Annotated in this window: 41 protein-coding genes and 2 pseudogenes (1 of these 43 running past the window's edge); 23 read left to right on the top strand and 20 right to left on the bottom strand. The window is 70.2% G+C overall.

The window, feature by feature from the left end:
• Window positions 1–1,027, top strand: partial view of an electron transfer flavoprotein-ubiquinone oxidoreductase gene (locus QZ749_RS15810; RefSeq protein ID WP_296948951.1) — the 3' portion only. Its footprint begins 602 nt before the window's first position; 1,027 of the gene's 1,629 nt are visible here — the last part of the coding sequence; the start codon falls outside the window, past its left edge; it ends in the stop codon at window positions 1,025–1,027.
• 39 nt (window positions 1,028–1,066) lie between these two features.
• Here QZ749_RS15810 and QZ749_RS15805 read toward each other — a convergent pair whose 3' ends face one another.
• The 7 genes from QZ749_RS15805 to QZ749_RS15775 all read right to left on the bottom strand — a co-directional run bounded on the left by QZ749_RS15805 (window position 1,067) and on the right by QZ749_RS15775 (window position 5,477).
• Entirely contained in the window at window positions 1,067–1,726 is a 660-nt protein-coding gene (locus QZ749_RS15805) for an amino acid ABC transporter permease (RefSeq protein ID WP_296948809.1), read from the bottom strand.
• A gap of 46 nt (window positions 1,727–1,772) precedes the next feature.
• Window positions 1,773–2,591 (bottom strand): transporter substrate-binding domain-containing protein, encoded by an 819-nt coding sequence (locus QZ749_RS15800; RefSeq protein WP_296948807.1) that lies wholly within the window; start codon window positions 2,589–2,591, stop codon window positions 1,773–1,775.
• A gap of 97 nt (window positions 2,592–2,688) precedes the next feature.
• The gene (locus QZ749_RS15795) at window positions 2,689–3,174 is read right to left on the bottom strand and encodes a hypothetical protein (RefSeq protein WP_296948805.1); all 486 of its coding nucleotides are present in this window, start codon (window positions 3,172–3,174) and stop codon (window positions 2,689–2,691) included.
• Window positions 3,175–3,306: 132 nt separating this feature from the next.
• Window positions 3,307–3,783 (bottom strand): metallophosphoesterase family protein, encoded by a 477-nt coding sequence (locus QZ749_RS15790; protein WP_296948803.1) that lies wholly within the window; start codon window positions 3,781–3,783, stop codon window positions 3,307–3,309.
• 4 nt (window positions 3,784–3,787) lie between these two features.
• Window positions 3,788–4,060, bottom strand: a complete 273-nt coding sequence (locus QZ749_RS15785) for a DUF378 domain-containing protein (RefSeq protein WP_307726666.1) — start codon at window positions 4,058–4,060, stop codon at window positions 3,788–3,790.
• A gap of 120 nt (window positions 4,061–4,180) precedes the next feature.
• A complete protein-coding gene (locus QZ749_RS15780; RefSeq protein WP_296948802.1) occupies window positions 4,181–4,831 on the bottom strand; it encodes a DUF882 domain-containing protein in 651 nt (216 codons plus the stop codon).
• A gap of 118 nt (window positions 4,832–4,949) precedes the next feature.
• On the bottom strand, window positions 4,950–5,477 hold the full coding sequence (locus QZ749_RS15775; RefSeq protein WP_296948801.1) for a GNAT family N-acetyltransferase: 528 nt from the start codon (window positions 5,475–5,477) through the stop codon (window positions 4,950–4,952).
• A 184-nt stretch (window positions 5,478–5,661) separates the two neighbouring features.
• On the opposite strand from QZ749_RS15775, the gene QZ749_RS15770 reads away from it, so the two are divergent.
• The 4 genes from QZ749_RS15770 to motA all read left to right on the top strand — a co-directional run bounded on the left by QZ749_RS15770 (window position 5,662) and on the right by motA (window position 9,603).
• Window positions 5,662–6,669 carry a sulfate ABC transporter substrate-binding protein gene (locus QZ749_RS15770; protein WP_296948800.1) on the top strand — a complete coding sequence of 336 codons (1,008 nt, stop codon included), beginning with the start codon at window positions 5,662–5,664 and terminating at the stop codon, window positions 6,667–6,669.
• A gap of 360 nt (window positions 6,670–7,029) precedes the next feature.
• Window positions 7,030–7,974: a serine hydrolase gene (locus QZ749_RS15765; RefSeq protein ID WP_296948799.1), complete on the top strand. Its 945-nt coding sequence runs from the start codon at window positions 7,030–7,032 to the stop codon at window positions 7,972–7,974.
• Between the two features lie 100 nt (window positions 7,975–8,074).
• Window positions 8,075–8,617, top strand: a complete 543-nt coding sequence (locus tag QZ749_RS15760) for a DUF2939 domain-containing protein (RefSeq protein ID WP_296948797.1) — start codon at window positions 8,075–8,077, stop codon at window positions 8,615–8,617.
• A 125-nt stretch (window positions 8,618–8,742) separates the two neighbouring features.
• Window positions 8,743–9,603, top strand: coding sequence for a flagellar motor stator protein MotA (gene motA / locus QZ749_RS15755; RefSeq protein ID WP_296948794.1), 861 nt, complete (start codon window positions 8,743–8,745; stop codon window positions 9,601–9,603).
• A 7-nt stretch (window positions 9,604–9,610) separates the two neighbouring features.
• Here motA and recD read toward each other — a convergent pair whose 3' ends face one another.
• From recD to recC, 3 genes are read right to left on the bottom strand one after another with little or no spacing between them, the layout of a single operon-like run.
• Window positions 9,611–11,611 (bottom strand): exodeoxyribonuclease V subunit alpha, encoded by a 2,001-nt coding sequence (gene recD, locus QZ749_RS15750; RefSeq protein WP_373896826.1) that lies wholly within the window; start codon window positions 11,609–11,611, stop codon window positions 9,611–9,613.
• Window positions 11,601–15,248 (bottom strand): exodeoxyribonuclease V subunit beta, encoded by a 3,648-nt coding sequence (recB, locus tag QZ749_RS15745; protein WP_296948792.1) that lies wholly within the window; start codon window positions 15,246–15,248, stop codon window positions 11,601–11,603. The genes recD and recB overlap by 11 nt, the downstream gene beginning before the upstream one ends.
• A complete protein-coding gene (gene recC / locus QZ749_RS15740; RefSeq protein ID WP_296948791.1) occupies window positions 15,245–18,679 on the bottom strand; it encodes an exodeoxyribonuclease V subunit gamma in 3,435 nt (1,144 codons plus the stop codon). Before recC ends, recB begins: the two co-directional genes overlap by 4 nt.
• A 161-nt stretch (window positions 18,680–18,840) precedes the next feature.
• Here recC and QZ749_RS15735 point away from each other — a divergent pair, with 161 nt between their 5' ends.
• Together QZ749_RS15735 and QZ749_RS15730 are read left to right on the top strand one after the other, a co-directional pair.
• The gene (locus QZ749_RS15735) at window positions 18,841–20,871 is read left to right on the top strand and encodes a prolyl oligopeptidase family protein (protein ID WP_296948789.1); all 2,031 of its coding nucleotides are present in this window, start codon (window positions 18,841–18,843) and stop codon (window positions 20,869–20,871) included.
• 174 nt (window positions 20,872–21,045) lie between these two features.
• Window positions 21,046–21,315 (top strand): helix-turn-helix transcriptional regulator, encoded by a 270-nt coding sequence (locus QZ749_RS15730; RefSeq protein ID WP_296948787.1) that lies wholly within the window; start codon window positions 21,046–21,048, stop codon window positions 21,313–21,315.
• Here the strand turns inward: QZ749_RS15730 and QZ749_RS15725 are convergent.
• On the bottom strand, window positions 21,290–22,021 hold the full coding sequence (locus QZ749_RS15725) for a LuxR family transcriptional regulator (protein ID WP_296948785.1): 732 nt from the start codon (window positions 22,019–22,021) through the stop codon (window positions 21,290–21,292). The genes QZ749_RS15730 and QZ749_RS15725 overlap by 26 nt on opposite strands.
• A 351-nt stretch (window positions 22,022–22,372) precedes the next feature.
• Here QZ749_RS15725 and QZ749_RS15720 point away from each other — a divergent pair, with 351 nt between their 5' ends.
• Both QZ749_RS15720 and QZ749_RS15715 read left to right on the top strand, forming a co-directional pair.
• Complete coding sequence (locus QZ749_RS15720) at window positions 22,373–27,325, top strand: response regulator (protein ID WP_296948784.1); 4,953 nt, start codon at window positions 22,373–22,375, stop codon at window positions 27,323–27,325.
• Window positions 27,313–28,164 carry a CheR family methyltransferase gene (locus tag QZ749_RS15715; protein ID WP_296948783.1) on the top strand — a complete coding sequence of 284 codons (852 nt, stop codon included), beginning with the start codon at window positions 27,313–27,315 and terminating at the stop codon, window positions 28,162–28,164. Before QZ749_RS15720 ends, QZ749_RS15715 begins: the two co-directional genes overlap by 13 nt.
• A 56-nt stretch (window positions 28,165–28,220) precedes the next feature.
• Here QZ749_RS15715 and QZ749_RS15710 read toward each other — a convergent pair whose 3' ends face one another.
• Window positions 28,221–28,844, bottom strand: coding sequence for a glutathione S-transferase family protein (locus QZ749_RS15710; RefSeq protein ID WP_296948782.1), 624 nt, complete (start codon window positions 28,842–28,844; stop codon window positions 28,221–28,223).
• A 173-nt stretch (window positions 28,845–29,017) separates the two neighbouring features.
• Between QZ749_RS15710 and QZ749_RS15705 the strand changes: the two genes are divergently transcribed.
• Complete coding sequence (locus tag QZ749_RS15705) at window positions 29,018–31,675, top strand: M1 family metallopeptidase (RefSeq protein ID WP_296948781.1); 2,658 nt, start codon at window positions 29,018–29,020, stop codon at window positions 31,673–31,675.
• A 189-nt stretch (window positions 31,676–31,864) separates the two neighbouring features.
• Here the strand turns inward: QZ749_RS15705 and glpD are convergent, their stop codons facing one another.
• The gene (glpD, locus tag QZ749_RS15700; protein WP_296948778.1) at window positions 31,865–33,463 is read right to left on the bottom strand and encodes a glycerol-3-phosphate dehydrogenase; all 1,599 of its coding nucleotides are present in this window, start codon (window positions 33,461–33,463) and stop codon (window positions 31,865–31,867) included.
• Between the two features lie 188 nt (window positions 33,464–33,651).
• Here glpD and QZ749_RS15695 point away from each other — a divergent pair, with 188 nt between their 5' ends.
• A complete protein-coding gene (locus tag QZ749_RS15695) occupies window positions 33,652–34,260 on the top strand; it encodes a phosphohydrolase (RefSeq protein WP_296948946.1) in 609 nt (202 codons plus the stop codon).
• Between the two features lie 405 nt (window positions 34,261–34,665).
• On the opposite strand, the gene QZ749_RS15690 is transcribed toward QZ749_RS15695, so the two are convergent.
• Both QZ749_RS15690 and QZ749_RS15685 read right to left on the bottom strand, forming a co-directional pair.
• The gene (locus QZ749_RS15690) at window positions 34,666–36,789 is read right to left on the bottom strand and encodes an ATP-dependent helicase (protein ID WP_296948777.1); all 2,124 of its coding nucleotides are present in this window, start codon (window positions 36,787–36,789) and stop codon (window positions 34,666–34,668) included.
• A 428-nt stretch (window positions 36,790–37,217) separates the two neighbouring features.
• A complete protein-coding gene (locus tag QZ749_RS15685; protein WP_296948776.1) occupies window positions 37,218–37,436 on the bottom strand; it encodes a hypothetical protein in 219 nt (72 codons plus the stop codon).
• Between the two features lie 205 nt (window positions 37,437–37,641).
• Between QZ749_RS15685 and QZ749_RS15680 the strand changes: the two genes are divergently transcribed.
• The 5 genes from QZ749_RS15680 to QZ749_RS15660 all read left to right on the top strand — a co-directional run bounded on the left by QZ749_RS15680 (window position 37,642) and on the right by QZ749_RS15660 (window position 42,370).
• On the top strand, window positions 37,642–37,818 hold the full coding sequence (locus QZ749_RS15680; RefSeq protein WP_296948774.1) for a hypothetical protein: 177 nt from the start codon (window positions 37,642–37,644) through the stop codon (window positions 37,816–37,818).
• Between the two features lie 148 nt (window positions 37,819–37,966).
• Window positions 37,967–38,809 carry an S-formylglutathione hydrolase gene (gene fghA, locus QZ749_RS15675; protein ID WP_296948773.1) on the top strand — a complete coding sequence of 281 codons (843 nt, stop codon included), beginning with the start codon at window positions 37,967–37,969 and terminating at the stop codon, window positions 38,807–38,809.
• Window positions 38,810–39,090: 281 nt separating this feature from the next.
• Entirely contained in the window at window positions 39,091–39,768 is a 678-nt protein-coding gene (locus tag QZ749_RS15670) for a phosphoribosyltransferase (RefSeq protein WP_296948771.1), read from the top strand.
• Window positions 39,769–39,884: 116 nt separating this feature from the next.
• Window positions 39,885–41,003 (top strand): SRPBCC family protein, encoded by a 1,119-nt coding sequence (locus QZ749_RS15665; RefSeq protein ID WP_296948769.1) that lies wholly within the window; start codon window positions 39,885–39,887, stop codon window positions 41,001–41,003.
• An 8-nt stretch (window positions 41,004–41,011) separates the two neighbouring features.
• Window positions 41,012–42,370 carry an erythromycin esterase family protein gene (locus QZ749_RS15660; protein ID WP_296948767.1) on the top strand — a complete coding sequence of 453 codons (1,359 nt, stop codon included), beginning with the start codon at window positions 41,012–41,014 and terminating at the stop codon, window positions 42,368–42,370.
• Between the two features lie 91 nt (window positions 42,371–42,461).
• Here the strand turns inward: QZ749_RS15660 and QZ749_RS15655 are convergent, their stop codons facing one another.
• Complete coding sequence (locus tag QZ749_RS15655; protein WP_296948766.1) at window positions 42,462–44,813, bottom strand: diguanylate cyclase domain-containing protein; 2,352 nt, start codon at window positions 44,811–44,813, stop codon at window positions 42,462–42,464.
• A 167-nt stretch (window positions 44,814–44,980) separates the two neighbouring features.
• On the opposite strand from QZ749_RS15655, the gene QZ749_RS15650 reads away from it, so the two are divergent.
• The 4 genes and pseudogenes from QZ749_RS15650 (at window position 44,981) to QZ749_RS15635 (ending at window position 49,233) form a co-directional block, all read left to right on the top strand.
• Window positions 44,981–45,460: a (2Fe-2S)-binding protein gene (locus QZ749_RS15650; RefSeq protein WP_296948765.1), complete on the top strand. Its 480-nt coding sequence runs from the start codon at window positions 44,981–44,983 to the stop codon at window positions 45,458–45,460.
• Entirely contained in the window at window positions 45,457–47,727 is a 2,271-nt protein-coding gene (locus QZ749_RS15645; protein WP_296948763.1) for a xanthine dehydrogenase family protein molybdopterin-binding subunit, read from the top strand. Before QZ749_RS15650 ends, QZ749_RS15645 begins: the two co-directional genes overlap by 4 nt.
• A gap of 5 nt (window positions 47,728–47,732) precedes the next feature.
• Window positions 47,733–48,497, top strand: a pseudogene (locus QZ749_RS15640) (tetratricopeptide repeat protein); the annotation flags it as partial.
• Between the two features lie 172 nt (window positions 48,498–48,669).
• Window positions 48,670–49,233 carry a class I SAM-dependent methyltransferase gene (locus QZ749_RS15635; RefSeq protein WP_296948762.1) on the top strand — a complete coding sequence of 188 codons (564 nt, stop codon included), beginning with the start codon at window positions 48,670–48,672 and terminating at the stop codon, window positions 49,231–49,233.
• A gap of 56 nt (window positions 49,234–49,289) precedes the next feature.
• Here the strand turns inward: QZ749_RS15635 and QZ749_RS15630 are convergent, their stop codons facing one another.
• Both QZ749_RS15630 and QZ749_RS15625 read right to left on the bottom strand, forming a co-directional pair.
• Window positions 49,290–49,895 (bottom strand): isochorismatase family protein, encoded by a 606-nt coding sequence (locus QZ749_RS15630; protein ID WP_296948760.1) that lies wholly within the window; start codon window positions 49,893–49,895, stop codon window positions 49,290–49,292.
• Window positions 49,896–49,967: 72 nt separating this feature from the next.
• The gene (locus QZ749_RS15625) at window positions 49,968–50,312 is read right to left on the bottom strand and encodes a hypothetical protein (RefSeq protein ID WP_296948758.1); all 345 of its coding nucleotides are present in this window, start codon (window positions 50,310–50,312) and stop codon (window positions 49,968–49,970) included.
• A gap of 222 nt (window positions 50,313–50,534) precedes the next feature.
• Between QZ749_RS15625 and QZ749_RS15620 the strand changes: the two genes are divergently transcribed.
• Both QZ749_RS15620 and QZ749_RS15615 read left to right on the top strand, forming a co-directional pair.
• Window positions 50,535–51,698, top strand: a complete 1,164-nt coding sequence (locus tag QZ749_RS15620) for a pyridoxal phosphate-dependent aminotransferase (RefSeq protein WP_296948757.1) — start codon at window positions 50,535–50,537, stop codon at window positions 51,696–51,698.
• A 5-nt stretch (window positions 51,699–51,703) separates the two neighbouring features.
• Entirely contained in the window at window positions 51,704–53,944 is a 2,241-nt protein-coding gene (locus QZ749_RS15615; RefSeq protein WP_296948756.1) for an ATP-binding protein, read from the top strand.
• Window positions 53,945–53,978: 34 nt separating this feature from the next.
• On the opposite strand, the gene QZ749_RS15610 is transcribed toward QZ749_RS15615, so the two are convergent.
• Window positions 53,979–55,328: a PEP-CTERM sorting domain-containing protein gene (locus QZ749_RS15610; protein WP_296948754.1), complete on the bottom strand. Its 1,350-nt coding sequence runs from the start codon at window positions 55,326–55,328 to the stop codon at window positions 53,979–53,981.
• Between the two features lie 304 nt (window positions 55,329–55,632).
• Here QZ749_RS15610 and QZ749_RS15605 point away from each other — a divergent pair, with 304 nt between their 5' ends.
• Window positions 55,633–57,405, top strand: a complete 1,773-nt coding sequence (locus QZ749_RS15605) for an alkaline phosphatase (protein WP_296948752.1) — start codon at window positions 55,633–55,635, stop codon at window positions 57,403–57,405.
• A 72-nt stretch (window positions 57,406–57,477) separates the two neighbouring features.
• On the opposite strand, the pseudogene QZ749_RS15600 reads toward QZ749_RS15605, so the two are convergent.
• A pseudogene (locus tag QZ749_RS15600) lies at window positions 57,478–57,671 on the bottom strand (hypothetical protein); the annotation flags it as partial.

Genomic DNA, 57,671 nt, shown 5'->3' with positions numbered 1-57,671 from the left:
GGACCCGCAGACCTATGGCATCGGCATCAAGGAATTGTGGGAAATCGACCCGGCCAAGCACCAGCCCGGCCTGGTCATCCACACGGCCGGCTGGCCGCTGGACAACAGCACCTATGGCGGCTCGTTCCTGTACCACCTGGAAAACAACCAGGTCGCGGTCGGCTTCGTCGTCGGCCTGGCCTACCAGAACCCCTACCTGTCGCCGTACGAGGAATTCCAGCGCTACAAGACGCATCCGTCGATCCGCCATTTCTTCGAAGGCGGCAAGCGCATTTCCTACGGCGCGCGCGCGATCACCGCGGGCGGCCTGCAATCGCTGCCGAAGACCGTGTTCCCGGGCGGCGCCCTGCTCGGCTGCGACGCCGGCTTCCTCAACACCAGCCGCATCAAGGGCAGCCACGCCGCCATCAAGACCGGCATGCTGGCCGCCGACGCCGCCTTCGCGGCGCTGGGCGAGGGCCGCCAGTTCGACGAGCTGTCCGCCTATCCGGCCGCCTTCGAGCAGTCCTGGCTGAAGGAAGAGCTGCACGTGGCGCGCAACTTCAAGCCGTGGATGAGCAAGGGCCTGTACCTGGGCACCGTCATGACCGGCATCGACCAGATCCTGTTCAAGGGCAAGGCCCCGTGGACGCTGCACCACAAGCACGCCGACCACGAATGCCTGCGCCCGGCGTCCGAATTCCAGCCGATCGCCTATCCCAAGCCGGACGGCAAGCTGACCTTCGACCGCCTGTCCTCGGTGTTCATCTCGAACACCAACCACGCCGAAGACCAGCCGGTGCACCTGACGCTGAAGAACCCGAGCGTGCCGGTGGAAGTCAACCTGGCGCGCTTCGCGGGTCCGGAGCAACGCTACTGCCCGGCCGGCGTGTACGAGTTCGTCAAGACCGACGAAGGCCGCGACCGGCTGCAGATCAACGCGCAGAACTGCGTGCATTGCAAGACCTGCGACATCAAGGACCCGACGCAGAACATCGTCTGGGTCACGCCGGAAGGCGGCGGCGGGCCGAACTACCCGAACATGTGATGCGTCGGTAGTTTGCACGGTGGGCACGGGGTGCCCACCCTACTTGCCTCGGAAACGCTGCTCCGCCTTCCTCTGCAAGGCCTCGAACCCCAGGCTCAGCACCCAGTAGATGCCGGCCGCCGCCAGGTACAGCGGCAGGGGCTGGAACGTCACCGAAATCAGTTCCTTGGTCACCAGCATCAGTTCCGTCATCGTGATCACCGACACCAGCGCGGTATCCTTGATCAGGCTGGTCAGGGTATTGCTCATGGCCGGCACCGCCAGCCGCGCCGCCTGCGGCAGCACCACGTGGGCGAGCGCCTGCGACCAGGTCAGGCCGAGGCTATACGCCGCGCGCCACTGCCCTTCTCCCACGCCGAGGATGGCGCCGCGCAGGCTTTCCGACAGATAGGCGCCGGCGTTCAGCGACAGCGCCAGGATGCCGGCCGCCAGCGGCGTGAATTCGATGCCGACGCTCGGCAGGCCGTAATAAATCACGAACAATTGCACCAGCAGCGGGGTGCCGCGGAACAGGCTGACGTAGAGCGCGGCCGGCCAGCGCAGCGGCGTCCACGGCACCACGCGCAGCACGGCCGTCGGGATGCCCAGCGCGAGGCCGCCCAGCATCGCGGCGATGGCGAACGCCAGCGTATGGCCTGCCCCCTTGAGCATCACCGGCCCCGCGTCGCGCGCCAGGTCCGCCAGCGCGTTCAGATCCATCGGGCCGCCTGCGCTCCCGGCCGCCCGCCTGCGCGCACGCGGGCGCTCACGGCGCGCGGGTGGCGTCGCTACCGAACCACTTCATCGAGATCTGTTTCAGGCTGCCGTCGGCCCGTGCGTCGGCGAGCGCCTTGTCGATGGCGGCCAGGAGTTGGGGATTGCCCTTGCGCATGGCCACGCCCATGCGCTCGACGGCGCCGACGCGCGCGCCGGCGCGGATCGGCAGTTGCGAATGCTTCAGCAGGTAAGCGACCATCAGGCCGTCGTTGAGCGCGGCGTCGATGCGGCCGAAGGCCAGGTCCTGCAGGTTTTCCGGCGCGGCCGGATAGCTCCTCACCGTGATGCCCGGCACGGCGCGCACCTGCTGCTCGTACACGCTACCCTGCCCCACGCCGACCTTGCGCCCCTTCAGGTCTTCCAGGCGCTTGTAGTCGTTGCGCTCGTTGTTACGCACGATCAGCTGCGGCGACGAATAGGTATAGGGACTGGAAAAATCGAAGGCTTGCTGGCGGCGCGGATTGATGCCCACCTGGCTGACGATGACGTCGTACTTGCCGGCACCCAGGCCGGCCAGGATCGCGCCCCATTCGGTGGTGACGAATTCCGGCTTGACGCCCAGCCTGCCGGCCACGAGCCGGGCCACGTCCACGTCATAGCCCGCCAGCTGCCCTGTCTTGGTGTCGCGGAAATTAAAAGGCGGATACGTGCCTTCGAGGGCGATGCGCAGCGTGCCGCGCGCCTTGACGGTGTCGAGCAGGTCGGCGGCATGGGCAGGCAGGCCGAGGCCCAGCAGGGCGGCGCCCGCCAGCGCCATGCGCAACAGCGCGCGCCGCGGCGCCGTCGTGGTCGATGCAGCGTCTCTCATCGGGTCGGGACTCCAAGCGTGATCAGAGCCTGATTTAACAACACATTGACGCGCTGCGCAAAGAAAAAGTTGTCACCGACAAATATCGCGCTGCCCGTCAATACGCGCGCCGGCCATGGCGGCCGAAATTGTGCCCCGTGACGATCAGCGAACTTTCGACCAGCGTCGACAGGCCCAGCAGCAATTGCACCAGCTTGTCGTCCGGCAGGATCCAGTAATGCCCGTCCGGCTGTTCCGCGCCGGTCGCGGCCATGATCAGCGGGGCGATCCAGCCGGCGTCGGGTTCCACGTCGAGGATGACGGCATCGCCCGCCGTCTGCATGTAGACGTCGCCGCCGACGGCGAGGCGGAAGCGCACGCCGACGCCCGTCTCCTGCGGGCGCACCAGTTCCTGCATGCTGCGGTTGTGGTCGTCGATCCAGAGCTCGACGTCCTGCGGCGTCTCGAGCGGCGTCCAGGGCACGGGGCGAAAGCGCGGGCGCTCGGCGCCGTCGGTGGCGCGCTCATTGGTGCGCGCATCGGTACGCGCATCGGTACGATCGTCGGCGCGGTCTGGCTGGCGTGAAGAAGGGTCGTGCGTCATCGGATAGGGCCTGCGGGATTCATCGGAAACGGCGCACATGCTACGGTATTTCGCCGACGGCGGCCAGTTCGGGACAGCAAAACCGTCGCCCCGGCGCAGGCGGGCGCCGGGGCGGCGTGCGAGCGGACACGATCAGCCGGACGCCCCCTGGGCGACCAGCGTCACGATCCGCGCTTCGACCCGCCCTGCGTCGACCAGCAGCTCGGCCGCCGCGATCGGCAGGCTGAAGCGGCGCCGCCCGGCGCTGCCCGGATTCACGTAGAGCACGCCGTCGCGCTCGACGCACGACGGCCGGTGCGAATGGCCGGACACGAGCACGCGCACGCCGGCCTCGACGGGGTCGAGCGCCAGCGCCTTGAGGTCGTGGATCGCGTAGACGGCCACGCCCTCCACGTCGAGGCGGGCCGTCTCGGGAAGCGCCAGCGCCCAGGCGGCCGTATCGTTGTTGCCGCGCACGACCGTCAGGGGCGCGATGCGCGCCAGGCGTTCGAGGATGTCCGGACCGCCGATGTCCCCGCCATGGACGATGTGGTCGCTCCCGGCGAGGAAATCGAGCGCCTCGGGCCGCAGCAGGCCGTGGGTGTCGGAGAGCAGGCCGATCCGTTTCAAGCCGTCAGTGCCTGCGGCTCATCTTGGCCGCCGTCCAGATCGAGTACAGGGCGGCGATGCCGACCAGCACATAGACCAGGCGGGTGGCCGGACTGCCGGCGCCGAACAGCGTGGCGACGACGTCGACGTCCAGCAGGCCGACCATCGCCCAGTTCAGGCCGCCGACGACGAGCAGGGCCATCGCGATGTAGTCGATCGCGGACATCGCCGCGCTGCCCTCGCGCACGGCGGCGCGCCGTTCCGGCAGGTGGCGCCGTTCCATCGTGGGTGCGTTCATGGTTGCCATCATGTCCTCCTAGGAAGGTTGTCGGTCCAGGAAAGCTGCGCGACCACGATAGCAAATTCGGCGCGACGTGCGCGCCGCCTAGCCGCCCGGCATGCCGGACGCGGCGCGCGCTCAGCCTTTCCAGGTCCGGTTCAGCCCGGTGTCCGCGTGGATCCAGCCGCCCTTGGGGCCGGAGCGGTAGTAGAAGCCGACGCCGCCCTGGCGGAAGCTGCGCACGAGACCGCCCAGCACTTCCTCGGTCAGGCCGCCGATGCGCACGTCGGCCGCCTTGCCCGACATGTGCAGCGACTGGCGCGCCGCCGGGATGCCCTGCTCGCGCAGGCGCGCGTTGGACGCCGGGGTGCGGTAGCCGGACAGGATCTCGAGCGGCTGCTCGAGGCCGTAGCGCGCCACGAAGGCCTGCGCGGCCCACAAGGTCTCGAACAGCTTGGGGTCGATCGCCATCGCGGCCTTGCCGTTCACGTCGCGCAGCACGTGGCACAGTTCCTGGTAGGCGGAATCGATGATCTCGCCGTCCTTCCAGTACAGCACCTTGGCGCGCTCGCCGCTGGCCGGGCGGACCACGGACAGCGTGCGCGGCTTGACCCAGAAGTCGAGGTCGACCACCTGGGCGTCGAACAGGTCGGGGGGAGGCTCCAGCTCGGTGCTGGAGGGGGTGGACTGGACGCCGCCGGCGGCCCTGGTGTCGATCAGCGGAACGGCCACCAGGCCCATCGCGGTCAGGCGCAAGCCTCGGGAAATGAAATCTCTACGGGAAGCCATGACTTACTCATCGTTGAAACTCGATTACTATAGCGCAAGCGACAACGAGAAAGAAGATGAGCACGCGTTACGTCATGTTTCTGCGACGTTCGACACGGTTGCCGACCGGCTTGCTGGCTTACTGGCTGCATTTGCAGAAACGCTTGCTGTCGGGCGCCGCGCAGGCGTCCAGCTGCTTCCAAAGGAAATCGCACTCCATGCCGAAGCAGGCCTTGTCCTTGCCCGCATTGATGTAGCCATGGCGCTCGAAGAAAGCGCTGGCCGACGCCGGGGCATGCATGTGCAGCTTGCCGATGCTCCACGCGCGCGCCTGGGCCTCGACGGCTGCCAGCAGCGCGGCGCCCACGCCGCTGCGCAGCATGGCTGGGTGGACATAGCACAGCGCCAGCCTGCCGGCCTGGTTCAGCAGCGCCAGTCCGGCCAGTTCGCGGCCCTCGCCCGTGCCGGCCTCGGCGACGACGGCGAAATTGCTGGGCGAGGAAAACCACGCGACGACGTTCTGCGTCGTCTTGTTGCCAAGCCAGGCCTGCAGGATCTCGGGACGGCCGCCATGGTCGCGTTCGCAACCTTCCTCGATCGAGCGGCGCAGCAGCGTGCACGCGGCGGATGCGTCGTTCGGTGTCGCCTGGCGAAGTTCAATACCCATGTGTCTTGCGTGTGTCCGACGTGAATGGCAAGGCCGGACTATAACCCAAAGCCGCCATGTCTGCAGTCCAGCCACCCAATCAGGATCGGCGTCTAAGCATATGATAAAAATGTCCTTCTGTTTTGCCATTCCTTAACGGATCATGCAACTCGTTTCCATCAGTCTTTACACAAGGAAGAAGAATATGGCATCCGTTTCTCCCCTGCGCCGCCTGCTGCTGGCGCTGGCCCTCGGCAGCGCCGTCCTGCCGGCCGCCCAGGCCGCCGAGGTCGAACTGCTGAACGTGTCCTACGACGTCGCGCGCGAACTGTACAAGGACGTCAATCCGGCCTTCATCGCCGAATGGAAAAAGACCACCGGCGAAACCGTGGTCATCAAGCAGTCGCACGGCGGCTCGAGCAAGCAGGCGCGCGCCGTGGCCGACGGTCTCGAAGGCGCGGTCGTGACGATGAACCAGGCCAACGACATCGACATGCTGGCCGACCGCGGCCTCGTCGCCAAGGACTGGGCCAGGAAGTTCCCGAACAATGCCGCGCCCTATTACTCGACCATGGTGTTCCTGGTCCGCAAGGGCAACCCGAAGCAGATCCGCGACTGGGCCGACCTGGCCAAGCCGGGCGTGAAAGTGGTGATCCCGAATCCGAAGACCGCCGGCAACGGCCGCTATACCTACCTGGCGGCCTGGGGCTCGGTCGTCAAGAAAGGCGGCAGCGAAGCCCAGGCGCGCGACCTGGTCGGCCGCATCTTCAAGAACGTGCCGGTGCTCGACGGCGGCGGCCGCGCGGCCACCACCACCTTCACCCAGCGCCAGATCGGCGACGCCCTGGTGACTTTCGAAAACGAGGTCAACCTGGTGCGCGCCGAGTTCGGCGACAACTTCGAAGTGGTCTACCCGTCGATCTCGGTACTGGCCGAGTCGCCGGTGGCCGTCGTCGACAAGGTCGTCGACCGCAAGGGCACCCGCAAGCAGGCTACCGCCTACCTGAACTTCCTGTATTCCGAAACGGGCCAGGCGATCGGCGCCAAGCACTATATGCGCGTGCGTAACGAAAAGGTCATGAAACAGTTTGCGGCCAACTACAAGCCGATCCAGCTGTTCACCGTGGACGACGTGTTCGGCGGCTGGCGCGCGGCGCAGAAACGCCACTTCGACGATGGCGGCGAATTTGACAAGATTTACCAGTCAAAATAAACGGATATATTTACCTGTATAAAAATACAGCCGATGCATTCATGATTGTCGAATTGGCTGTACAAATATACAGGGAATGAAAACGGGTTTCGCTGCTGAGTCGTTTTTTGACGATTCCCATTTCCTGTATTGGGGGATTACCCGTGTTAAATAAGGCTTCGCGACAACGCGAGGCCTTTTTTTCTTGTAGAATCTTGCTCGTGGTCTTGATTTCCTTTGGGAGACATTGATGTAGGTCATCCAAAGCGCAAAAAGATCGATAAATTTGCCACATAGCGTGTCGCTATTGGTCACCTTGACGTTTTGATGCTCCGCCGCCGTCCGGCGCCCGACCATTAACCGTACCCAGATAAATCATCCATGATCAAGAAATTCATTGCTGCCGTGCTGATGACGATGTCGAGCGCGGCCGCCTTCGCCGTTCCGTTCGGTTCGCAATCGGTGCTGGTGGTGGAAGACGATACCGGTAAAGTGCTGTTCGAAAAGAACGCCGACAATATCGTGCCGATCGCTTCGCTGACCAAGCTGATGACCGCCATGGTCGTGCTCGATGCCCACCAGGACATGAACGAGCCGATCCAGATCGACAAGAGCGACGTCGACACGCTCAAGCACAGCAGCTCGCGCGTGCCGGTCGGCGCCTCGATCCCGCGCCGCGACGTGCTGCAGCTGGCGCTGATGTCCTCGGACAACCGCGCCGCCGCTGCGCTGGGCCGCACCTATCCGGGCGGCATGGAGGCGTTCAAGGCCGCCGTCAAGCGCAAGATCAGCGCGCTGGGCATGCACCAGACCGCCATCGAGGAACCGACCGGCCTGAGCCCGCACAACCGCTCGACCGCGGCCGACCTGGTCAAGATGGCCACCGCCGCGTCGAACTACCCGGAAATCACCCGCATCACGACTTCGTCCGACCACCTGATCAACATCAAGGGTCGCCAGGTCGAGTACCACAACACCAACCGCCTGGTCGGCGCCAAGGGCTGGGACATCGGCCTGTCGAAGACCGGCTATACCCAGGAAGCGGGCCGCTGCCTGATCATGCGCGTCAAGGCCGCCGGCAAGAACGCGACCATGGTGCTGCTCAATGCCGGCGCCTCGTCGGTGCGCATCCTGGACGCGCTGAACATCCGCCGCCACGTGCTGGGCGACACCATCCCGGTGGCCGCCGCCGCCCCGAAGGCGCCGCGCGCGCGCCTGGCCGGGCCGCGCATCAAGGCCAAGGCCGGCGGCACCCGCATCAAGGCGTCGGCCCGCTCGACGCACGTCAAGAAAGCCGCCGTCACGCACCGCCGCAAGCATCGCTGAGCGTCGCGCGCTGGCACCAGGGCCGGAACCGGGCAACCGTTCCGGCTTTTTTCATGGGCGCTTCGGCTATCATGGCGCTGTTTCCGTTATCCATGACACCATGAAACGCTCGCACGTCCTCGCCACCGGCTCCGCCGTCATCGTCCTGTTCGCCGCCTCCCTCGTCGCCAGCCCCTACTGGGAGCTGCAGCGGCTGCGCGCGGCCGTCGCCGACCACGATGCCGAGGCCGTGTCCCGGCGCGTCGACTTCCCCGCCCTGCGCGCCAGCGTGAAGGACCAGCTCGCCGCCGCGATCGCCCGCGACCGGCCACGCGCCGACGGCAATCCCTTCGCCGCCGTCGGCCAGGCGATGGCGCTGGCCTTCCTGGGACCGATGGTCGACGCCATCGTCTCGCCGATCGGGGTGATCGCCATGATGGAGAGCGGCAGGATCCACCTGTCCCGGCGCGAGGTGCCGACGCAGGGGCACGCCACGGATAGCGCCGGCGCGCCCGCGCGCCCGCGCTATGCCATGTCCTGGCGCGGCTGGAACGAGGTCGTTCTGGCATCGGACCAGCCCGACGGCGGCGGTTTCCTCTTCCGGCGCGACGGCTTGTGGCGCTGGAAGCTGTCCGGCATCGAGCTGCGGCACGCGCAACCCTGACGGCAGCACTGCCCCATTTCCTGCGCGCACGCAAGGTCTTGCGGCGAAGCCGGGACGACCGCTTTTTGCTTTCCTTACGGCAACAATGATAGAGTTGCGGTTTGGAAAAGTTGGCAGGAGCTGTCATGTTGATCTTCGCGGGGTTCGTCATCGTCTTGCTGGCCGTGTTCGGCGGCTTCGTCCTGCAGGACGGCCACCTGGCCGCCCTGTTCCAGCCTTATGAACTCTTGATGATCTTCGGCGGCGCCATGGGCGCGTTCGTGATCGCCAACGACCGCAAGGCGATCGCGCTGACCTGGGACAGCCTGCCGCTGCTGTTCCACGGCTCGCGCTACACGCGCGAGCTGTACATGACGCTGATGGCGCTGATGTTCGACGTGCTGACCAAGGTGCGCAAGGAAGGCCTGATGTCGCTCGAGAACGATATCGACGCGCCCTACGAAAGCGCGCTGTTCAACCGCTACCGCCTGGTGCTGATGGACAGCCAGCTGCTCGACTTCATCACCGACTACCTGCGCCTGGTCGTGTCCGGCACGATGAATGCTTACCAGCTCGAGAACCTGATGGACAACGAGATCGCCACCTACGAGGAAGACGCCGACATCCCGGTGCAGGCGATCAACAAGCTGGCCGACGGCATGCCGGCCTTCGGCATCGTCGCCGCCGTGATGGGCGTCGTGCACACGATGGGGTCGATCGGCCGGCCGCCGGCCGAGCTGGGCGGCCTGATCGCGTCGGCGCTGGTCGGCACCTTCCTCGGGATCCTGCTGTCCTACGGCCTGGTGGCGCCGCTCGCCAGCCTGCTGCAGCGCCGCCACCAGGAAGTCGCCAAGGCCCTGCAATGCATCAAGGTGACGCTGCTGGCGAGCCTGAACGGCTATGCGCCCACCATCGCCGTGGAATTCGGCCGCAAGGTGATCTCGGCCACCGAGCGTCCCAGTTTCGCCGAACTCGAGGGGCACGTGCGCCAGCTGAAGTCGCGCTAGGAGGCGCCTAGCGCTCGATCATCCCGCGCAGGCCGCTGGCCCGGTGCGTGCGCCGCCGGATCGCCTCGCCCAGCACCGCCGGCGCCGGCGTGGCCAGCGTGAAGCGTTCGCTGGCGCGCGTGATGCCGGTGTAGACCAGTTCGCGCGCCAGCACGGCCCCGCCCTCCTTCGGCAGCGCCAGCACCGTGTGCGCGAATTCCGAGCCCTGCGACTTGTGCACCGTCATCGCGAACGCCGTCTCGACGTGGCGCAGGCGCGTCGCCAGCACGCTGCGCACGTCGTCGTCGCCCTCGGGGAACCAGACGCGCAGCGAACCGGGACGGTCCGGATCGGGCAGCGTCAGGCCGATGTCGCCGTTGAACACGCGCGTCGCGTAGTCGTTGCGGGTGACCATCACCGGGCGCCCGACGTACCAGTCGCCGGCGCGGTTGACCAGGCCGGCGTGGCCGAGGCGCTGCTCGATCGCCGTGTTCAGGCCTTCGACACCCCATTCGCCGTCGCGCACGGCGCACAGGATGCGGAAGCGCTCGAAGCGGCGCAGCATCGCGCACACCCAGGCCTCGTAGTCGGCGCCCGGCCCCGCCTGCAGCAGTTCCAGGTAGGGACGATAGCCGTCGTCGGCCAGTTGCAGCACGTGCTGCTGGTGGGCGTGCTCGATCCAGTGCAGCGGACCGTCGCCCCCCGCGGCGTCCGCGCGCAGGATCGCGCCGGCCGCCTCGACGTCGCCGCCGTTGACGGCCAGCGCCAGCCGGCCGATCGGGCCGCCGAAGCGGCGGCTGTGGCGCAGCATGACGGTCTGCTGGGCCAGCGGACCGCCGGCGCCGGCATAGGCGTCCGGGATGGTCTCGCCGCTGGCCGCGCGCGCGTAGTCGAGCGTGACGGCGTCGTAGCGGCCGGCCTGGGCGTCGTGGCACAGGTCGCCCAGCACGGCGCCGGCCTCCACCGAGGCCAGTTGGTCCTTGTCGCCCAGCAGGATCAGCGTCGCCTCGGGCGGCAGCGCGTCCAGCAGCGCCGCCATCATTTCCAGGTGCACCATCGACGCCTCGTCGACGATCAGCACGTCGACGTCGAGCGGATTGCCGCGGTGGTGCGCGAAGGCGCGCGTGTCCGGGCGCGCGCCCAGCAGGCTGTGCAGCGTGCGCGCGGCGCCCATGCGCCCGGCCAGTTCGCGCAGCGGCAGCGCGCCGCCGACGCGCTCGGCCAGTTCGCCCAGCGCCTTGTCGATCGACTGCTTCAGGCGCGCGGCCGCCTTGCCGGTGGGCGCGGCCAGGGCGATGCGCTGGCGCGCGGCGTCCGGCGCCGTGGCGAACAGCAGCGCCAGCAGGCGCGCCACCGTGTAGGTCTTGCCGGTGCCCGGGCCGCCCGTGATGATGGCGATCGACCCGCGCAGCGCGACCGCGCAGGCCAGCTTCTGCCAGTCCGGCCGGTCGACCTTGTCGGCGGCGCGCGGCGACGTGAACAGCATGTCGAGCATGGTGCGCACCGGCAGCGGATCGACCGCGCGCCGCGCCAGCGCGCGCGCGCGCACGCAGTCGGCCACCAGGGTCTCGTCGCGCCAGTAGCGGCGCAGGTACAGGCGGGTGTCGTCCAGCACCAGCGGCTGGCCGTAGTCGAGATCGTCCGTGCGCCAGACCTGCTCGCAGCCGCCCAGCAGCGCGCTCCAGCCCCTGGCGCCGCGCGGCAGCGGCCGGGCGGCCTGCGCCAGCGCCTTCCAGTCTTCCTCGGGCCAGCCCAGCAGCGCGGCCGGATCGTCGGCGAGGTCGGCCAGCAGCAGGCAGCTGTGGCCGCGCCCTTCCAGCTCGGACAGCGCCAGCGCGGCCAGCAACAGCGCGCCGTCGCGCGTCCCGTCATGCGCGCCGCCGCGCGCGCCCAGCGTCGCGACGAAGCGGGCGAACGCGCCGGACAGCCGGCGCAGCGCGCCCGCTTCGGTCAGGCGCTCGACCTCGTCCCAGAACGGGCCGCGCGTGCCGGCGGCAGCGGCGCCGGCAGTCATCTCGTCAATCATCATGGTCTCGTCCATCGCCCAGCAGGCGGTCCAGTCCGTCCAGCAGCGCCGGGTCGGGTTCGATCAGGTGGCAGCCGTGCGTCGCCGGATTCGCGATCCCGCGCAGGAACAGGAACACGGCGCCGCCCAGCTGCCGCGCCGGGTCGTAGCCGGCGCCCAGGCGCGCGCGCAGCAGGCGGTGCAGGGCCAGCAGGTAGAGCGCGCCCTGGATGTCGTAGCGGTGCGCCGCCATGCCCGCCGCCATCGCGGCGCGCGTGTAGGAGGCGTCGCCCGGTCCCAGCGCGTTCGACTTGTAGTCCAGCACCCAGTAGCGTCCCTCGTGCTCGAACACGAGGTCCATGAAGCCCTTGAGCATGCCGTGCAGCTCGCGCCCCGACAGCGCCGGGCGGGGCGTGCTGCCCAGCAGGTGGCGCCGGCACAGGGCGTCCAGCGCGCCCGGCTGCAGGCGGTGGCTGGGGAACCAGAATTCCATCTCGGGCACGGGCGCCGCCAGGTCGGCCAGCGCGGCGCCCAGCGGTGGCAGGCGCGTGGTCGCGACCGTGCGCAGCCAGGCCAGCGCGTCCGCCTCGCGGTTGCCCCAGCCGGCGCGCGCGATGCGCTGGGCCAGGCGCGCGCGGAAGTCCTCGTCGTCGGCCAGCGCGAAGCCCTCGTGCGCCATCCATTCGAGTTGCTCGTGCAGGAAGTTGCCCGGCGTGGAGCCGCGCGGGAAGCGGTGCCACGGCGCGTCCTCGGCGCGCGCCGGCGCCACCGTGCCCGGCTCGGCCTCTTCCATCAGGTTCTCTTCCTGGGCGCGCGTGGGCGCCGCCACCGTGTGCCGGGTCAGCGAGGTGAACGAGCCGACCGCCCAGTTGCGCTCGAAGCTGGCCGCGTACGGCGCGGCATCTTCCAGCTGGGGCAATGCCTCGGCGCGGCGCAGCACCGTGACGCCGTCGGGTTCCGCCAGCGGCAGCACTTCGATGCCATCGGCATCGCCGCGCAGCGCTTCCCAGTGCGCGCCCAGCGCCTCCGGCGCGATCTCGGCGCCGCCGGCCAGCAGCCAGCCGAGCGCCGACTCGTGCAGGCTGCCGTTCTTGCCGGCCCTGGCGGCCACGCCCAGCCACAGGAAATGGCGCGCGCGGGTCAGCGCCACGTACAGCAGGCGCACTTCCTCGTCCAGGCGCTCGCGGTCGGCCGCGGCCAGCGCGGCGGCGTCCAGCTGCAGGTCGAGGCGCCGCTCGCCGTCCGCGTCGACGTAGTCGAGGAAGCTGCGGTTGGTGGCGGTGGCCTTGCGCGCGCTGGCGGCGAACGGCAGGTACACCAGCGGGTATTCCAGGCCCTTGGACTTGTGCACGGTGACCACCTTGACCAGCTCGGCATCGCTTTCCAGGCGCAGCACCAGTTCGTCGTCCTCGCCGTCGTCCTGCAGCTGCTCGCCGAACCAGCGTATCAGCGCCTGCTCGCCGTCCAGTTCGCGGCTGGCTTCCTGCAGCAGCTCGGCCAGGTGCAGCAGGTTGGTCAGGCTGCGCTCGCCGCCCGGCACGTCCGGCCGCAGCAGCCGCGCCGGCAGTTCCAGTTCGTGGATGAAGCGGCGCAGCATCGCCAGCACGCCCTGGCGCTGCCAGGCCACGTGCAGCGCCTTGAGCTGCTCGACGCGGCGCTCCCAGGCCTGCTCGTCGCCGGCCAGGCGCACCAGCTCGGCCAGCGGCAGGTTGCAGGTGGCGCTGGCGAAGGCCGCGCGCGCCAGCGTGCCGTCGAGCGGGCTGGCCACCGCCTTCAGCCAGCGCAGCACGTCGGCCGCCTCCGGACTGGCCAGCACGGAATCCTTGTCCGACAGGTAGACGCTGCGCACGCCGCGCCGGTCCAGCGCGCGGCGGATCGCCGCGGCCTCGCCGCGGTCGCGCACCAGCACCGCGATGTCGGCCAGCTTCAGGCGGGTGAACGTGCCGTCGGGCGCGCGCAGGCCGGCGTGCTCGTCGTCCAGCAGGCGCACGATGTGCTCGGCGCAGTGCTCGGCGAAGAACGCCGTGTAGGCGGACTTGCTGGAAAAGGCGATGGCGGCGGCGTTCACGGCCAGCGCCTGCAGCGGGCCGTCGACGCCGACCAGCGTTTCCTTGCGTCCGGCGGCGTCGACCGGCTCGAACGGCAGCGGATTCGCGCCGTCCTTGCGGAAGCGGAAGGCGCCGGCGGCGTGGCCGGCGCGTGTGCCGTCGCCCTCGGCGTGCTGGAACATCCGGTTGACCGCCGCCACCAGGCGCGCGGCGGAGCGGAAGTTGGTGCCGAGCTGGTAGTGGCGCCCGGCGGTGGCGCGCCGCGCCGACAGGTAGCTGTGGATGTCGGCGCCGCGGAAGCCGTAGATCGACTGCTTCGGGTCGCCGATCAGGAACAGGCCGCGCGCCGGGTCGTTGTCCGCCACCCGGTACAGCAGGTCGAAGATGCGGTACTGGGCCGGCGAGGTATCCTGGAACTCGTCGATCAGCGCCACCGGGTACTGGTCGACGATGCGGCGCCGCAGCGCCTCCCCGTTCGGCCCTTCCAGCGCCGCCTTCAGGCGCGCCAGCATGTCGGCGAAGCCGAACTGGCGGTTGCGCCGCTTGAGTTCGGCGACGCGCCGGGCGATGCGCGCGGCGGCATGGCGCAGCAGCGCGGGCCGGGCCGGGTCGGCCAGGGTCTGCAGTTCCTTCAGGGCGTCGAATTCCGCCGGGATGGCGGGCTCGAAACCCGGATTGCAGGCTTCCAGGATGCCGGCGCGGCACAGGCGCTCCCACGCCTTGTCCGTCAGCTGCGGCGTTTCCAGCGCGGGGTCGGCCACCCAGTCGCGCAGCTTGCCGAACCAGCCGGCCAGCGTCCGGGCGACCATCTTGCGGCCGTCGAACCCCTTCGGCGCGGCCGCGCGCTGGTCGGCGATCCACTGTTCCAGCGCGTCGATGCGCCCGGCCCAGTCGGCCTTGCGCCGCGCCAGCTCGTCCCTGCGCCGCGCCTGCATGCGCGCGACCAGCACGCCCAGCGGCTCCTCGCCGTCGGTGCCCAGGCGCTCGGCGCGCGCGACCAGGGGCCGCACGTCCTTGCACAGCTTGCCGACGTCCTTCAGGCAGGCGAGCAGCGCGTCGAGTTCCGGCTCGGCCAGCGGGTACACGTGCTGGCGCCAGTAGTCGTGGGTCGCGTCTTCCAGCAGCGTGCGCTCGTCGCTGACCAGCTCCTCGTCGAACAGGCTGCCGCTGTCGAACGCGTGCTCGCGCAGCATGCGCTGGCACCAGGCGTCGATGGTGAACACGGCCGCCTCGTCCATCGTCTCGGCCGCCATCATCAGGCGGTGCGCGGCCAGCGCGCGCGCGTCGCCGTCGTAGGCGGCGGCCAGTTCGTCCAGGTAGGGATCGGCGTCGACGTCCTCGCCGCGGAAGTGGCGCGCCGCCTGCACCAGGCGCTCGCGCACCCGGTTCGACAGCTCGCGCGTGGCGGCGCGGGTGAAGGTCATCACCAGGATCTCGGGCGGCAGCAGCGGGCGCGCGAAGCCGCCGCCGTCGCCGCCGTCCTCGCCGCCGTGGCCCAGCACCAGGCGCAGGTACAGCGCGGCGATGGTCCAGGTCTTGCCGGTACCGGCGCTGGCCTCGATCAGGCGCGAGCCGTGCAGCGGGAAGGTCAAGGGTTGCAGCAACTGGCTCATGCCGCGTCCTCCGCGGCGAACGGCACGGCGCGCGCATGCGTCGCGGCCCACTCCAGCAGCGGTCCGTACAGCGCGGTGGCGGTGGCTTCCCAGCCGGGCTGCGCCGACAGCGCCGCGAAGTCCGGCCACAGGCGCTGCAGCGCCACCTCGTCGCGCTCCGGCGGCGGCGCGCCCTCGACGGCGAACTCGGGGCCATCGTAGACGCCCTCGGCCTGCCGCGCGTCGGCCAGCCAGGCCAGCGCGGTGCGGCAGGCGACCGGCAGCGGCGCGTCCAGGTTGGCGCGCCACAGGGCCACCAGGCGCGTCAGCTGCGCATGGGCGGCGGCGCAATCGAGCGGCGCGATCTCGACTTCGGCGTCGCGCGCCACCAGGTAGCCGGTGACCGGCGTGCCCGCGGCGCAGGCGGCCAGCTGGCACAGCCAGGGGGCGATCAGTTTATCCACGCGCAGCGCGCCCTTCTTTTTCTTGTCCATGATCTTCGACGAGGTCTGCATCATCCACACCACGTCGGCGCCGTCGCCGCCACTGGTACGCAGGCGGTCGATCCAGTCGTCCAGCACGATGCCGCCCAGGTCCAGCGCGACCGCCAGCTTCGGCGCCGCGCGCGGGTAGCGCGCGCCCAGCGCCAGCCAGGCGCGGCGCGCCGGCACCAGCTCGTCGACCATGTCGCGCTGCAGGCGCCGGCCCATGGCGCCGATCGGCAGCACGCCCTGGCGCAGCAGGCGCGCGGCGCGTTCGGCCAGCACGGCGCGCACCTCGCCGGGCGGCTCGGGCTCGCCGCCGTCGCGCAGCAGCGCCGACTCGAAGGCGTGGCGCTGAAGGGCGTCGAGCCCGAACGGTTCCTCGTCCTCGCCCACCGCCTCGTCGTCGCCGAAGTTGACGTCCAGGCGCTGGCGGAAGAAGTACCGGGCCGGCTGCTTCAGGAAGGACACCAGCTGGCCCAGCTTCAGGCGCGCGTCCGGTTCCAGTTCGTAGGGCGGCAGCGGGGCGGCGTCCGCCGCCTGCGCGGCCGGGGCCGCGCCGCCGTGCGCCGCGCGCCATTCGCCGGCATAGGTCCGCAGGCCGCCGCGCTCGAAGTAGCGGCGCGAGAACGGCTGCAGCGCGTGCACCGTGGTGAGCGTGTCGGGATCGAGGTCCCAGCCGGCGGCGAGGTAGTCGCGCAGCTGCGCCACCAGCACCGACGCCGGCTGCTCGGTATTGTCGCGCACGTTGCGCCCGGCCCAGCTCACGTACAGCTTCTCGCGCGCGGCCAGCACGGCCTCGAGCATCAGGTAGCGGTCGTCGTCGCGGCGCGAGCGGTCGCCCGGCCGGCCCATGCCGGGCAGCGCCAGCAGGTCGAAGTCGGATTGCTGGGCGCGGCGCGGGAAGTCGCCGTCGTTCATGCCCAGCAGGCACACCACGCGGAACGGCACGGCGCGCATCGGCATCAGGGTGCAGAAGGTCACGCCGCCGGACACGAAGCGGTGGGTCAGCGCCGGCTGGTCCAGCTCGCGCAGCCAGGCTTCGCGCATCACGTTCAGCGGCACCGGCTCGTCGAACGGCGCGTTCTCGCAGATCTCGAGCCAGCACTGCAGCGCTTCCTCCAGCTGGTTCAGCACCAGGCGGTCTTCCTCGCCGGCGGCGCGGAAGAAGCGCGCCAGCAGGGCGCGCGCGCGCTCGCCCCACGCCGGCGGACGCAGGCTGGCGTCGAGCAGGTCGCGCCACGCCAGCAGCGCCTCGACCAGTTCGGCCAGCGAGCCGGCCAGCGCCGCATCGAGCCCGCCGACTTCCGCGTACGGCTCGATCTCGCGAAAGCCCGGGCCGGCCCCGGTGGCGTAGCCGAGCAGCATGCGGCGGATGCCGAACAGCCAGGAATTCTGTTCGCCGGCCGTGCCCAGTCCCAGGCCGGCGCGGTGGCGCTGGTCCAGGCCCCAGCGCACGCTGGCGCCCTCGATCCAGCGGCCCAGGATGGCCAGGTCGTCCTCGGCCAGGCCGAAGCGCGCGGCCACCGCCGGCACGTCGAGCAGGTCGCGCACCTCGCTCTGGCGGCAGCGCTGCTGCGGCAGGCGCAGCAGCCATTCGAGCGCCACCAGCAGCGGGTTCACGCTGCGGTCCTTGACGTCGCCGATCTGGAACGGGATGCGGCGCGGATCGCCCGGCCGGTACTGGTCGAACACGGCGTGGATCGCGGCCGAGAAGGTGTCGATGTCCGGCACCATGACCACCACGTCGCGCGGGCGCAGCGGCTCCCTTGCCTCCTGCGCCAGCCAGGACAGCAGCTGGTCGTGCAGCACCTCGACCTCGCGCTGGGCGCCGTGGGCGACGTGGAACTCGATCGAGCGGTCGTCCGGGTCGGGCGCCACGTGCGGGTGCTCGGCCAGCGGCAGCAGGTCGCGCACGGCGGCCTGCACCTGGCCCAGCAGGGTCGTGCCCTCGTCGTCGGCGAACAGGTCGACGCGCAGGTTGCCGAAGCGCCCGCCGTGGTCGCCGTCGAACTCGTCCAGCATGCGGACGAAGTCGCGGCCCTGGCGTCCCCAGCTCGCCAGCAGCGGGTGGCTGTGCGCGTGCAGCTCCTCGATCGGCACGGCGGCCAGGTCCCTGCCCGCGCGCGGCTGCTGGCGCTTGAACGCGGCGCGCAGCAGGTCGCGGCCCTCGATGATGTCGCCCCAGTAGAAGCGGCACGGATTCGGCACCGCCACCAGCACCTGGGTATGGCGCGACAGCCCGGCCATCGCCTCGATGGTCTGGTAGGGCAGCGTCGACATGCCGAACAGGATCACGCGGCGCGGCAGGCGCAGCGCCGGCGCGCGGCCGTCCTCGACGGCGGCCATGAACTGCTGGTGGATGGTGGCGCGGCCCGACCAGCGCCGCTCCTGCGGCATGCTGGCGTGGATCTCGCGCCAGAGCTGCGCCTGCCAGCACTGGTCGGGCGCCAGCGCGACCGGATCGCCGCCGGGGCGGCGCAACTGGTCGCGCCCGGCCGCCCAGTCGTCCAGCCAGTCGGCGCGGTAGACCTGGTACTGGTCGTACAGGTCGGCCAGGCGCTCGGCCAGCTGCAGGCGGCGTTCCTGGTCGCCGTCGGACAGGAAGTGGCGCAGCGGCGCGAACGTTTCCTTCTGCAGCAGCGCGGGCAGCAGGCGCATCAGGCGCCAGGTCAGCGCCTCCTTGTCGAACGGCGAGCGGCGCGGCACCCGTTCCGGCCCCAGCATGCCGCGGTAGGCCTGCCACTGGAAGCGCGCCGGCAGCACCACGCGGGTGGCGGCGCATACGCCCAGCTCCTCGGCCAGCGCGATCTTGAGCCACTCGGCCACGCCGTTCGACTGCACCAGGATCAGTTCTTCCTCGAGGGGGCCGAGCGGTTGCTGGCGCAGCCAGTCGAAGACGGCGGCGCGCAGCAGCTCCATCTGGTTGCCGTGCAGGATGAGGAGGCCGGGAGTGATCGGGGATGGCATGGCGCAGGACGTCGATGGGATGCCGGAAGCATACTCCTTGTCGCCGCCGATTGGTAGAGCCGGGAGGCGGCCGGCACGGCATGGCGCCGCCCTGCGCGCCGTTGTTTGCTACCATGGCGCCATCCGCCCGCGGCGGCCCCGAGAGGAACAAGGAAACCGATATGCAAGACACGACGACGAACGCCGATCCCCACGGCTGGCTGGAAGAGGTGGCGTCCGAAGGCGCGCTCGAATGGGTACGCGAACGCAACGCCGTCAGCGAGGGCGAGCTGGCGGCGCGCGCCGACTATGCGCCGCTGCGCGCGCGCCTGAAGACGATCCTCGATTCGAAGGAAAAGATCCCCTGGGTCGCCTACCACGCCGGCTTCTGGTACAACTTCTGGCGCGACGCCACGCACGAACGCGGGCTGTGGCGCCGCACGACGCTGGAGGAGTACCGCAAGGCCGAACCGGCCTGGGAGACGGTGCTCGACCTCGATGCGCTGGCGCGCGCCGAGAACGAGAACTGGGTCTGGGCCGGCAGCGTCAAGCTCAGGCCGCGCGGCGACCGCGCGCTGGTCTCGCTGTCGCGCGGCGGCGGCGACGCCCACGTGGTGCGCGAGTTCGACCTGGACGCCAAGGCCTTCGTCGCCGACGGCTTCGTCGTCCCCGAAGCCAAGACCAGCATCGGCTGGATCGACCGCGACACCGTGTTCGTCGCCACCGACTTCGGCCCGGAATCGATGACCAGTTCCGGCTACCCGCGCATCGTCAAGGCGTGGCGGCGCGGCACGCCGCTGCAGGACGCCGTCACGGTCTACGCCGCCCTGCCCGACGACCTGTCGGCCTCGGCCTGGAAGGATTTCACGCCGGGCCACGAGCGCGAATTCGTCAACCGCCAGATCGACTTCTACAGCAGCGAGCTGTTCCTGCGCGACGGCGCCCGGCTGACGAAGGTCCCCAAGCCGGACGACGCCAACGCCTTCACGATCCGCAACGAGATCGTGATCGAGCTGCGCTCCGACTGGGAAGCGGGCGGGCGCACCTGGCCGCAGGGCGCGCTGCTGGCCATGGACTTCGAACGCTACCTGGCCGGCGAGACCGATTTCGAGATGCTGTTCCAGCCGACGCCGACCACGTCGCTGGACGGCGTCACGGCCACGCGCAGCGCGATCCTGCTCACCATCCTCGACAACGTCAAGAACCGCGTCGTCGAGCTGCGCCTGCAGGACGGGCGCTGGATCCGCCGCGACGTCGACGCCCCGGCCATGGGCGCGCTGGAAGTCGACAGCGTCGACGAGATCGAATCGGACGACTACTTCCTCACCGTCACCGACTTCCTGACGCCGACCAGCACCTGGCTGGCGCACGCGGGCAGCGACGAGCGCGAGCTGCTCAAGTCGATGCCGGCCTTCTTCGACGCCGCGCCGTACACGGTCAGCCAGTTCGCCGCGAAATCCGCGGACGGCACCTATGTCCCCTACTTCGTCGTGATGCGCAAGGACATCGCCTGGAACGGCGCCAATCCCACGCTGCTGTACGGCTACGGCGGCTTCGAAGTCTCGCTGAAACCCTTCTACAGCGGCGTGACCGGCGCAGCCTGGCTGGCCCAGGGCGGCGTCTACGTGCTGGCGAACATCCGCGGCGGCGGCGAGTTCGGGCCGCGCTGGCACCAGGCGGCGCTGAAGGAAAACCGCCAGAAGGCCTTCGACGACTTCCTGGCCGTGGCCCAGGACCTCGTCCGGCGCAACCTGACCTCGCCGCGCCACCTCGGCATCATGGGCGGCAGCAACGGCGGCCTGCTGGTCGGCGCCGCGCTGACCCAGCGCCCCGACCTGTTCAATGCGGTCGTCTGCCAGGTGCCGCTGCTGGACATGCGCCGCTACCACCAATTGCTGGCCGGCGCGTCCTGGATGGGAGAGTATGGCGATCCGGACGATCCGCAGCAGTGGGCGGCGATCGCCCGCTATTCCCCGTATCACAATGTGTCGGCCGACAAGCGCTATCCGCGCGTGCTGTTCACCACGTCCACGCGCGACGACCGCGTGCACCCCGGCCACGCGCGCAAGATGGCGGCGCTGATGCAGGCCCAGGGCCATGACGTGCTGTACTGGGAAAACACCGAGGGGGGCCATGCCGGCGCGGCCAACAACGAGCAGACCGCGACGATGTATGCATTGACCTTCGCTTTCCTGCTGAAGCAGCTGAAATAGCAAGGAAGGGACACGGGGCTTGCCCTATCTTTTGATATAAAGCAAGCCCCAGCCGCGGTTGCAGGGATACCGCTCCGGGGGAGTTCCAGCGGGAACTAGCAGGATTGCTAGGACGCGAGATGAATGATGCATGGAATACTTGTCTCCCACACATCTTTCCCTGAGGGAGCGGCGATGGCTAATGATTTCGTTACCGAAGCAAGCCTGCGTGAACCGGCGGCAGGCACCCTGGTCAAACCGGTTTCGCCGGCGCTCTCCGTCGGCGACCTGAAAAAGTACCGGATCAGCAAGCGCGAGAGCCAGGAAAAGTTCTGGGGACGCTTCGGCGTGACCCAGTCCAGCGGCAGCCGCTTCGAGACCGGTCTCGCGATCCCCGCCCCCGTCGCCCTGCTGTTGAAGCTCTACATCAACGGCAAGCTCAACGATGGTGATCTTCTGGGGTAATCAGCCCCAGGGAAATCGCCCGGACGACGGCCTGCTGCCGCGTATTGACGTTGAACTTCTGCCGGATGTTACCCATGTGGAAGTTCACCGTCGCCTCGGAGCAGCCGGTGATTTTCGAGATTTCCCAGGATGATTTACCCACCATCACCCAATTGAGCACCTCGAGCTCGCGCGGCGTCAGTTTCGGCGCCGCTTCCTGCGCGGCCGGCGGACAGAAGCGCACGGCCGACGCGAACGCATAGTCGCGCACCAGCGCCAGTTCCGCCAGCATCGCCGTCGTGCCGCGCAGCCGCACCGCGTCGGGATGCGCATCGACCGCGAAGGACAGCAGGCCGAACTCGCCGTTCGGGCCGTGGATCGGAAAGCTCACGCCCGCGCGCAGCCCGTGGCTGCAGGCGTCTTCGTACAGCGCGCGCTGGGCCTGGCTGCGATACAGTTCGGGCTGCCAGATCAGCGGCAGCGTACTCTGCAGGCAGTGCACGACGACCGGATCGACGTAGGCGAGCCGCTCGGCGTCGTAGCGCTCGCGCCATTTCACGGGGAAGTTGGTCTGGATGAAGGCATTGTCCAGGCGCGCATGGCGCGAACCCGACATCCCGAACATCACCTTGTCGAAGCCGTACTCGCGGCCCAGCGCGAACAGCGCCTGCCCCCACGCGGCAGGGGTGTCGCTGTGCAGCAGCCCGTCAAGTTCGACCGTCTTCATGTCTTCCTCGCGCTGTTGTTGTAATGACAGTCGCCATGCTAGATGAGTTGTAACCGAAAAGCACGAACAATTATGCTTTTATCCATAGTGGCTAATTTCCAGGCACTTGTCCAGTGATGCGGAAGGCCAGAAAACCTTTCCCCGGGACACTGTCTGCCAATCGTGCGCCGCAAATCCCGCCGTTCTTTTATCCTCGCGCGAATTGTCTGATCAAAATTGCATAAATGCAAGTTATTGTTGGCGTTGCAAGCCGGACTTGACTTGCCTGGTTACAAGAGTATCTTTCGTTTTTCCGGATTTAACAAACCGCATCCCGCCCTGCCCGCACTCTTCCACGAGGAACCCGAGTCGATGAATACGATGACCGACATGGCCGAACAGCTCGATGTCAAGCTGCTCCTGTCCACGCTGATGGCCCTGAAGAAGGGCGATTTTTCCATCCGCATGCCGTCCGACTGGACCGGCGTGTCGGGGAAGATCGCCGACACGCTGAACGACATCATCGAAACCAAGCAGAAGATGGTCGAAGCGGTGACGGAAGTGTCGCGCGTGGTCGGCCGCGAGGGCCACCTGACCCAGCGCGCCGACGTGCCGGGCGTGGTCGGCGGCTGGTCGACCATCCTCAGCTCGGTCAACACCCTGATCGACGACCTGGTGCGCCCCACCACCGAGATGGCGCGCGTGATCGGCGCCGTGGCCAAGGGCGACCTGTCGCAGACGATGGCGCTCGAAGTCGACGGCCACCCGCTCAAGGGCCAGTACCTGCGCGCGGCCACCACCGCCAACACGATGGTGGAACAGCTCTCGTCGTTCTCCTCCGAGGTGACGCGCGTGGCGCGCGAGGTGGGTACCGAGGGCAAGCTGGGCGGCCAGGCCTACGTGCCGGGCGTGGCCGGCACCTGGAAGGACCTGACCGACTCGGTGAACTCGATGGCGGGCAACCTGACCTCGCAGGTGCGCAACATCGCCGAGGTGACGACCGCGGTGGCGAACGGCGACCTGTCGAAGAAGATCACGGTGGACGTGCGCGGCGAGATCCTGCAGCTGAAGGACACGATCAACGTGATGGTGGACCAGTTGCGCTCCTTCGCCTCCGAGGTGACCCGCGTGGCGCGCGAGGTCGGCACCGAAGGAAAGCTCGGCGGCCAGGCCTACGTGCCGGGCGTGGCGGGCACGTGGAAGGACTTGACCGACAACGTGAACTTCATGGCGTCGAACCTGACGGGCCAGGTGCGCAACATCGCGGCGGTGACCACCGCCGTGGCGAACGGCGACCTGGGCAAGAAGATCACGGTGGACGTGAAGGGCGAGATCCTGGAACTGAAGAACACCATCAACGTGATGGTGGACCAGCTTTCGTCCTTCGCCTCCGAGGTGACCCGCGTGGCGAGGGAAGTGGGTACCGAGGGCAAGCTGGGCGGCCAGGCGATGGTGAAGGGCGTGGCCGGCACGTGGAAGGACTTGACCGACTCGGTGAACTCGATGGCGGGCAACCTCACGGGCCAGGTGCGCAACATCGCGGACGTGACGACCGCGGTGGCGAACGGCGACCTGTCCAAGAAGATCACGGTGGACGTGAAGGGCGAGATCCTGGAGCTGAAGAACACCATCAACGTGATGGTGGACCAGTTGAACTCGTTCGCGTCCGAGGTCACGCGCGTGGCGCGCGAGGTCGGCACCGAGGGCAAGCTGGGCGGCCAGGCCAACGTGCCGGGCGTGGCCGGCACCTGGAAGGACCTGACCGACGGCGTGAACTCGATGGCGGGCAACCTGACGGGCCAGGTCCGTAACATCGCGGAAGTGACGACGGCCGTGGCGAACGGCGACCTGGGCAAGAAGATCACGGTGGACGTGAAGGGCGAGATCCTGGAACTGAAGAACACCATCAACGTGATGGTCGACCAGCTGTCCTCGTTCGCGTCCGAGGTGACCCGCGTGGCGCGCGAGGTCGGCACCGAGGGTAAACTCGGCGGCCAGGCCTACGTGCCGGGCGTGGGCGGCACCTGGAAGGACCTGACCGACAACGTGAACTTCATGGCGTCGAACCTGACAGGCCAGGTCCGTAACATCGCGGCGGTGACCACCGCCGTGGCGCGCGGCGACCTGTCCAAGAAGATCACGGTGGACGTGAAGGGCGAGATCCTGGAACTGAAGGACACCATCAACGTGATGGTGGACCAGCTGTCCTCGTTCGCTTCGGAAGTGACCCGTGTGGCGCGCGAAGTGGGTACCGAGGGCAAGCTGGGCGGCCAGGCGAACGTGTCCGGCGTGGCCGGCACCTGGAAGGACCTGACGGAAAACGTCAACCAGCTGGCGGCGAACCTGACCAACCAGATGCGCGCCATCGGCGAGGTGGCCACCGCCGTGACGCGCGGCGACCTGTCGCGTTCGATCCAGGTGGAAGCGCGCGGCGAGGTGTCCTACCTGAAGGACAACATCAACGAGATGATCCGCAACCTGAAGGAGACGACGCAGAAGAACGCCCAGCAGGACTGGCTCAAGACCAACCTGGCGCGCTTCACCCGGCTGCTGCAGGGCCAGCGCGACCTGCAGGCCGTGACCAAGCTGATCCTGTCCGAACTGGCGCCGCTGGTCTCGGCCCACCACGGCGTGTTCTACATGATGGATTCGCAGGAGATGGAGCAGCGCCTGCGCATGATCGCCTCGTACGGCTACCGCTCCAGCCGCAAGCTGCCGACCTCGTTCGCCCCGGGCGAAGGCCTGGTCGGCCAGTGCGCGATCGAGAAGAGCCGCATCTGGCTGACCGACGTGCCGCGCGACTACATCGTCGTGTCCTCGGGCCTGGGCTCGGCGCCGCCGACGAACATCGTCGTGCTGCCGATCCTGTTCGAGCAGCAGGTCAAGGCCGTCATCGAGATCGCCTCGCTGGACCGCTTCACGGAAACCCACCTGTCCTTCCTCGACCAGCTGATGGAATCGATCGGCGTCGTCCTCAACACCATCGAGGCGAACAGCCGCACCGAGTCGCTGCTGACCCAGTCGCAGTCGCTGGCCCAGGAACTGCAGCAGACCAACCAGGAACTGGCCGAGAAGGCGCGCCTGCTGTCCGAGCAGAACATCGAGGTGGAACGCAAGAACCGCGAGGTGGAACAGGCCAAGCTGGCGCTGGAGGAAAAGGCGACGCAGCTGGCGCTGTCCTCGAAGTACAAGTCCGAGTTCCTGGCCAATATGTCGCACGAACTGCGCACGCCGCTCAACTCCCTCCTGATCCTGGCCCAGCAGCTGTCCGACAACCCGGAGGGCAACCTGTCGTCCAAGCAGGTCGAATTCGCCAAGACCATCCACGGCTCCGGCTCCGACCTGCTCACGCTGATCAACGACATCCTCGACCTGTCGAAGATCGAGTCGGGCACCGTCACGCTGGACGTCTCGGAATACCGCTTCTCCAACCTGCGCAACTACGTCGACCGCACCTTCCGCCACATGGCCGAGGCCAAGCACCTGGGCTTCCAGGTGGACCTGGCGGACAACCTGCCGACGGCCGTGATGACCGACACCACGCGCCTGCAGCAGGTGCTGAAGAACCTGCTGTCGAACGCCTTCAAGTTCACCAGCCACGGCCACGTGTCGCTGACCATCAGCCTGGTCACCAGCGGCTGGACCGCCGACCACCCGCACCTGCTGCATGCCGACGCCGTGCTGGCGTTCTCGGTGCGCGACACCGGCGTCGGCATCCCGTCCGACAAGCTGCAGCTGATCTTCGAGGCATTCCAGCAGGCCGACGGCTCGACCGCGCGCAAGTACGGCGGCACCGGCCTGGGCCTGTCGATCTCGCGCGAGCTGGCACGGTTGCTGGGCGGGGAGATCCGCGTCGAGTCCACGGTCAACGTCGGCTCCACCTTCACGCTGTACCTGCCGTACAACCGCGCCGGCTTCATCAACTACGAGCAGACGCGCCAGCCGCAGCCGGCGCGCCTGGCGCCGCCGCAGACGGTCAGCGGCGTCGTCACCGTGCGCAGCGAGGCCGAGCCGGAGGGCGGCCTGGCCACGCTGGACGCGCACGAGGCCGCCGATGCGGCCGATGCGGCCGGCCTGCCCGAGCCGGCCGACGACGCGGCCGGCATGTTCGAGTACACCTCGATCCGCGACGACCGCGGCCTGGTGCTGCCGGGCGACGCCTCGGTCCTGATCGTCGAGGACGACGAGCGCTTCGCCAAGACCCTGCTCGACTTCGCGCGCGAGAAGAACTTCAAGGGCGTCGTCACCCAGCGCGGCGATTCCGCGCTGTCGCTGGCGCGCGACTACCTGCCCTCGGCGATCCTGCTCGACATCGACCTGCCCGACATCGACGGCCTGACGGTGCTCGACCGCCTTAAGCGCGACCCCGGCACGCGCCACATCCCGGTGCACGTGATCTCGGCGCTGCGCGAGCGCGAACGGGCGTTGCGCCAGGGCGCCATCTCCTACATCAACAAGCCGGTCGACCGCGACATGCTGCAGGAGGAATTCAAGCGCATCCAGAAGTTCCTGATGGGCGGCAAGCGCTCGCTGCTGGTGGTCGAGGACGACCCGGCCCAGCGCGACGCCATCGTGGCGCTGATCGGCGCTTCCGACGTGCACATCGTCACGGCCGAAGACGGCAAGTCGGCGCTGCAGGCGCTGGCCTCCGACCAGTTCGACTGCATGGTGCTGGACCTGACCCTGCCCGACGTGTCCGGCTTCGACCTGCTCGACCAGGTCGGCAAGCAGCCGCAGCTGCGCGACCTGCCGATCGTGATCTACACCGCGCAGGAGCTGTCGCGCAAGGAGGTCACCAAGCTGAAGCGCTATGCCAAGACCATCGTGGTCAAGGATGCGCGCTCGCCCGAGCGCCTGCTCGACGAGACCGCGCTGTTCCTGCACCGCTCGCAGGCCAGCCTGCCCGAGGTGCAGCGGCGCATGCTGGAAGAAATCCACGCGCTCGACGGCGGCCTGGCCGGACGCAAGGTGCTGATCGTCGACGACGACCTGCGCAACATCTTCGCCCTGTCCTCGCTGCTGGAGCGCCAGCAGATGCAGGTGCTGTTCGCCGAGAACGGCCGCGACGGCATCGAGGTGCTGGAAAAGGACCCGGGCATCGAGATCGTCCTGATGGACATCATGATGCCGGAGATGGACGGCTACGACACGATGCGCGCGATCCGCCGCATCCCGAAGTTCAAGTCGCTGCCGATCATCACGCTCACGGCCAAGGCGATGAAGGGCGACCGCGACAAGTGCATCGCGGCGGGCGCTTCCGACTACATCACCAAGCCGGTCGACGTGGCCCAGCTGCTGTCGATGATGCGCGTGTGGCTGCACTGATGGCCTGGACCGGACTGGCCGCCGGCCTGGCGGTCGAGGAACTGGAAACCGAGCTGCTGCTGGAGGCGGTGTTCCAGCGCTTCGGCCACGACTTCCGCGCCTGGGACCGCGCCGTGCTGCGCGCCCGGCTGGCGCAGGCGCTGCGCGCGCACGGGGTGCGCACCCTGTCCGGCCTGCAGGAACGGATCCTGCACGACGGCGCCGCGGCGGCGCGCCTGCTGCGCCAGCTGGCGCCGGCGCCGGCCGCGCTGTTCGACAATCCCGGCCATGCGGCGCGCCTGCGCGCCGTGCTGGCGCCGTCGCTGAGCGGCTGGCCGCTGCCGCGCGTGTGGGTCGCCGAATGCGCCGGCATCGGCGAAGCGTGGACGCTGGCCGTGGTGCTGGCCGAGGAAGGCGTGCTGGACCGGCTCGACATCCACGCCACGCTGGCCAACGAGGAACTGGTGGCGCAGATGCAGGATGCGTGGCTGCCCCTGTCCCACCTGGAGGAGGCGCACGCGCGCCACGCCGCCAGCGGCGCGGCCGGCGCGCTGATGGCGCACTTCGAGGTGCGCGACGGCATGGCGCGCCTGCGCGCCGAACTGCGCCGGCGCATCACCTGGTCGCAGTACAGCCTGGTGACCGACGCCTCGTTCAACGAGTTCCAGGCGATCGTCTGCTGCCATGCGCTGGCCGACTTCGGCCCGGTGCTGCGCCAGCGCGTGCTGCGCCTGTTCCACGACAGCCTGGCGCGCTTCGGCGTGTTGTGCCTGGACCGGCCGCTGGCCGTGTCGGATGCGCACGCGGGCGCCTACCAGGCCATCGCGGGCGAGCGGCCGTGGTACAAGCGGGTGGGATGAGGCGCGGCCCATGAACGTCGCCCCGGACCCGGCGGGCGGCGTCCGGTCGACGCCATCTAGATCGCGCCCGCGCTCGGCCGCTCCGCCATCCGGTCGCGCCACGCCTGCAGGTGGTCCATCCCCTCCTGCCCGGGGCGGAACTTCATCAGCCCGCGCGCGAACTCCAGCGCGCAGAACGCCGTGATGTCGGCGATCGTGAAGCGCTCCCCGGCCACGTACGGCTGCCCGGCCAGCACCCCGTCCAGCCAGCGCGCCGTCGCGCGCACCTTGTCGCCCTGCGACACGCCGAAGGCGCCGAACTGAGGCTGTTCCAGCATCGCCAGGCCCGGATGCGTGTGGCGGACGCAGTTGGCGATGCGCAGGAACAGCTGCAGCTCGCAGCGCCGGTCCATCATCTCGATGAAGGCGCGCTCCTCGAAGCCCTCGCCCATCAGGTTCGGCTGCGGGTGCAGCCCCTCCAGGTAAGTGCAGATCGCGCGCGTCTCGGACAGCGTGCGGCCGTCGTCGAGTTCCAGCACCGGCACCTGGGCCAGCGGGTTCTTGCCGACGAAGTCGTCGCTGCGGTGCTCGCCCCGTCCCAGGTCGACCTGCACGACCTCGATGCCCGCGATCCCCTTCTCGGCCATGAACATCGATACGCGGCGCGGATTGGGCGCGCGGCTGGCGCTGTAAAGTCTCATGTCGTCCTCCTGTCCTGTTCCTGTCCATGATCGGCGTATTGCACCCGATCATAGCGCATTGCTGCGTTGACATTGTCATGGTTTTGCCCGTAGATTCGCTCCCTGGCCTTGCCCGTCGTACGACACCCAGCGCGCAAGTTCGACATACATACAACCAGGACCCACGACTTCCCATGCACCGCCGCCTGCTTTCCGCCGCCATCGCCCTGGCCTTCGCCGGCCTGCCCGCCGCCCACGCCCATGCCGCGCCCGCCAGGGCCGCCAAGGCCGCCGTCGAGACCACCACCCAGCTGCCGCGCGGCGTCGCGCCGACGCACTACGACGTCTCGCTGACGCCGGACGCCGCCGCCGCGACCTTCGGCGCCAGGGCCGTCATCACCGTCACGGTGGCCAAGGCCACCGACAGCATCACGCTCAATGCCGCCGACCTCAAGTTTTCCAGCGCCAGCATCGCGCCCGCCGCGGGCGGCGCGGCCGCCAGCGCCACCACGACGGTGGACGCCGAGGCGCAGACGGCGACCTTCCGCTTCGCGCGTCCGCTGGCGCCCGGCAGCTACCGCCTGACGCTCGACTACACCGGCGTGATCGGCACCCAGGCCGTCGGCCTGTTCTCGCTCGACTACCCGGGCGCGGACGGCAAGCCGCAGCGCGCCCTGTTCACCCAGTTCGAGAACTCGGACGCGCGCCGCATGATCCCGTCCTGGGACGAGCCGGCGTACAAGGCCAGCTTCGCGCTCGACGTGGTCGTGCCGGCCGGCCAGATGGCGGTCAGCAATATGCCGGGCAAGGTCGAGACCCTGGCGGACGGCCGCCAGCACGTGCGCTTCGCGCCCACGCCGAAGATGTCGACCTACCTGCTGTTCTTCGGCCTGGGCGACTTCGAGCGCGCCACGGCCAGCGTCGAGGGCACGGAACTGGGCGTCATCACGCGCCGCGGCGCCGTCAAGCAGGCCGAGTTCGCGCTCGAATCCTCCAAGGCCATCCTGAAGGAATACAACGACTACTTCGGCGTGCGCTACCCGCTGCCCAAGCTCGACAACATCGCCGGCCCGGGCCAGAGCCAGTTCTTCAGCGCGATGGAAAACTGGGGCGCGATCTTCACCTTCGAATACGCGCTGCTGCTCGACCCGGCGATCTCGACCCAGGGCGACCGCCAGAACGTGTTCGTCACCGCGGCCCACGAGATGGCGCACCAGTGGTTCGGCGACCTGGTCACGATGCGCTGGTGGGACGACCTGTGGCTCAACGAAGGCTTCGCCTCGTGGATGGAAGGCCGCATCACCGAGCGCCTGCATCCGGAATGGAACAGCCACCTGGGCGCGGTCGGCGGCCGCGACGGCGCCATGACGCGCGACTCCACCGCCGCCACCCACCCGGTCGTGCAGCACATCGAGACCGTCGAGCAGGCCAGCCAGGCCTTCGACGAGATCACCTACCAGAAGGGCGAGGCCGTGATCCGCATGCTCGAGGCCTACGTGGGCGAGGATGCGTGGCGCAACGGCGTGCGCGCCTACATGAAGGCCCATGCCTACGGCAACACCGTGTCGGACGACCTGTGGAAGCAGATCGAGAAGGCGGCGAAGAAGCCGGTGACGGCGATCGCCCACGACTTCACGCTGCAGCCGGGCGTGCCCCTGATCCGCGTCGGCGAACCGTCCTGCACCGGCGGCAAGACCACGGTGGCGCTGACCCAGGCCGAGTTCTCGCGCGACCGCCCCGACAAGGCGCCGCTGGCCTGGCGCGTGCCGGTCATCGCGCAGGTGGCCGGCAACAAGGCGGCCAGCACGCTGGTCGCGGGCGGCAAGGGCACGATCACGCTGCCGGGCTGCGGCGCCGTGGTCGTGAACGCCGGCCAGAGCGGCTATTACCGCACGCTGTACGCGCCGGCCCAGTTCGCCGCGCTGGCGCGCGAATTCGCGAAGCTGGCGCCGATCGACCAGATCGGCCTGCTGTCCGACAGTTCTGCGCTGGGCATGGCCGGCATGCAGCCGGCATCCGACGCGCTCGCCCTGGCCAAGGGCGCGCCGCTGGGCGCCGAGCCGCAGGTGTGGGCGCGCATCGCCGGCATCCTCTCCGGCTGGCACGCCCGCTATAACGGCGAGCCGCAGCGCCAGCAGGCGTTCGACGCCTTCGCCGTCGCGCGCCTGGCGCCCGTGATGGCCCAGGTCGGCTGGAACGCCCGCGCCGGCGAGGCGACCTCGGTCGCCAACCTGCGCAACCAGCTGATCGCGGTCTTGAGCGAACTGGGCGACACCGGCGTGATCGCCGAGGCGCGCCGCCGCTACGCCGCCATGGACAAGGATCCGCAAGCCGTGCCGGGCCAGCTGCGCAAGACCATCCTCGCGGTGGTCGCCCAGCACGCCGACGCCGCCACCTGGGACGCGCTGCGCGCCCGCGCCCAGGCGGAAACGACGCCGCTGCTCAAGTCCAACCTGTATGCGCTGCTGGGCACCGCGCGCGACAAGGCGCTGGCCCAGCGCGCGCTGGACCTGGCGCTGACCGACGAACCGGGCCTGACCAGCAGCGCGTCGATGATCGGCGCCGTGGCCGGACGCTACCCGGACATGGCCTTCGACTTCGCCCTGGCCCACCAGGACCAGATGAACCAGCGCATCGACGCCACCTCGCGCAGCCGCTACTACGCGCGCCTGGCCTACGGCTCGTCCGACCCGGCGATGATCGGCAAGCTGGACGCCTACGCAGGCGCCAACCTGGCGGCGAGCGCGCGCGGCGACGTCGAGGCGAGCATCGCCGCGATCCAGGACCGCATCAAGGTCAAGGAGCAGCGCCTGCCGGACATCGACGCCTGGCTCGCGAAGAACGCCAACTGATCTGGCGTCGCGCGGCGCCGGACCGACGTTTTTCGGCGTCGATCCGGTGCCGGCGTCGGTGGGCACCCCGTGCCCGCCAGACGCTTGCGTGATGCCGGCGCCTGGTGGGCACGTTTCATTCGAGGTCCCCGGCCTCAAATGAAACGTGCCCACCCTACCCGTCGCATCGCCGGGTACGCCTTCGCTGCATTACCACCCTCCGCTTCCCGACGCCGCCAGCACCCTGCGCCGGCGCGCTTCCAGCCAGCCGTCCAGCGTGGCCGCCGCGCCCTTCGGCAAATGCAACCCCAGCTTGGTCCGGCGCCACAGGATGTCGGCCGCCGTCATGGCCCATTCGTGGCGCACCAGGTAGTCGGCCTCCGCCTCGAACAGCCCCGGTACGATTTCCTCGCCCATGTCGTCGACGGCGCGCCGGCCGGACAGCAGGATGGCCAGCCGCGTGCCGTAGGCGCGCGCATAGCGTTCCAGCAGCGCCGGCGGCAGCCACGCGTATTGCTGGCGGCGCGTGCGCAGCCAGGCATCGAATTCCAGCACGGCGCGCGCCACCGGCACCCGGCCGTACAGGTCGCCGCCCGGCAGGCAGGCCTGCGCCGTCCACGGCCGCGCCTGGCGGCCGAGCGCGGGACAGACCAGGTCGACGGCCTGCTCGGCCAGCTTGCGGAAGGTCGTGATCTTGCCGCCGAATACGGACAGCAGGGGCACGCCGAACCGGTCGTCGCGTTCCAGCCGGTAGTCGCGGCTGGCGCGCGCGGCGGGCGGCGCCGACGCCGCCGCGACGGTGCCCGCCGCGCCGACCAGCGGCCGCACGCCCGCGTAGCTCCACACGACGTCGCCAGGGCCGATGTGGCGCTCGAAGCTGCGGTTGACGGCATCGCACAGGTAGGCGGTTTCCATGGCGCTGATCGCCACGCGGTCGAGGGCGCCCACTGCGGCCGTGTGCTCGACGTCGGTGGTGCCCACCAGCGTGAACGCGCCCTCGTAGGGCAGCGCGAACACGATGCGGCCGTCGGGTTGCTGCAGCAGGTAGGCGTCGTCATGCGCGAACAGGCGCGGCACCACGATGTGGCTGCCCTTGACCAGCCGCAGCGGCGGGGTGCCGCCGATGCCCGCGACGTCCTGCAGGAACGCCGCCGCCCAGGGCCCGGCGGCGTTCACCAGGCAGCGCGCATGCACGTGCGTGACGCCCTGCCCGGCCTGGCCGTCGAGGCTGGCGGCCCAGCGCCCGCCCTCCGGCCAGGCGCGCACGCAGCGCGTGCGCGTGAGCACGGTCGCGCCGCGCTCGCGCGCGTCGAGCGCGGCCAGCACCACCAGGCGGGCATCGTCGACCCAGGCGTCGGCATACGAGAACGCGCGCGTGAACCGGCGCTGCAGCGGCGCGCCGGCCGGATCGCCGCGCAGTTGCAGGCGCGTGGACGGCGCCAGGAAGTCGCGCGGCGCCAGGTGGTCGTAGAGGAACAGGCCGGCGCGGATCATCCAGGCGGGACGCTGCCCCGGCGCATGCGGCATCACGAAGCGCAGCGGGCGCATGATGTGCGGCGCGCTTTTCAGCAGCACCTCGCGCTCGGCCAGCGCCTTGCGCACCAGGCCGAATTCCCAGTGTTCGAGGTAGCGCAGGCCGCCGTGGATCAGCTTGCTCGAGGCGGACGAGGTATGCTGCCCGAGGTCGTCCTTGTCGCACAGGACGACGCGCAGGCCGCGCCCGGCTGCGTCGCGCGCGATGCCGGCGCCATTGATGCCGCCGCCGACGACCAGCAGGTCGCAATCGATGCGCTTCGGTGTTCCCGTCATTGGTCCTCCCATTCCCGTCCCCCCGCGATGTGGCCGTCGGGCCGCAGGTCAATATACTGCCTGAAGACGCCCCGGTGTTCGGCCACGTCAATCCAGCCGGGGAACTCGGCGGGCCGTGTAGAATCCTGCCATGACGACCTGCCTCCGTGTCCGCTGAGATGGCGCCCGAGATGCGCGCCTGGGTCCGCATGCCTTCGGGCAAGCGGCTCGACCTGTTGAATCCGACGCCCTTCGACTGGGACGACGCCGACCTGGCGCTCGGCCTGGCCCGCACCTACCGCTGGGGCGGCCATTCGGCCTGGCCGCTGCCGCTGTCGGTGGCCCAGCATTCCATCGCCGTGATGCTGCTGCGCCGCACCGCCGCCCCCGCGCCCTTGCCGGCGGTGATCGAATTGCGCGAACTGCTGCACGACGCCGAGGAAGGCCTGCTCGGCTTCGATGCCGTGTCGCCGATCAAGCCCTTCCTCGGCGACGGTTTCCGGGCGCTCACGCGGCGCCTGGAACAGGCCGTGTTCCTGCGCTACGGCCTGCCGGCCTGGACGCCGTCCGAGCATGCCCTGCACAAGCGCGCCGACCGTTTGGCCGCGGCCAGCGAAGCCGTCCACGTCGCCGGCTGGTCGGTGCAGGAAGTGCGCGCCACGTTGAAGATCCGCTCGGCGGTGCTGGAACGCGATCCGCTGGCCGAGGCCTATGGCTGCACGCCGTGGGAACCGTGGCCGCCGCTATTGGCCGCCGAACGCTTCCTGGCGGCGCTGGAGACCCTGCTGCGCCGGATCGACCAGGGCGACGCGGCCTGAATGGCGGCGTGGCGGCGCGGCGACCAGCGCCCTGCCCTACGGTCTCCCCGCTCCCGTCGCGGGAACATGATCCCCGTCAAATCTTATCGACTTGCAAATGCTCGATGGCGGATCAAATAAATGACCTAAGGCATTGATTCGATTCGCTTTATTCCAATATCCACAAGAAATGTGGATAACTATGTGGACAAGCGCCTCTTGACAAGCCAGAAGTGCAGTATTGATGCGGGTTTCAACAAACTGCCCAAGGAACAGGCAAATTATGAACCCTTTGAAATCAAGGACTTGCACCTGCTCGCGTTTTAAGCATGGCGTAATACGAGGCAAATTCCTACAAAAATCATGCACGGGGGATAACTCACCACAAGTCACGCGCAACCGACGCCTTCTCATCCTTTTTTAGTATCATTTCCACAACTGCCGCGCGCGGTCGCGCACCAGCATGCGCACGCTGTCGGGCATCGGCTTGCGGCTTTGCGGCGTCTCGGCGTCCATCCACACGCATTCCTCGAAATGCCTGAGCATCGCCGGCGCGATGAAGCGCGTGCGCTGGGCGTACACGTGGCGGTCGCCCATCTGTGCCTGCTGCTTGACGAAGAAACGGTTCGGCACCACCAGGTGCAGGTGCTCCTTGGCGCGGGTCATCGCCACGTACAGCAGGCGCCGCTCTTCCTCGATGTCCTCGAGGCTGCCCGTCGCCAGGTCGGACGGGATGCAACCGTCGACCACGTTGAGCACGTGCACGGCCTTCCACTCCTGCCCCTTGGCGGAGTGGATCGTGGACAGGATCAGGTAATCCTCGTCGCGCAGCGGCGCGCCGGCGCGGTCGCTGGTCGCGTCCGGGGGATCGAGCGTCAGCTCGGTCAGGAAATTCTCGCGCGAGCCGTAGCCGCCCGCCAGTTGCACCAGTTGCTCGAGGTCGGCGGCCCGCACCGGCGCGTCGTCGAACAGGCGTTCCAGGTGCGGCAGGTACCAGTCCTTGACCAGCTCGACGTCGAGCGGCCAGCGCAGGCCGGTGGTCCCCAGCGTGCGGAACAGCGCGGCGAACTGGCGCCATTCGGCCTCGGCGCGCTTGGGCACCGCGTACGCCGCCAGCGCGTCGGCCGGCGCCGCCGCGGCGGCCACGGCGTCGAGGATGCGCGCCGCCGTCGCCGGGCCGATCCCGGGGATCAGCTGCAGTACGCGAAAGCCGGCCACGCGCCCGCCCGGATTCTGGGCGAAGCGCAACACGCCCAGCAGGTCCTTGACGTGCGCCGCCTCGAGGAACTTCAGGCCGCCGAATTTCACGAACGGGATGTTGCGCCGGACCAGCTCCAGCTCCAGCGCCGCGCTGTGGCTGGCGGCGCGGAACAGCACCGCCTGCTGCGTCAGCCGGATGCCGGCCTCGCGCTGCTCCAGCACGCGCCGGCAGACCCAGCGCGCCTGCTCGGCCTCGTCGGGGATCAGGACCAGTTCCGGCTTGCCGCTCGCCTGGCGATCGGTCCACAACGTCTTGGCGTGGCGTTCGACGGCGGCCGCGATCACGGCGTTGGACGCGTCCAGGATCGGCTGCGTCGAGCGGTAGTTGCGGTCCAGCGTGACGACCTCGGCCGGCTGGCTGAACTGCTGCGGGAAGTCGAGGATGTTGCGTACCGTGGCGCCGCGGAAGGAATAGATGGCCTGGGCGTCGTCGCCGACCACCATCACGCCGCGCCCGTCCGGCTTCATGCCCTGCAGGATGGCGGCCTGCAGGCGGTTGGTGTCCTGGTACTCGTCGACCAGCACGTGGTCGAACAATGCGCCCAGTTCCGGGCCGAGCTCGGGGTCGGACGCCATCTCGGACCAGAACAGCAGCAGGTCGTCGTAGTCGAGCACGTTCTGCTCCTGCTTGGCGTCGACGTAGGCGCCGAACAGGCGCTTGAGCTGCTCTTCCCATTCGCCGCACCACGGGAACGTCGACTGCAGCACCGCGTCCAGCGGATCGCGGCTGTTGACGACCCGCGAGTAGATGGCCAGGCAGGTGCCCTTCAACGGGAAGCGCTTCTGGGTCTGGCCCAGGCCGATCTCCTGGCGCACCATGCCCATCAGGTCCTCGGAATCGGCGCGGTCGTGGATGGTGAACGCGGGGTCCAGGCCGATGCGGCCGGCGTATTCGCGCAGCAGGCGCGCGCCGATGCTGTGGAAGGTGCCGGCCCAGGGCAGGCTGGCGAAGGCCTGCGTCGACGTGCCGAACAGGCGCTGCAGCACGCCGGCGGCGCGCTGCCCCATCTCGTTGGCGGCGCGGCGCGAAAAGGTCAGCAGCAGGATGCGCTGCGGATCGGCCCCGGACTGGATCAGGCGCGCGACGCGGTGCGCCAGCGTACTGGTCTTGCCGGAACCGGCGCCGGCCACGACCAGCAGCGGACGCGGCGCCGCCACGCCGATGTCGTGCTCGACGGCGGCGCGCTGCTCGGCATTGAGGCTGGCGAACGGGTCGCGGGCGGCATCGGCTGCATGGGCGGCATCGGCCGGGGCAGCGGATTCGGCGGGAGTGGCGGTGGCGGTAGACATGGACGAGCTGGAAAGATGACTAGACTGTACATTTATCCAGTAGGCTTGCGCAAGCGGGATCGGCAGTCGCGGAATGACAGGTGTAGCGAAATGGCATCAGCGTCCGCGCGCGGCCGCCGCCTCGCGCGACGAAGGCGCGCCAAGTGCATGGTTTTAAAGGGATTGACCAGATATCCACAAAAATTGTGGACAAGCTTGTGGAAAAACACCTACTTGACACGCCGGAAGCGAGACGGGATGCGGCTTCCAACAACTTGCCCGTTGCGCAGGCAATTCGCGCCCCACGTAAAATCAAGGGTTTACGAAGTCAAGTAGCGCACAGATCAAAAAAATATGCAAGATGAACACAAGAAATTTTTGTGTATAACCTTGCGTGCATGCGCGCCTGGCGCGACTCCGGAATCGCCGGAATCGCCTTCAGGGCGCGCTCAGACCGACCATGCGCGCCGGCATCCCGGCTGGGTCAGCACGCGTTCGATGACCGCGTTCGGCACCTCCTGGGAACGCAGGTATTCGACCGCGGTCATGGTATTGCCGCGCTGCTGGAGCGCGATACCCAGGTCGACGATTTCCTGCATCTGGATGTCGCGGCGCTGGTAGTTGACGGTCATGGGGTCGTCGTCCCGTTCGAGGATGTCCTGGTTCATCGCGTTTCCCGCTGGATGGAAGATAAAGGCCTGGCACCAAGGAGTATTTGCCAGGATGAGCCGAAGTCAAGGCGAATTTCGCATATCGGCATGAATTCTTCGTGACAACCACGGCGCTGCCTGCGCCCGCCACCTCCCGCGTGCGCCGCGTGCCGGCGCCGCGCCCTAGAATGAAGGCCATCGACCACTCTCCAGCGAGGCCCCCATGAGCGTCCATCCCGACCCCGACCTGAAGCCCGGGGACGAAGCCGAACCCGGTACGCCCGGCACCGGCGACGACCTGTGCGACACCTGCGGCGGCAGCGGCAAGCTGTCCGACGGCAAGACCTGTCCCGAGTGCGAAGGCACCGGCCACGTGGTGCGCGGCATCGGCGGCGGCTGAGGCGCGCGCCCTGGCCGTCCCTCCGGCCGCCCCCTGCCGGCCGCGCGGCCGGCATCCCCCATGGGCATCCGCCCGCAGGCGCAGGAACGTCGCAGTTGAGGCATACTTGCGCTTTCATCAATGCGTCACGATCCCGGGGGACCCCACCATGACCGAACTCCTCAGCGAGCACGCCTGCTTCGGCGGCGTGCAGCGTTTCTACAAGTTCGACTCCGCCGCCATCGGCCTGCCGATGCGCTTCGCCGTCTACCTGCCGCCCGACCACGCCGGCAAGCGCCTGCCGGTGCTGTTCTACCTGGCGGGCCTGACCTGCACCGAAGAAACCTTCGCGATCAAGGCCGGCGCCCAGCGCGTGGCGGCCGAGGAAGGCCTGATCCTGGTGATGCCGGACACCAGCCCGCGCGGCGCCGGCGTGCCCGGCGAAACCGATGCGTGGGACTTCGGCGCCGGCGCCGGCTTCTACGTCGACGCCGTGCAGGCGCCCTGGTCCACCCACTACCGCATGTACAGCCACATCCTGGAACTGCGCGAGCGCGTGCTGGCCGAACTGCCGGCCGACCCGGCCCGCGTGGGCATCTTCGGCCACTCGATGGGCGGCCACGGCGCGCTGATGCTGGCGCTGCGCAACCCGGCCCTGTTCCAGTCGGTGTCGGCATTCGCGCCGATCGCCGCGCCGACCCGCTGCCCGTGGGGCCAAAAGGCGTTCACCGGCTACCTCGGCGACGACCAGGCGGCCTGGCGCGCCTACGACGCCACCGAACTCATGGCGCGCAGCACCGAACCGCCCTTCCCCAAGGGCATCCTGGTCGACCAGGGCATGGCCGACAAATTCCTGGCCGAGCAACTGTACCCGGAAGCCTTCGAGGAAGCCTGCCGCGCCGTCGGCCAGCCGCTCGAACTGCGCCGCCACGCAGGCTATGACCACGGCTATTACTTCATCCAGACCTTCGTCGCCGACCACCTGCGCTTCCACCGCCGCAACCTGGCCTGAGTCCGGCGTCGAGGGCGCGACCGACGCCGCATGCCGGCAGGCAAACGAGCGGCACCCGGACGGGCAGGTGGTGTAGGCTGGGCGTTCCACCTGCCGCTACCCAAGCAGCGCCAGGCTGCCGGCCGGGCCGGACCAAGCGCAGGCTGGGGCGAGGCGCGAGAACGGCGTGCTGGCGCGCACGTTGCCCGGCACGCCGGGCGGCGCCGCGCACCGGCCGGCCGTCCGCCAGGCCGCGGGCCGGCAGCCGACGGCGCGCGGTGGCGCGGCAAGGAAGCACGGGCATGACAGACTGGCATTTCAAGGATCGCGCCCAAGCCGGGCGGCTGCTCGCCGACCGGCTGGGCGCCTATGCGGGGCGGGCCGACGCGCTCGTGCTGGCCCTGCCGCGCGGCGGCGTGCCGGTCGGCGCCGAGATCGCGCGCGCCCTCGGCATCGACCTCGACGTCCTCGTCGTGCGCAAGCTCGGCATGCCGCGCCACGAGGAGTTCGCCATCGGGGCGATCGGCAGCGGCGGCGTGCGCGTGCTGCAGCCGGGCGTGCCCGGCGCGATGGGCGTCACCGCCCAGGACATCGACGCCGTGGCGGCGCGCGAGCTGGCCGAACTGGAACGGCGCGAACGCGCCTACCGCGGCGGGCGGGCGCCGCTGGCCCTGGCGGGGCGCAGCGCCATCCTGGTCGACGACGGTGTCGCGACCGGCGCGACGATGCTGGCGGCCATCGAGGTGGCCCGGCGCCTGGGGCCGCGCGAACTCGTGCTGGCGATCCCGGTCGCGCCGCCGGACACCGTGGCGGCGCTGGCGGCGCGCGTGGACCGGCTGGTCTGCCTGTCGAGTCCGGCGCGTTTCCGATCGGTCGGCCAGTGGTACGACAGCTTCGACCAGACCGGCGACGCGCAGGTGCAGGACCTGCTCGCCGCCGCGTGGCGCGCGCGCGGATCGCCGGCGGCGCCCGGGACCTGAGCGGGCGCATCGTGCGGCAGGGCCCGGACGCGTTCCACCGATCAGCATGACGACCCAACCATGACCACCGAACCATGAGGAGCGAACCATGAGGAGCGAACCATGAGGACCGAACCATGAGGCACACGACGGACACCCGCGCCGGCATCGGCATCGACGTCGCGACATGGCTGGGCGGCGCGGCCGCCGGGGCCCTGCTGATGTACCTGCTCGACCCCGACCGCGGCGGCGCCCGGCGCGCCCGCTCGGTGGCCGCCGTGCGCGGCGTGGGCGCGCGCAGCGGCGACGCAGTGCGCGACACCTGGCACGACGCCGGGACCTACCTGGGCACGGCCGGCGCGCTGCGCCCCGACGGCGCCGCGCCAGCGGGCGGGCGGACGCGGGACACGGCGCAGGAACCGGACCCCGTGCGCATCCCGGTGTCCGGGGACGCGCACGGGGTCCGCGACGCCCTGCGCGAGGCCGGCGCTGCGATCGCCGCCGTCGCCGGCCCCGGGCCGCGTCGCCAGGGCCACGACGCCCATGACACGCCGCGCGGCGCGGTGCACGACGCCCCGGCAGGCACCCTGGCGCCGGCCGCGCGCCACACGGCGCTGGCCGGCGGGGCGCTGCTGGCCGGCTTCGGCCTGGCGCGCCGTTCGCCGCTGGGCCTGGTGCTCGGCCTGGCCGGCGCCGCCCTGCTGGCGCGCGGCGCCGCCAACCAGCCGCTCGGCGGCGTCCTGCGGGCGGGCAGGCAGCGCCTGTCGCTGGACCAACCGGTCGACGTCGAGCAATCGGTCCACATCGATGCCGCGCCGGAAGACGTGTACGACCTGTGGACCGACTACGAGCATTTTCCGCGGTTCATGTCGCACGTGGTCGAGGTGCGCGACCTCGGACGGCGCCGTTCGCACTGGGTCGTCAAGGGCCCCGGCGGCAGCCATTTTTCCTGGAACGCCGTCGTCACCGAGCAGAGCCGCCCGCACCGCCTGGCCTGGCGCAGCGAGCCGGGCGCGGAGATCCCGCAGAGCGGATCGATCGCGTTCGCGCCGCAGCGCGGCGGCACGCTGGTCACGGTGCGCATGTCGTACACGCCGCCCGCCGGCGCCATCGGCCACGGCCTGGCCACGCTGCTCGGCGCCGACCCGCAATCGCGGCTGGCGCAGGACCTCGCGGCCATGAAGTCCTTCGTCGAGCGCGGCGCGCTGCCGCACGGCGGCGTCCGCCCGCCCGGCGCCAGCCGCTACCTGCACTGAGGCGCGCCATGACGACGCCGTCCCCCGCCACGCCCGCCGGCGTGCTGCGCGTCGCCGCCCAGCCCCTGCGCGGCGACGCGCATGACTACGACGGCCTGCTCGACCTGGTCGGCGACGCCCGCTTCGTGCTGCTGGGCGAAGCCACCCACGGCACCCACGAGTTTTACGAGGAACGCGCGCGCATCACCCGCCGCCTGATCGAGGAAAAAGGCTTCCATGCCGTGGCCGTCGAAGCCGACTGGCCCGATGCCTACCGCGTCAACCGCTACGTGCGCGGGCAAGGCGAGGACGCCGACGCCGACGCGGCGCTGGCGGGCTTCCGGCGCTTCCCGAACTGGATGTGGCGCAACACCGACGTCAGCCGCTTCGTCGAATGGCTGCGCGGCCACAACGACGCGGCGCAGGCGCGTGGCAAGGCCGGCCGCACGGTGGGTTTCTACGGCCTCGACCTGTACAGCATGTTCACCTCGATCGGCGAAGTGCTGCGCTACCTCGCGCAGGTCGATCCGCAGGCGGCGGCCCAGGCGCGCGCGCGCTATGCCTGCTTCGACCACTACTGCGAAGACAGCCAGCACTACGGCTACACGGCCAACATCGACCTGTCGGCCTCGTGCGAACAAGGCGTCATCGACCAGTTGCACCAGATGCAGCAGCTCGCGATCGACTACATGCGCCGCGACGGCGCCGGGGACGCCGAGGACGCCTTCTTTTACGCCCAGCAGAATGCCCGCCTCGTCAGGAATGCCGAGGAATACTACCGGACGATGTTCCGCGGCCGCATCGCATCGTGGAACCTGCGCGACAGCCACATGGCCGAGACGCTGGACGCGCTCGCCCGGCACCTGGCCCGCGACGGCGAGCCGGCGAAGATCGTCGTGTGGGAACACAACTCGCACATCGGCGACGCGCGCGCCACCGAGGTCGGCGAGCTGGGCGAGTGGAACGTCGGCGAACTGGCGCGCAAGGCCTACGACGGCCAGACCCGCCTGATCGGCTTCACGACCTACGACGGCTGGGTGACGGCCGCGTCCGAATGGGACGGTCCGGCCGAGCACAAGCAGGTGCGCCCCGCCATCGCGGGCAGCTGCGAGGCACTGCTGCACGAGGTGGGCATCCCGCGCTTCGTGCTGCCCCTGCGCGACGACGGCCCGGCGCGCACGGTGCTGGTACAGCGCCGCCTGGAGCGGGCCATCGGCGTGATCTACCTGCCGCAGACGGAACGCCAGAGCCATTACTTCACGGCCCGGATGGCCCGCCAGTTCGACGCCGTGATCCACATCGACGGCACGACGGCCGTGCGCCCGCTCGACCGGGGCGGCGGCCGGCACGGGGACGAGCCGCCGGAAACCTATCCCACCGGGATCTGACCGCGATGCGCGGGGCCGGCAGCGCCACCCGACCGGCCGCCGTCACGCGGCCCCGCACCGAGCCAACGCGAGGCGAGCGTCACGCCATCCATCACGAGCCGCAGGCCGCCGGATGGGCGCCCAGCGCGCAGCGGTCGCGCCCGTCCCGCTTGGCCGCGTACAAGGCCGCATCCGCCCGTCCCAGCAACTGTTCCTGGTCCGGCATCGGCGCCTGCGCCCCGTCGGCCAGCGCGATGCCGACGCTGGCCGTGACGGGCACCGGGCCGGCCGACGTCGCGAACGGCACGCGCATCGCCGCGATGATCTTGGCGCCGATGCCGGCCGCCCCGGTCTCGCCGCGCACGTCTTCCAGCACCACGACGAATTCGTCGCCGGCCAGGCGCGCCGGCGTGTCGGTGGCGCGCACGGCGGCGGCGAGGCGGCGCGCGAACTCCTTGAGCACCTCGTCGCCGATGCCGTGGCCCCAGGTGTCGTTGATGCGCTTGAAGTGGTCGACGTCGAGGTAGGCCAGGCCCAGCACGCTGCGCCGGCGGCGCGCCCGCTCCAGCGCCTGGGCCAGCGTCTCGCCGAACAGGCGGCGGTTGGCCAGGCCCGTCAGGTCGTCGATGCGCGCCATCTGCACCAGGCGCGTCTCGGCTTCCTTGATCCGGGTGACGTCGTGCGCCAGCGCGTACACGCCGGCCACCGCGCCGTCCGGCTGCAGGTCCGGCACCACCGTCCACTCGAGGATGCGATGCTGCCCGCCGGCCTGCAGCGTCATCCCGAAACTGGCGCCGTGCCCCGCGAAGGCCGTCTTCAGGCGCGCGCGGGCGCCGTCGTAGGCGCCGCGGCCGAGGGCGTCGGCCAGGTGCATGCCGTCCAGCGCGCGGTCGTCCAGGCCCAGCCAGGCGCGGAAGGTGGCGTTCGCGAACCCGAGCCGGTGGTTGCGGTCGATCGAGCAGATCAGGACGGGCAGGTTGTCGGCGATCGTGCGCAGCCGTTTCTCGCTGGCCGCCTGGGCCAGTTCCGCCTCCTTGCGCTCGCTGATGTCCATCGCCATCACGTAGAAGCCGGCCACCGCGCCGTCGGCGTCGACGTCCGGCAGGTAGTCGATCAGCTGGTGGCGCCGGCGGTCGTCGCTGCGCACGTCCTCGACGCGCCCGCGCTCGCCGCGCAGCACGGCGCGCACCAGCGGCTCCAGGCGCGCATACGGCAACGCGCCCAGCACCTCGCGCACCGTGCGCCCGAGCGCGGCGTCGGGCGCCAGGCCCAGCATGCGCGCGAACGCGGCGTTGGTGAACGCGAAGCGCTCGTCGCGGTCCACGTAGGCGATCACGGCCGGCACGTTGTCGGCGATCGCGCGCATCCTGGCGATGGCGCGCTCGCGCTCCCGCACCAGGTCGTGGAAGGCGCGGCCCAGTTCGCCGATCTCGTCGCGCCGCCCGAGGTGCAGCGTGTCGATGCCGGCGCCGCCGTGGCGCACCGCCGCCACCGCGCGGCGCAGCACGTCCAGCGGTCGCAGCCGGCGCCGCACGATCCACCAGGCCAGCGCGCCCGCCAGCAGCGCCAGGATGCCCGCCACGGCCAGCACGCTGCGGCGCATGTGCGCCAGCGGCGCGAACGCTTCCGCGTCCGGATAACGCGACCCCAGCACCCAGCCGGTCGCGCGCAGCCGCTTGTAGGCGAACAGCGCCTGGCCCTGGCGGTCGGCGCCGTGTACCCAGCCTTCGAAGCCGCGCAGCGCGCGCATGGCGCCGGGGTGGTCGCCGGGCGTCGTCGTCATGTCGTGCAGCAGGCGTTCGCGCAGCGGGTGGTCGACCAGCACGCCGGCCGCCGACATCAGGAACAGGTAGCCGGTGCGGCCCGGCTTGAGGGCGTCGACCTCGCGCAGGAAGTTCGCGTGCTGCAGGTCGATGCGCCCGGCCAGCACGCAGGCGACGTCGCCGGCCGCGTCGAACACGGGCGCCGTCACCAGCACCACCTGGGCGCCGGACAGGCGGCTGCGGAACGGTTCCGAGACGATGCCGCGGCGCAGCCGCAGCGTGTCCTCGAAATACTGGCGGCCGGCCCCGCTGAGCGGCTGCGCGCTCGGCATGGTGGCGCTGGACGCGACCAGGTCGCCGTTGCGGGCGAAGGCGACGATGTTGACGAAGTCGTCGCGCCCGTCGGCGCCGCGCTCGGCCAGCCAGGCCTGCAGCCGGCGCGGGTCGCGCAGCGCCGCCGCCGGCACGGCGCGCGCCAGCGCGTCCATGCGGCGCACGTGGGCGCCCAGGCGCTCGTCCATGAACGCGGCGGCTCCCGCCAGCAGCGCCACTTGCTGCTCGCCCAGCACGGTGCGCATGTCGCGTTCGGCCACTTGCAGCGCCAGCGGACCGGCCAGCAGCGTCGCGCCCAGCACCAGCGCGCCCACCGTGAGGGCCAGGCGCGAGCGCACGGTCGAGGGCAGGAAGGCGATGCGTGTCATGGAATGCGAGGATGGCGGGCGATGGTGCGCCGCCAGTATGTCATAAAGCCCCCGGCGTTCCAGTCGAGCCGGAAACAAATTAACGCTTGGCCCGGGCGCGGCATCTGGTTACGATGTGCCTTTTTGCGAACCGGCAATTTCGCCAGCAATCACCACCCCCACCGGACATGAGTCAATACACCCTGAACGTCAACGGCCAGGCCCGCGCCGTCGACGTCGAAGCGGACACCCCGCTGCTGTGGGCACTGCGCGATACCCTGGGCCTGGTCGGCACCAAGTACGGCTGCGGCATGGGCGTGTGCGGCGCCTGCACCGTCCACGTCGACGGCCAGCCGGCACGCGCCTGCCAGCTGCCCGTGTCCGGCGTCGGCAAGGCGAAGATCACGACCATCGAGGGCCTCGACCCGCGCGCCGCGCATCCGCTGCAGCAAGCCTGGCAGGAACTCGACGTGCCGCAGTGCGGCTATTGCCAGGGCGGCCAGATCATGACGGCCTGCGCGTTGCTCAGGCAGCATCCGCGCCCGAGCGACGCCCAGATCGACGAAGCCATGGCCGGCAACCTGTGCCGCTGCGCGACCTATGTGCGCATCCGCGCCGGCATCCACCGGGCGGCCGAGATCGCCGGCAAGGGAAAGGACAAGCGATGAGCCTGGACACGATGCGCGACTCCACCACGGCCACGACTGCCACCCCGGCGCGGCGGCGCTTCCTGCGCCAGTCCGGCGCCCTGCTGCTGGGCCTGCAGGCGGGAGGCGTCGTCGGGCTGGCCAGCGCCGCCGACGCCGATCCGAAGGCGCGCCCGGCCGGGGCATTCGCCCCGAACGCCTTCATCCGCATCGACGCCGACGGCGGCGTGACGCTGGTGTCCAAGCAGCCCGAGATCGGCCAGGGCATCAAGACCTCGCTGCCGATGGTGATCGCCGAGGAACTGGAAGTCGACTGGAAGCGCGTGCGCGTCGTGCAGGGCGACCTGGATCCCGTCTACGGGCCGCAGGGCGCCGGCGGTTCGACCTCCACCCCGACCAACTACGACAACTTCCACCGCCTGGGCGCCACGGCCCGGACCATGCTGGTGCAGGCGGCGGCGCTCGCCTGGGGCGTGCCTGCATCGAGCTGCCGCGCCAGCCTCGGCGCCGTGCTGCACGACGCCAGCGGCCGCAAGCTCGGCTACGGCGCGCTGGTGCCGGCCGCCGCGCGCCTGCCGCTGCCGGACGCGCAGGACGTCGTGCTCAAGGACCCGTCCACCTACCGGCTGCTCGGCACCCGCGTCGGCGGCGTCGACAACGGCCGCGTGGTGTCCGGCCAGCCGCTGTTCGGCATCGATACCCGCCTGCCCGGCATGCTGTACGCCACCTACGTGAAATGCCCGGTGCTGGGCGGCCGTCCGCTGGCGGCCAACCTGGACGCGGTCAGGGCGCTGCCGGGCGTGAAGGCCGCCTTCATCGTCGCGGGCACGGCCAACCTGAACGGGCTGCGTCCCGGCGTGGCGATCGTCGCCGACTCGACCTGGAACGCGCTGCGCGCGCGCAAGGCGCTCGCGGTGACCTGGGACGAGGGCGACGGCGCCCGGCACGGCTGGGCGGGCTTCGCGGCCCAGGCCCGCGCCGCCGCCGGCAAGCCGGGCACGGTCGTGCTGCGCAAGGACGGCGACGTCGCGGCGGCGCTGGCCGGCGCCGCGCACACGGTCGAGGCGAGCTACACGTATCCGTTCATCTCGCACGCCAGCATGGAGCCGCAGAACTGCACGGCCTGGTTCAAGCCGGACGCCGGCACGCTGGAACTGTGGGCGCCGACCCAGAACCCGGGCGCCGGCCAGGCCCTGGTGACGAGCACCTTCGGCATCCCGAAGGACAAGATCGTGCTGCACATCACGCGCAGCGGCGGCGGCTTCGGCCGGCGGCTGTCGTCCGACTTCATCGTCGAGGCGGTGGCGATCGCGCAGCAGGTCGCTGCGCCGGTCAAGCTGACCTGGACGCGCGAGGACGACCTGCAGCAGGACCACTTCCGCGCCGGCGGCTTCCACTTCCTGCGCGGCGGCACCGATGCGGGGGGCCGGCTGGTGGCCTGGCACGACCATTTCGTCACCTTCGCCAACCGCGTCGAGCGCGACGGCGCCAGCGTCCTGCAGCCGGGCAGCGGCGCCGGCCTGTCGGTCGACGAATTCCCGGCGCGCTGGGTGCCCAACTGCCTGCTCGAGCAGACCCCGCTCGAATGCCGCATCCCGATGGGGCCGTGGCGCGCGCCCGGCAGCAACGTGTTTTCCTGGGTCATCCACAGCTTCATCGACGAGCTGGCCCATGCGGCGCGGCGCGATCCGGTCGCGTTCCGCCTCGAACTCCTGGGCGAGCGCGACCTGATGGCCGGCACCGGCGAGCGCGGCGTGCCCTACAACGTGGCGCGCATGCGCGGCGTGCTGGAAGCCGTGGCCGCCAGGGCGGGCTGGGGCAAGCGCACGTTCGCGCGCGGCCAGGGCGCCGGCGTGGCCTTCCACTTCAGCCACCGCGGCTACGTCGCCCAGGTCGCCGAAGTCACCGTGTCCAGGGACGGCAAGCTGACCGTCGACCGCGTGGTGGTGGTGGCCGACATCGGCGCCCAGGTGGTCAACCTGTCCGGCGCCGAGCACCAGGTCGAGGGCTCGGTGATCGACGGCCTGTCGACCCTGATGCATCCGGCGCTGGACATCGAACAGGGCCGCGTGGTGCAGTCCAACTTCCACGAGTACCAGCTGCTGCGCATGCCGGACGTCCCGCGCCGGATCGAATCGCATTTCCTCAAGACCGACTACCCGGTCACGGGCCTGGGCGAACCGGCGTTCCCGCCGCTGGCGCCGGCCGTGTGCAACGCGATCTTCGCGGCCACCGGGCACCGGGTGCGCGAACTGCCGCTGTCGAAGACCGACCTGAGCTGGAGCTGATCCCGATGCGCCCGGACCCGAACGCGCTGCTGCAGCAGGCCGTGCAGCTGCACCGGCAGGGCCGGCTGGACGCGGCCCAGGCGCTGTACCGGCAGGTGCTGGAGGCCGCGCCGCGCCAGTTCGACGCCCTGCACCTGCTGGGCGTGATCGAGCGCCAGCGCGGCAATCCGGCGCTGGCGGCGCGCTTGATCGCGGACGCGCTGGCCGTCGACCCGCAGCAGGCGCGCGCGCACTGCAACCTGGGCGCCGCGCTGCAGGACCTGGGCCGCGCCGGCGCGGCGCTGGACAGCTACGAGGCGGCGCTGCGCCTGGATCCGCACTACGCGCTGGCCTGGGACAACCGCGGCAATGCGCTGCGGCGCCTGGGCCGGCTGGACGAGGCGCTGGACAGCTACGCGCGCGCGCTGGGCATCCAGCCCGCGTTTCCCGAAGCCTGGTGCCACCGCGCGATCGCCCTGCACGACCTGGGCCGCGACGCCGACGCCGTGGCCAGCGCGCGCCAGGCGCTGGCGGCGCGGCCGCGCTATGCGGACGCCCTGCTCGCCCTCGGCAATGCGCTGCAGGGCATGGCGCGGCTGGACGAGGCCATCGATGCCTACGACCGCGCGCTCGAGGCCGCGCCCGGCCAGGCCGACGCCTGGTGCGCGCGCGGCGCGGCGCTGAAGAAATCCGGCGACCCCGGCGCGGCGCTGGCCAGCTACGAGCGGGCGCTGGCGCTGCGCCCCGACTACGCGCTGGCCGAACACTACCGCGCCAACACGCTGCGCGTACTGGGCCGCCGCGACGAGGCCGTCGCCGCCTACCGGCGCGCGCTGGCGCTGGGCGCGGACGCCGGCGAGATCGGGTTCTCGCTGGCGGCGCTGGACGCGCCGGCCGCCGGCGGACTATGTCAAGGGCCTGTTCGACCAGTACGCGGACCATTTCGACCGCCACCTGGTCGACGTGCTGGGCTACCGCACCCCGGCCCTGCTCGACGCGCTGCTGCGCCGCCACGGCGGCATGCCGGGCAGCGTGGCCGACCTGGGATGCGGCACCGGCCTGTGCGCCCCGTTCCTGCGGCCGGCCGCGACGCGCCTGGCCGGCGTCGACCTGTCGCCGAAGATGCTGGACAGGGCGCGCGCCACCGGCCTGTACGACGAGCTGGCCTGCGCCGACATCGGCGACTGGCTGGCCAGCCAGCAGGACGCGCACGACCTGCTGGTGGCGGCCGACGTGCTGGTCTACATTGGCGCGCTGGAGACGCTGTTCGCGCGGGCGCGCGCGGCGCTGCGGCCGGGCGGGCGGCTGGCGTTTTCCTGCGAGGCGCTGGAGGACGGGGGCGGTGCCGGCGCCGGCGCCGATGCCGATTATGCGATCCGGGCGTCGAACCGCTATGCGCACGCGCTCGGCTACGTCGAGCGCTGCGCGGCGGACGCCGGGTTCACGCTGGTCGAGGCGGAGCGGGCCGCGTTGCGGCGCGAGCATGGGGCCGACGTGGCGGGGTGGCTGGTGTTGTTGCGGGCTTGATGCGGGCTTGATGCGGGCAGCGCGAACGCCCGCATGGCGGCGGCGCGAATCCGCGGTCAGGCCACCGACAATGCCGTCATCCCCGCCGCGTTCAGCCTCACCGGCACCGCGCCGCGCGCCACCATGCGGTCGAGGGCGCGGGTGCCGTCGCCCGGATCGACGTCCACCGCGCGCATCGCTTCCGGGACGATGAGGGTGTCGAAGCCCTCCTCCAGCGCGTCGGTGACGGTGTTGAGCACGCAGTAGTCGGTGGCCAGGCCGCACACCGTCACGCGTTCGATGCCGCGCTCGCGCAGCTGCTGCGCCAGCGCGGTGCCGTTGAAGGCCGAGTAGGCGTCGGCCCCGGCGCTGTCCGCCTTCGAGACCACGATGGCGTCGTCCGGCAGCGCCAGCTCGGCCGCGAACGCGGCGCCGGGCGTGCCGGCCACGCAATGCGGCGGCCAGGGTCCGCCCTGCGCTGCGAACGAGCAGTGGTCCTGCGGGTGCCAGTCGCGCGAGGCGACCACCGGCAGGCCCTGCTCGCGGTACAGGGCGATCAGGTGGTTGATGGGGGCGACGACTTCGTGGCCGGCGGCCACGCCGAGCGCACCGCCCGGCAGGAAGTCGACCTGCATGTCGATCACGAGCAGGGCATCGCCCCGGTCCAGGTGAATCGCGCTCATTGACGTCCTTTCAGTGACGCGGCTGCCTGCCGCGGATGCGCCATTGTCGCCCAAAACGCAGCGCCGGACGAGTCAGTGGCGCTGTTGCGCGCGGTGCGCCGGATCCGGGTCCAGGGCGCCCAGGCGGTCGAGGATGGCGGCGGCGCGCTCGGCCAGGGCCGGGTCGGCCGCCTGGACGGTCAGCTGGCAATCGCGCACGGCGTCCTGGGCGGTGGGCGCGAAGGTGTGGCTGTAGGCGTCGCTGCCGGTGACGGCCGGATCGTCGCCGATGGCGAAGTTGCCCTGTACCGGCCCGGTCTCGTCGACGCGCACGTCGATGACGATGTCGTCGGCCGGGATGCCGGCGTCCAGCAGCGCGGCGCGCGCCTGCTCGGCGGCGCTCAGGTGCATGAAGGTGCGGATGATGGGATATTGCATGGTAGGGCTCCTTGGCTGCCGCGGTTTGCATTCCGGCCCACCGTAACAGAAAGCCGCCCGCCACGGCGCCCGCTGCATCGGTAAAATCCACGGGCGAATCGGCGAAAACAATGTCACGCGTGCGCTACACAGTTGGCAATTTAGTACAATCCGGAAACGTTCAGTATTTCCCTGGATCAATACACTAGCGACATTTTCGCCACCCTTTGCGACGACAACAATATGAAAATTTCAGCTCGGATCGCTTCATCCCGTCCGCTCGCCACCACGGCGATGCACGGGCGCGTCGAAACCATGCGCAACGCAGGCCAGCCGGTGATCGACTTCTCCATCGCCATCTCGCACTTCCCGGCGCCCAAGGCGGTGCTGGACGCGGTCGCCGGCGCCATCGAGCGCGAACGCACGATGCCCTATACCAGCGTGGTCGGCGCCCTCGACGTGCGCGCGCGCCTGGCCGACAAGCTGCGCAAGGAAAACGGCGTGGACGCGACGACCGACGAGATCATCGTCACCAACGGCGCCAAGCAGGCGCTGTACCAGGCGCTGTACGTGATGAGCGATCCGGGCGACACGGTACTGGTGTTCAAGCCTCACTGGCCCGCTTATGTTGCTACCGCACAACTCCTGGGCCTGAAGCCGGTCCTGGCCGACCTGCCCGAGGCGATCACGCCGGCACTGCTGGACGGCCTGGGCGAGCCGGACATCGTGATCATCAATAACCCGCACAATCCGACCGGCAAGGTGTACACTCGCCAGGAGTTGGAATACGTACGCGCATGGGTGGAGCGCATCGGGGCCCGGGTGATCGTCGACGAAAGCTACGAGCACCTGATCTTCGAGGGCGAGCACGTCAGCCTGGCCGCGCTGGGCGACTGGCGCGGGACCGGCGTGGTGACGATTTTCTCGGCCTCGCAGAGCTATGCCATGATGGGCTGGCGCGTCGGTTTCGCACTGGCGCCGGCGGTGGTGGTCGAGGCGATGCAGACGCTGCAGGGTCCGATCACGGCGGCCGCGCCGCACCTGTCGCAGGTGGCGGCGGACGTCGCCTTCGCCACCGGCGCGCCGCGCGCGATGATGGCGGACTACCGCGACCGCCGCGACCTGGCGGTGCGGCTGTTCGCCGACGTGTCCTGGATGGTCATGCATGCGCCGGCCTCCGGTCCCTACCTGTGGGGAGACGTGCGCAGCCTGACGATGGACAGCATCGGCTTTTCCGAGGCGCTGCTCGAGGAACGGCAGGTCGCCGTGATGCCGGGCGACGCGCTGGGGGTGCCGGGCTTCATCCGCCTCGGCTACATCTCGGACGACGTGGCGACGCTGCGCGACGGTATTCGCAGGATAATCGAGTTTGGAGACGCCTGGACGGGACGGGCACGGGAAGAATAGGCAAGATGATGAAAGGTTTGGGCCGGTTCCGGCTGAACAGCCTCCGGAGCCGGCTCATGCTGCTGGTGGCGCTGGCGATCACGCCGCTCGCGGTCATGACGATCCTGTCCGGGATCCGCGAGCGCGAGCACGCCATCAAGGCGTCCGAGGAAAACCTGCGCCGCCTGACCGGCATGGCGGCGGCCAACGAAGCCCAGTCCATCGAAGGCGCGCGCCAGATCCTGGTCGACCTGGCCAGCGTGCCCGACCTGATGGGCGATACTGCCAAGTGCACCTCGCTGCTGTCGGACGTCCTCGACCGCAACGAAGGCTTCGTCAATTTCGGCCTGATCCAGCTCAACGGCGACGTCACCTGCAGCGCCGTGCCCCTGCTGCACCCCGTCAACCTGGGCGACCGCAGCCACTTCCGCCGCGCCATCTCGGAACGCCGCTTCATCGCCGGCGACTACGTGTTCGGGCGGGTGATCAAGAAGCACACGATCAACCTCACCTACCCGGTCATCGACCGCAGCGGCAAGGTGCTGGCCGTGGTGTTCGCGGCGATGGACCTGGAAAGCCTGGACACCTTCATCAACGACATCAACCTGCCGTCCGGCTCCTTGCTCGCCACCACCGACGCGCGCGGCACCATCATCTCGCGCCGCCCCGATCCGGAACGCTTCTTCGGCACCCGCCTGTCGGCCGCCACGCTGGAGGCGATGGCGACGGCCGGCCAGCGCGCCGTCACCGTGCGCGGCGACGACGGCGTCGAGCGCCTGCACACCTTCGCGCGCGTGGGCGCGCCGGCGCTGTCCGACTACACGGTCACGATCGGCATCCCGACCGAGACCATCCTGTCGGCCGCGCGCCACGACCAGGTCATGTCCCTGCTCGGCCTGGCCGCGACCACGGCGCTGGCCCTGCTGGCCGCCTGGCTGGTGGGCGGCGCGCTGGTGGTGCAGCGCGTGCGCAAGCTGATGGACACGGCCGAGCGCATCGCCGCCGGCGACCTCGAAGCGCGCTCCGGCATCGCCTACGGCCGCGAGGAGATCGGCAACCTGGCGCAGGCGCTCGACCGGATGGCGGAGTCGCTGCAGAAGAAGGAGACGGCGCGGTCGCTGGCCGAGCGCGAGCTGCGCGCGGCCGACCAGCGCAAGGACGAGTTCCTGGCGATGCTGGCGCACGAGCTGCGCAACCCGCTGGCGCCGATCAGCACCGGCGCGCACCTGCTCAAGCTGCTGCACTCGGACAACGCCCAGATCATCCAGACCTGCTCGATCATCGTGCGCCAGGTCGACCACATGACGAGCCTGGTCGACGACCTGCTGGACGTCTCGCGCGTGACGCGCGGGCTGGTGTCGCTGTCGACGCAGGTGCTGGACGTGCGGCGCGTGGTGGACGACGCGGCCGAGCAGATCCGCCCGCTGATCGCGGCGCGGCGCCACCGCGTGGTGATCGACCTGCCGCCGGCGGCGGCGCACGTCAAGGGCGACCACAAGCGCCTGGTGCAGGTCTGCGCGAACCTGCTCGGCAACGCCACCAAGTACACGCCGGAAGGCGGCACGATCCAGCTGACGCTGGCGCAGGACGACGCCGACTGGGTGCTGAGCGTGGCCGACGACGGCATCGGCATGGAGCCGGGCCTGGTCGAGCGCGTGTTCGACCTGTTCACCCAGGCCGAGCGCACGCCGGACCGCTCGCAGGGTGGCCTGGGCCTGGGCCTGGCCCTGGTCAAGAGCCTGGTCGAGCTGCACGGCGGCAGCGTCGGCGCGCACAGCGCGGGACTGGGCAAGGGATCGACGTTCACCGTGCGCCTGCCGCGCTTTACCCAGGAAGCGTTGCCGCCACCGCCGCCGCCGCGCGAGACCGCGCGCGCCGACGGCATCGCGCCGCTGCGCCTGCTGCTGGTGGACGACAATGCCGACGCCGTGCACACGCTGCAGCTGTTCCTGCGCTCGGCCGGCCACCAGGTGGAAGTGGCGTACAGCGCCGGCGACGCGCTGGAACTGGCCAGGACGCTGGCGCCGGACGTCTGCCTGCTCGACATCGGCCTGCCCGACTTCGACGGCAACGAACTGGCGCGCCGCCTGCGCCGTCTGCCGCAGGCGACCGCCAGCACGCTCGTCGCGATGACCGGCTACGGTCGCCAGCAGGACCGCGAGACCGCGATGGCGGCGGGCTTCGACCATTACCTGGTCAAGCCGGTGAATACCGCGCAACTCGCGGACATCCTGGCGGCGGTGGCGGAGACCCACGTCAGGCGTTGAACCTGCCCGGCCGGCGCGTGCCGGCACCCGCGCATCAGGCGCGCGGGCCCCTGCGCCGGCGCGCCGCCAGCAGCGCCGCGAACGCCACGCCACCCAGCCACAGGGTGCCCGGCTCCGGCACTTCCGCATTGTTCTTGCCGCCGCCGGCGGCCGGCGTCGCGGGCGCGGCCACCGGCTGCGTCGGCAGCAGCACCTCCGGGATCGACGGGGTGGCGTCGCTGCCGCCGTGCGGCTGCGTGGACGGCGCCGGGACCGCCGGTGCCGGCAACTGGCCGCCGGCCGGGGTGTCCGCGCCGCCGGTACCACCGCCGCCGGCATTGCCGGCGCCACCGGCATCGTCCATGCCGCCCGTATTGCCGGTATTGCCGGTATTGCCCGTATTGCCCGTGCCGCCGCTACCGCCCGTACCGCCCGCACTGCCGCTGCCGCCGGCGCCACCCGGCGTGACGGGCGCGCCGCCGTCGCCGGCCGCGACCGGATTGCCGAGTGCCGCACCGTCCAGGATCGGGGCCTGGGTGCCCGGCGAGGGAGACGGCGAAGGCGCCGGCGCGGACGAGCCGGTGGTGCCGCTGCCGGAGGCGCCGGCGCTGGCCGCGCCGTAGGCCGCCAGCAGGCGGTTGGCTTCGACCAGGGCGGACAGGGCGTACGGATCCGGCGAAGCGGCCTGCCCCGGCCCGCCGCGCGCGGCGGCGGCGGCCACGGTGCCCGTGCCGATCGCATCCCCATAATTGCCGAGATGGAAGGACTGGCCGCCCTGGCCCGGCTCCGGCACATACGACACGTTCTGCAGGGCCGGATCCTGGCCGTCCGCGCTGGCCGTGTCCAGTTCGCGCTCGCTGGGGCCGTGCGCCTCGACGGGCTGGCGCGGCACGTCGGAGACGCGGTTGCCGCAGCGCGCGCGGATCTCGCTATTGCCGTCCGACAGCAGCGTTTCGCCCGCCGCCAGCGTGTGGCGGCCGGCGGTCCAGAATACCTTGTCGCCCTTGCGGTACGAGACGTAGACGGCGCGCGGCCGGGCGACCGTCACCACGGCGGCGCGGTCGGCGTCGAAACCGGCGTAGTGCTCGGCCACGACCCTGTCGCTGTCGATCATGCGCTTGACCTCGGCGCCGCCCGCCACGCCGCCCGGCACCACCGAATACGGATAGACGCGCCGCGCCGGCTGCGCCGCCTGCTGCACGGTCCGCGGCGCCGACGCCGACGCCGCCTCGGCGGCCGCGGCCGGCACGGCGTCGAGCACGGCCGTGCGCAGGGGGCCGGGCGCGTGTCCCAGGGTGAGGAGTGCGAGGCTGGCGACGACGCCAAGCGCGGCCGCGACGGCCAGGCGCGTCTTCAGGCGCTGGGCTTTCCTGCTGCGGCGGATATAGGCTGAACGCGAGTGCATGGCTGCGAAGTAGGATGTTTCCTACAGAGTAGCAGCATTTCCGCTCCCGAACATTTTTTTATTGAAATTATCGGTCAATACGTTGCAAAAATGCCGATATTGCTACGCAGACGCCCGATTCTGCCATGGATATCGTTCGGTAACTACCGTTTTTGCGGTCGACAATCGATGAATCGATGAATTTGACAACACCGGCACGGTGCCGCCACGCTGCCCCGGCACGCCGCGGGCCGTTGCCGGCATGTCATCGCCGGGCAATATTGCGACGCTAGACTCGCCGCGTTCAATCAATGCGGGGGGCACGATGGATCGACGGGATTTTCTCAGGAGCGCAGCGTATTTCACGGTCGCCGGCGCCGGCGCCGGACTGGCGGCCTGCGGCGGCGCGGAAGGCGCCGCGCCGGGCAGCTACACGTTTCCGCAGGGCGTGGCCAGCGGCGATCCGAAGGACACCAGCGTGGTGTTCTGGACGCGCTGCGTGCCGCGCAGCGGCAGCGGCAACGTCAACCTGCGCCTGGACGTGGCGACCGATGACGCCTTCGGCAATATCGTCGCCCAGGTCGCCCTGAGCGCGACCGCGGCCTACGACAACACGGTGCGCGCCAAGGTGACGAAGCTGGCGCCGGGCACCTCCTATTCCTACCGCTTCGTGGCCGACGCCGACATCAGCGCGACCGGCCGCACCCGGACGGCGCCGGCCGCGGCCTCCAGCCCCGCCCAGCTGCGCTTCGCCTGGATGACGTGCCAGGACTGGAGCATCAACCACTGGGCGGCGATGGAACTGATGGCGGCGGAAGACGTCGACTTCATCGTGCACCTGGGCGACTACATCTACGAGACCGTGGGCGCGGCATTCCAGAAAGGCGCCGCCGAGCCGGCGCACGGCAGGATCGTCCTGCCGCACGGGGTGGCGATCGGCGACGCCGTCTACGCCGACTCGGTCGACGACTACCGCACGCTGTACCGCACCTACCGCGGCGACGCCCGCCTGCAGGAACTGCACCGCAGGTTCCCGATGGTGGCGATCTGGGACGACCACGAATTCTCGGACGACTGCTGGCGCGACCACCAGACCTATACCAACGCCAACGTGCAGCAGACCGCGCGCCGCCGCAGCGCCAACCAGGCCTGGGCCGAGTACATGCCGGTCGACTGGGGCGACGTCTCGTTCGACCTGGCCAATGCCGCGTACGACAACATCCGCATCTACCGCGACTTCCGCTTCGGCACCCTGCTGCACCTGGTGATGACCGACCAGCGCCTGTACCGCGACGACCACGTGGTCGGCGAAGCCGCCTATGCGCGCCTGCTGCAGCACGATGCCGTGGGCGGCAACGACGCGGTCGGCGCGCGCTACTTCGTGCCGCAGCCACTGCTGCAGCAGTTCGAGGCGCTCGACACGGCCGCGCTGGGCCGCGCGCCGGGCATCCTCGGCGCCACCCAGGCGCAGTGGTGGAAGGACACGATGAAGAACTCCGGCGCCACCTGGAAGGTCTGGGGCAACGAGGTGACGCTGAACCGCATGTGGATCGACCTGCGCGGCCAGGCCCCGGCGCCGTACGACCAGCGCTACATCGTCAACGCGGACGGCTGGGACGGCTTCCCGGCGCACCGCGCCGAGATGCTGGGCTACCTGTCGGCGCAGGGCATCCGCAACGTCGTCGCCATCACCGGCGACCTGCACGCCTTCCAGTGCGGCGTCGTCTACGACAACAACGACCCGGCCACGGGCAAGGCGGTGGCGGTGGACTTCGTCGGCGCCGGCATCAGCAGCGCGTCGTTCTACCGGTACCTGGCGGCCGGCGCCGGCGCCACGCCGCTGGCGCCGCTGGTGGCGACGCCGCAGGTGTTCGACGGCGTGATGCGCGCGCACAACCCGGCCTTCGCCTACGTCGACCACGATGCCCAGGGCTATTCGGTGGCGACCGTCACCGCGTCCGCGTTCAGCGTCGTCTTCAACAAGGTCAAGCCGCTCGATGCCAACGGCGGCAAGCCCGCCTCGCCGCTGGCCAAGCGCACCCGCATCGTGCTGCAGGCCGGATCGACGACGCCGGTGGTGACGGACGACGTGGCCTGACGCGACCCACGGCAACGTCGTCCCGGCCTGCGCCGGGACGACGCGCGTTCATTCATTTAGGCGCTGTTCGCGTTAATTGCGTTTCCTGTCCAGCCGCTTGCCGAACTGGACCGCTGCGCGCAGCAGCAGTGCCGGTGTGGTCAACCGCTTGTCGTCCAGCACCCGCTGCCAGCCCGAGTAGTCGATCAGGTAGCGGCTGGCCACGCCGCGAAAGCGCAGCAGCCAGGTCTTGAAGCGGCTGTGCCAGCCGTTCACGTTCTGCAGGT

Source organism: uncultured Massilia sp. (genome assembly GCF_913773735.1).
In the GTDB taxonomy this organism is placed as follows: domain Bacteria; phylum Pseudomonadota; class Gammaproteobacteria; order Burkholderiales; family Burkholderiaceae_D; genus Telluria.
The sequence above is the reverse complement of the archived record's forward strand: the minus strand, read 5'-3'. Positions and strand labels throughout refer to the sequence as shown.

Excerpts from the sequence above, each read along its gene's own strand:
- QZ749_RS15805 (WP_296948809.1), bottom strand. The coding sequence starts at position 1,726 with ATGGATCTGAACGCGCTGGCGGACCTGGCGCGCGACGCGGGGCCGGTG.
- QZ749_RS15615 (WP_296948756.1), top strand. The coding sequence starts at position 51,704 with ATGATGAAAGGTTTGGGCCGGTTCCGGCTGAACAGCCTCCGGAGCCGG.
- recD (WP_373896826.1), bottom strand. The coding sequence starts at position 11,611 with ATGATGATTGACGAGATGACTGCCGGCGCCGCTGCCGCCGGCACGCGC.
- QZ749_RS15665 (WP_296948769.1), top strand. The coding sequence starts at position 39,885 with ATGAGGCACACGACGGACACCCGCGCCGGCATCGGCATCGACGTCGCG.
- QZ749_RS15685 (WP_296948776.1), bottom strand. The coding sequence starts at position 37,436 with ATGAACCAGGACATCCTCGAACGGGACGACGACCCCATGACCGTCAAC.
- recC (WP_296948791.1), bottom strand. The coding sequence starts at position 18,679 with ATGCCATCCCCGATCACTCCCGGCCTCCTCATCCTGCACGGCAACCAG.
- QZ749_RS15770 (WP_296948800.1), top strand. The coding sequence starts at position 5,662 with ATGGCATCCGTTTCTCCCCTGCGCCGCCTGCTGCTGGCGCTGGCCCTC.
- motA (WP_296948794.1), top strand. The coding sequence starts at position 8,743 with ATGTTGATCTTCGCGGGGTTCGTCATCGTCTTGCTGGCCGTGTTCGGC.
- QZ749_RS15730 (WP_296948787.1), top strand. The coding sequence starts at position 21,046 with ATGGCTAATGATTTCGTTACCGAAGCAAGCCTGCGTGAACCGGCGGCA.
- QZ749_RS15625 (WP_296948758.1), bottom strand. The coding sequence starts at position 50,312 with ATGCAATATCCCATCATCCGCACCTTCATGCACCTGAGCGCCGCCGAG.
- QZ749_RS15695 (WP_296948946.1), top strand. The coding sequence starts at position 33,652 with ATGCCTTCGGGCAAGCGGCTCGACCTGTTGAATCCGACGCCCTTCGAC.
- QZ749_RS15710 (WP_296948782.1), bottom strand. The coding sequence starts at position 28,844 with ATGAGACTTTACAGCGCCAGCCGCGCGCCCAATCCGCGCCGCGTATCG.
- QZ749_RS15785 (WP_307726666.1), bottom strand. The coding sequence starts at position 4,060 with ATGAACGCACCCACGATGGAACGGCGCCACCTGCCGGAACGGCGCGCC.
- QZ749_RS15725 (WP_296948785.1), bottom strand. The coding sequence starts at position 22,021 with ATGAAGACGGTCGAACTTGACGGGCTGCTGCACAGCGACACCCCTGCC.
- QZ749_RS15660 (WP_296948767.1), top strand. The coding sequence starts at position 41,012 with ATGACGACGCCGTCCCCCGCCACGCCCGCCGGCGTGCTGCGCGTCGCC.
- QZ749_RS15610 (WP_296948754.1), bottom strand. The coding sequence starts at position 55,328 with ATGCACTCGCGTTCAGCCTATATCCGCCGCAGCAGGAAAGCCCAGCGC.
- QZ749_RS15765 (WP_296948799.1), top strand. The coding sequence starts at position 7,030 with ATGATCAAGAAATTCATTGCTGCCGTGCTGATGACGATGTCGAGCGCG.
- recB (WP_296948792.1), bottom strand. The coding sequence starts at position 15,248 with ATGAGCCAGTTGCTGCAACCCTTGACCTTCCCGCTGCACGGCTCGCGC.
- QZ749_RS15680 (WP_296948774.1), top strand. The coding sequence starts at position 37,642 with ATGAGCGTCCATCCCGACCCCGACCTGAAGCCCGGGGACGAAGCCGAA.
- glpD (WP_296948778.1), bottom strand. The coding sequence starts at position 33,463 with ATGACGGGAACACCGAAGCGCATCGATTGCGACCTGCTGGTCGTCGGC.
- QZ749_RS15690 (WP_296948777.1), bottom strand. The coding sequence starts at position 36,789 with ATGTCTACCGCCACCGCCACTCCCGCCGAATCCGCTGCCCCGGCCGAT.
- QZ749_RS15800 (WP_296948807.1), bottom strand. The coding sequence starts at position 2,591 with ATGAGAGACGCTGCATCGACCACGACGGCGCCGCGGCGCGCGCTGTTG.
- QZ749_RS15775 (WP_296948801.1), bottom strand. The coding sequence starts at position 5,477 with ATGGGTATTGAACTTCGCCAGGCGACACCGAACGACGCATCCGCCGCG.
- fghA (WP_296948773.1), top strand. The coding sequence starts at position 37,967 with ATGACCGAACTCCTCAGCGAGCACGCCTGCTTCGGCGGCGTGCAGCGT.
- QZ749_RS15645 (WP_296948763.1), top strand. The coding sequence starts at position 45,457 with ATGAGCCTGGACACGATGCGCGACTCCACCACGGCCACGACTGCCACC.
- QZ749_RS15655 (WP_296948766.1), bottom strand. The coding sequence starts at position 44,813 with ATGACACGCATCGCCTTCCTGCCCTCGACCGTGCGCTCGCGCCTGGCC.
- QZ749_RS15760 (WP_296948797.1), top strand. The coding sequence starts at position 8,075 with ATGAAACGCTCGCACGTCCTCGCCACCGGCTCCGCCGTCATCGTCCTG.
- QZ749_RS15735 (WP_296948789.1), top strand. The coding sequence starts at position 18,841 with ATGCAAGACACGACGACGAACGCCGATCCCCACGGCTGGCTGGAAGAG.
- QZ749_RS15620 (WP_296948757.1), top strand. The coding sequence starts at position 50,535 with ATGAAAATTTCAGCTCGGATCGCTTCATCCCGTCCGCTCGCCACCACG.
- QZ749_RS15650 (WP_296948765.1), top strand. The coding sequence starts at position 44,981 with ATGAGTCAATACACCCTGAACGTCAACGGCCAGGCCCGCGCCGTCGAC.
- QZ749_RS15605 (WP_296948752.1), top strand. The coding sequence starts at position 55,633 with ATGGATCGACGGGATTTTCTCAGGAGCGCAGCGTATTTCACGGTCGCC.
- QZ749_RS15780 (WP_296948802.1), bottom strand. The coding sequence starts at position 4,831 with ATGGCTTCCCGTAGAGATTTCATTTCCCGAGGCTTGCGCCTGACCGCG.
- QZ749_RS15795 (WP_296948805.1), bottom strand. The coding sequence starts at position 3,174 with ATGACGCACGACCCTTCTTCACGCCAGCCAGACCGCGCCGACGATCGT.
- QZ749_RS15630 (WP_296948760.1), bottom strand. The coding sequence starts at position 49,895 with ATGAGCGCGATTCACCTGGACCGGGGCGATGCCCTGCTCGTGATCGAC.
- QZ749_RS15720 (WP_296948784.1), top strand. The coding sequence starts at position 22,373 with ATGAATACGATGACCGACATGGCCGAACAGCTCGATGTCAAGCTGCTC.
- QZ749_RS15705 (WP_296948781.1), top strand. The coding sequence starts at position 29,018 with ATGCACCGCCGCCTGCTTTCCGCCGCCATCGCCCTGGCCTTCGCCGGC.
- QZ749_RS15670 (WP_296948771.1), top strand. The coding sequence starts at position 39,091 with ATGACAGACTGGCATTTCAAGGATCGCGCCCAAGCCGGGCGGCTGCTC.